This window comes from Cupriavidus necator, from assembly GCF_040578825.1.
Lineage (GTDB): Bacteria > Pseudomonadota > Gammaproteobacteria > Burkholderiales > Burkholderiaceae > Cupriavidus > Cupriavidus necator_E.
The window spans coordinates 1-55,506 of sequence record NZ_JBEFLI010000004.1 but is presented as its reverse complement, the minus strand read 5'-3'; the positions used below and the strand labels follow the sequence as shown (position 1 = coordinate 55,506).

Genomic DNA, 55,506 nt, shown 5'->3' with positions numbered 1-55,506 from the left:
CTACTCGCTGCTGACCCGTTCGCAGCGGATTTCGCACGAGAACTTGCGCATGCGGGACAAGGCCTGGCTGGAAGGCTACGAATCCTGGTTGGCCGAGCGCGCCGGCACTGACGCCGCAGCCGTGCCCCCGATGCTGACGCCATACACCGTGCGCGGCGTGGAACTGAAGAACCGAGTGCTGGTATCGCCCACCGCCCTGTATTCCTGCGAGAACGGCGTGCCGGGCAGCTTCCACCTGGTTCACCTTGGCAGCCGCGCACTGGGCGGCGCCGGCCTGGTGATGGTGGAAATGACGGCGGTGTCGCCGGACGGCCGCATCACGCCGGGTTGCCCAGGTTTGTGGAACGACCAGCAGGCGGCGGCGTTTGCCGGCATCGTCGGTTTCGTGCACGAGCACACCAGCGCGCGCATCGGCGTGCAGATCGGCCACGCCGGCCGCCGTGGCTCGACGCAGCTGGGCTGGCAGCAGACGGACCACCCGCTGGCCGAGGGCAACTGGCCGTTGATCGCTGCCTCCGCGCTGCCCTACCTGCCGGGAATCTCGCAATCGCCGCGGGCCATGACCCGCGACGACATGGAGCACGTGCGGGATGACTTCGTCGCGGCCACCCGGCGTGCCGCGGCGGCGGGGTTCGACTGGCTGGCGTTGCAGGCCGGCCATGGCTACCTGTTGTCCAGCTTCATCTCGCCCCTGACCAATCGGCGTACCGACGACTACGGCGGCACGCTGGAACAACGCATGGCCTTCCCGCTGGAAGTGCTGCACGCGGTGCGTGCAGCGTGGCCGCAGGACAAGCCGGTGTCGGTGCGCATTTCTGCCACTGACTGGGTCGAGGGCGGGAACAGCGCCGACGACGCGGTGGCCATGGCACGCCTGCTCAAGGCAGCCGGTGCGGACGTGATCGACTGCTCTTCGGGGGAAGTCAGCCCCGACCAGAAGCCGGTGTACGGACGCATGTTCCAGACTCCCTTCGCCGACCGCGTGCGCAACGAGGCGGGCGTGCCGACGATCGCCGTCGGCGCCATTACCGAAGCCGACCAGGTCAACGGGATCATCGCATCTGGCCGTGCCGACCTGTGCGCCATCTCGCGTCCGCACCTGGCCGACCCGTCCTGGTTGCTGCGCGAAACCGCGAAGCTTGGCTACCGCCGCGTCGAATGGCCTAAGCAATACCTGCTGGCCAAGGACCAGCTTGAGCGCAACCTCGGGCGCGCTGCCGCGGGAGCCTGAGGGCTTGCCGGCAGAGGCAAGAACTTACCGGAGAGGAAGACGATGTCGAATACCTCATATGACACCTACCGCGAAAACGTAGCCGGCCGCGCCGACGTGGAAGACACGCCCGAGCTGGTTGCCTACTACAAGGAGCTCGACGCGCTCAAGACCGGCGCGCTCTGGACCGTGGCCAACAAGATCGAGCCGTGGCAGCCGAAGTCCGAGTCGGTGCCGGTGCTGTGGCGCTACCGCGACCTGCGTGACCACGTGCTGCGTTCAGTCGACCTGGTAACGCCGGAGAAGGCCGGGCGCCGCGTGATCTACCTGAACAACCCGGGCCGCCAGGACGTTTCGGCAGCGGTGGGCTGGCTCTACTCTGGCCTGCAGGTGATGCATCCCGGCGAGGCCGCGTCCGCGCACGCGCACTCGTCGTCGGCGCTGCGCTTCATCATGGAAGGCAGCGGCGCCTACACCATCGTCGACGGCCACAAGATGACGCTGAACGCCAACGATTTCGTGCTCACGCCCAATGGCACCTGGCACGAGCATGGCGTGGCGGCCGAAGGCACTACCTGCATCTGGCAGGACGGCCTGGACATTCCGCTGGTCAACGCCATGGAAGCCGGCTTCTACGCTGTACACCCGGACCTGCAGCAGGCTGTCACGCATCCGGTGGACGACATGCCGGCGATCTGGGGCGGCAAGGGCCTGCGCCCGCACGAGGGCAACTGGAGCAAGCCGTATTCGCCGCTCTACAAGTACGAATGGGCTCCCACCTACGAGGCGCTGGTGCGCCACAGCAAGGTCACCGACGGCAGCCCGTTCGACGGCGTGCTGATGCACTACGTCAATCCGGTCACCGGCGGCCCGGTGATGCCGACCCTCGGCGCCAGCATGCAGCTGCTGCGTCCGGGCGAAGCCACCCGGGCCCACCGTCATACCGGCAGTTTTATCTACCAGGTAGCCAAGGGCAGCGGCTACTCGGTCATCAACGGCCAGCGCTTCGACTGGACCGAGCGCGACATCTTCTGCGTACCGTCGTGGGCTTTCCATGAGCACGCGAACGGGTCGGCCAGCGATAACGCCGTGCTGTTCTGCTTCAACGACCTGCCCGTGATGCATTCGCTGGGGCTTTACCGCGAGCAAGCGCTGGCGGAAAACGGCGGGCATCAGGTGGTCATCGCCTGACGGGTCGCTCCCCTCTCCCATGCAATGGGAGCGGGCAGCAAGACATCCCACTTATGCAGCCGCGAGCACGCGGCATTTTCGGAGTTATCAAACCATGCGTCTCGTAACCTATCGCGCTGAAGTCGCCGCCGCCGCCCGCCTGGGTGCCATCGTCGACGGCAATGTCGTTGACCTCGCCCGCTTCGGCGCCGCCGTCGGCGTGAACATTCCCTCCACCATGCTCGAGTTCATCGACCTGGGCCCCGAGGCAGTCCGCTCGACCAGCGCGCTGCTGAACGAATATCGCGGCAAGCTGCCGTTTGGCGTGGCCGTGCCGGCCTCGAACGTCAAGCTGCTGGCGCCGATCCCGCGCCCGCGCAAGAACATCTGGGGCATCGGCCTGAACTACGTCGAGCACGTCGCCGAATCCAGCCGCAGCCTGGACACCTCGAAGGAACTGCCGAAGGAGCCGGTGATCTTCTCCAAGCCGCCCACCACCGTGATCGGCCCGGGCGACGCCATCGAGCACAACAGGGAAATCACGCAGCAGATGGACTGGGAGGTCGAGCTGGCCGTCATCATCGGCACGCGCGGCAAGGGTGTGAAGGAGGCCGACGCGCTCAACTACGTGTTCGGCTACAGCGTGATGATCGACATCTCGGCGCGCGACTGCCGCCGCGCCGGCCAGTGGATCTACTCCAAGGGCCAGGACACCTATGCCCCGTTCGGCCCGGTCATCGTCACCGCCGACGAAATCGCCGACCCGCACACGCTGGACCTGTCGCTGACCGTCAACGGCGTGACCAAGCAGAGCTCCAACACCCGCCACATGCTGTTCAAGGTGCCGGCGCTGATCGCGGACATCAGCAAGGGCATGGCGCTGGAACCCGGCGACATCATCGCCACCGGCACGCCCGACGGCGTGGGCGCGGGCCGCACCCCGCAGGAGTGGCTGTGGCCGGGCGACACCGTGGTGGCCACGGTGGAAGGCATCGGCGAGCTGCGCCACCCGGTGGTGGCCGTCTAAACCCCGTCGTCCCCGCGCAAGCGGGGATGACCGCTGCAAGCGAGGCACACACATGCTCAACCTGCCCAAGTTCAAGGCCGCGGCCGTACAGGCCGCTCCCGTCTTCCTCGATGCCGATGCCACGGTCGACAAGGTCTGCCGCCTGATCAAAGAGGCCGCCGACAACGGCGCCAGCCTGGTCGCCTTCCCCGAGGCATTCGTGGCCGGCTACCCTTACTGGAGCTGGCTGACCAACCCGGTCGACGCCAGCCCCTGGTTCGAGCGGCTGGTCAAGGCTTCCATCGAGATCCCCGGTCCGGAAATCCGCAAGATCGCGCAGGCGGCGCAGGCCAACCACATCAACGTAATCGTCGGCGTGAACGAACGCAGCCGCACCGGCGTCGGCACCCTCTTCAATACGCTGGTGACCATCAGCGACGAAGGCCGCATCCTGGGCCGCCACCGCAAGCTGGTGCCCACCTGGGCCGAGAAGCTGACCTGGGCCAACGGCGACGCCTCGGCACTGCGCGTGCACCAGACCAGCGTCGGCCCGCTCGGCTCGCTGGCCTGCGGCGAGAACACCAACACGCTGGCGCGCTTCTCGCTGCTGTCGCAGGGGGAGCTGATGCACGTGGCCAGCTACATCGCGCTGCCGGTGGCCCCGGCCGACTACGACATGGCCGAGGCGATCAAGGTGCGCGCCGCCGCCCACTGCTTCGAGGGCAAGGTGTTCACCGCGGTGTCTTGCTCGACCGTGTCGGAGGAGATCATCGAGGCCATGAGCCCGCTGAACCCCAAGGCGCGCGAGCTGCTGTCGCGCCGCAACAGCGCCTTCTCCGGCTTCCTGGGCCCGGACGGCCGCGTGATCGGCGAGCCGCTGATCGACGCGGAAGGCATCGTCTACGCCGACATCGACCTGTCGCGCTGCATCCGGCCGCGCCAGATGCACGACATCACCGGCCACTACAACCGCTTCGACATCTTCGACCTGCGCGTCGACCGCCGCCCGCTGCAACCCGCCCAGTTCATGGACGGCGCCGGCCAGGCCTTCGACCTCGACGCCGAGCAAGCGGAACTCAACGCGTTCGACCTTTCCGAGAGCAAGTAAATGTCTTTCCTGCTGACGCCCCAGAAGCCGCTGCGCATCGGGCAGATCGTGCCGTCCTCCAATACCACCATGGAGACGGAAATCCCCGCCATGTTGCGCGAGCGCGAGAAGGACTTCGCCGAGCGCTTCACCTTCCACTCCAGCCGCATGCGCATGAAGAAGGTGGTGAAGGAGGAGCTGGAGGCGATGGACCGTGACAGCGACCGCTGTGCCATCGAGCTGTCCGACGCACGCGTGGACGTGCTGGGCTACGCCTGCCTGGTGGCCATCATGAGCATGGGCAAGGGCTATCACCGCGTCTCCGAGGCGCGCCTGACGCAGCGCACCGTCGACAACGGCAACCCGGCGCCGGTGGTGACCAGCGCCGGGGCGCTGGTGGACGGCCTGCACGCCATGGGCGCGAAGCGCGTCTCGGTGGTGTGTCCGTACATGAAGCCGCTGACGAAGATGGTGGTCGACTACATCGAGAGCGAAGGCATCGAGGTCAAGGACTACACCGCGCTGCAGATCCCCGACAACCTGCAGGTCGCCGCGCAGGATCCGGCCAACCTGCTGGAGATCTACAAGCGCATCGACACCACCGGCGTCGACGCCATCGTGCTGTCGGCCTGCGTGCAGATGCAGTCGCTGCCGTCGATCCAGAAGGTGCAGGACGAGTCGGGTATCCCGACCGTATCGGCCGCCGTGGCCACCACCTGGCAGATGCTGCGCAAGCTGGACCTGCGCACCGAGGTCGCCGGTTGCGGCGAGCTGCTGAGCGGCAAGTACTGAGCGCCATCCCACGCCGCCGCCGCCGCCGCCCGCCCCATCCTGCGCGGCGGCGGCCCGGCCGACTACTACGAGGTCAGCAGGTCGGCGCTGTTCCAGATGCGGCGGCCGGCCTGAGGAACGGCCCTGTCCTCAGTTGGCAGGGCGGTGCAGGTGGATCAGCAGCTTCAGCGTGGCGCGCAGTTCGTCGGCCTTTTTCTTGCCGAGCGGCGCCAGCACGTGGTCCTCGTGGGCACGAGCCTGTGCGATCAGGCCGGAGGTCAGTTTCTGTCCGCGCGGCGTGATGCGCACCAGCGTGATGCGCCGGTCGGTCTCGTGCGGGATGCGCTTGACGTAGCCCTGCGCTTCCATGCGGTCGAGCAGGCGCGTCACGGTGGGCTGCTTGGTCACCGAGATCTGCGCCAGTTCCCCGATGCTGATTGGCTTGCCACCGGACAGCGTGGACAGGACGCGCCAGTCAGAGATGGTGAAGCCGTTGGCCTGCACGATCACGTGGAATTCCCCCGAGATCAGCTGGCTGGCCTGGGCCAGCAAGGCAGGAGTGTAGTTGTCGACGAAATCGTCGTCGGCGGTGTCAATGGGCAGGGTCATGCGGTCCGGTCAGGGAAACGGCCTCATAGGTTGCGACGGCGGGACAAATTCGTCCCTCTGCTGGGGGCGCATATGGACAAGCACTTGGCAACGCCATGATTGAGATCTGGAGCAAGGTAGGACAAGCAAGGACGGCTCGCCGTGTGGCGCAATTCTTGCTGGTGGAAGCACCACTAAGTATAAAGTAATTGACTTGTGCGGCCTTTCCCGCCGCGCAGGCGAGCACAAGACAAGCTGCAATGCTGCAGGAGCGAGAGTATGCAGACTGGCCCCCATTCCCCTGCCGACATACCGCCTTCCCCGGAGAGTGATGACTTCTGCGCCCCCCGAGGCATGCTGGCGAACTACGGCTTTTTCCGCTCAGAGGATGTAGAGGAAGCCCAGGGCAAGGTCGCAGCGGTTTTTTGCCCCCACGAGCTACGCGTGGTCGGCGCACTGCAGCAGTTGCACGTCCAGCACAACATGGTGCGGCTGCAGGAGACCGCTATCAACTTCCTGGCCTACGGCGCTCACGTAGAAATAGATCCCGGCTGCCTGGGGCATTTTTATCTCGCGCAGATTCCCGTAGCGGGCCATGCGGAAATCCAGTGTGGAAAGCAGCAGATACTCTCTGATGTCAGCACGGCCAGCCTGCTGAGCCCCGATACCCCAACGCGGATGCACTGGCATCAGGATTGTGCGCAAGTACTGCTCTGGATCCAGAGGGACGCGATCGAACAACGCTTCGCATTGCTGACCGGGCGCGATCCCGGCGGATCCCTTTCATTCGATCCGGCGCTACCTCAGCACGCGGGGCTTTCGAGCCCATGGAGCCAAGCCGTACTCGACCTTGCGCGGAATATCGATCGGCATGGCACCAGCTGGCTCCAGTACCCGGCAGCGGTGTCGTCGATGGAGGACTACCTGTTGAGGACGCTGCTGCTGCTTCAGCCGCACAACTACACCTACCTGCTTGCGCGCAACGCCGAGCCGGCCCGGCCCCGGCATATGCAGCGCGTGATCGATTATGTCCAAACGCATGCAGACACACCGCTGACCGTCGCCGATCTGGCGCAAGTCGCCTGTGTGAGCATCCGGGCGCTGGAGGAAGGCTTCCGCCGCCATCTCAATACCACACCGATCGGATATCTGCGGGATGTCAGGCTGGACTGCGTGCGCCAGGCGCTGATTGCCGCCGCCGGCGCAGAGCAGGCCTCCATCACGGATATTGCATATCGCTTTGGCTTTACGCATCTCGGCCGGTTTGCGGCTCACTACAAGAAGCGATTCGGCGTGTCTCCGTCGACGACCCTGCGCAGCGGCGCGGCAGAGCGCCAGGTCAGCGGCTCCGGCCGTTGAAACCGGTGGGCTTCCCGGCCGCTGAAGTCTTGTTTCACTGTTCTGCAGTCGTTGATACAACAACGCCAGTCCGCGCTCGCGCCTGCATGGATCTCTGCACGCCTGCCCTCGGGCACGGCTGCCATCCGCCCTTTCCTGACTCCACCGCCTCCTTCTCCCGGCCTGCCAGCGACGGCTCGTTATCTGGATATTGGCCGGCGGATTGTGGATAGCAGCGTCATCACCGCTACACCAAACTATGTTGCACACGGCTGCGTGCAAGCCAGTACAACAAGTGGAGACGGACATGCAAGGAATCGAAGGCAAGACGGCAATCGTGACCGGGGGTGCGACGATGATTGGCGAGGCAGTGGTGTCAGCGCTGATCTCGTCAGGCGCTAACGTCGTTGTCGTTGACATCGATGAACAAGGCGCCCGCCAGGTTGTGGAACGCCATCCGGCGCGCTGCCGCTATTTCGCCGTGGACGTGACGAGCGATAGCGACATCGCTGCCTGTGTCGCCGGCACGATCGATGCCTTCGGCGGCATCGACCTGCTCGTCAACTGCGCCTGCACGTATGTGGACAACGGTGCCGATTCCACTCGCGAGCAATGGCTTGAGTCCTACAACGTCAATGTCGTCGGCGCGGCGATGATGCTGAAGGCATGCGTGCCGGAGATGAAAAAGCGCGGCGGCGGAGCGGTCGTCAACTTCGCCTCGATCTCCGCCGGCGTGGCGCAGTCCGGCCGCTGGCTGTACCCGATTACCAAAGCGGCGATGCAGCAGTTCACCCGCAGCGCGGCGCTGGACCTGGCCCCCGACAACATCCGCGTGAACTCAGTCTCGCCAGGATGGACATGGTCGTCGGTCATCAGCGCCCTCAGCGGTGGCGACAAGGCAAAAGCCGACAGCGTTGCCGCGGACTTCCACCCGCTCGGGCGTCTCGGCAAACCCGAGGAAGTCGCGCAAGTGGTCCTCTTTCTGCTGTCCGATGCTTCGGCCTTCGTCACCGGCGCTGACTACGCCTGCGACGGCGGCTATGGCGCCCTGGGCCCCGAGGGCCGGCAAGCCGCCATCCACCGGCTCACAGCTTAAACGCTGCCCCCCGAAGCGGGCACAGGCAGCCAGACTTGCCGACGCCTGCGCCAAACAAGACATTCCCCCACCGGAGAGACACATGACAACCCCTCCCATTGCCAGGATCACGCCCCGAAAGATCGCCATTGTCGGCGCAGGCCAGGCAGGCCTGTTGCTCGGATGCGCCTTGCTGCAACAAGGCTACGAAGTCACGCTCGTGACAAACCGCACGGCGGAGGAAGTCTGGAGCGGCAAGGTCATGTCCTCGCAGTGCATCTTCGACCAGTCCCTCCAGATCGAGCGCAACTGGGGCATGAATCAATGGGAATCGCTGTGCCCCACTGTTGACGGCATCGGCCTCACCATCCCCACGGCAGATGGCAAGGGCGAGATGGCCATCCATTGGCGCGCCCGCCTGAATGCCTATGCGCAGTCGGTGGACCAGCGCGTCAAGATGCCCGGCTGGATGGCTGAATTCGAACGTCGCGGCGGAACGTTGCGGATTGAGAACGTCGAGATTGCCGAGCTTGAAGCGTTGTCCGAAAGCCATGACCTGGTTTTGCTGGCAGGCGGCAAGGGGGAGATCGTCAACCTGCTGACCCGCAACGATGCGCGCTCGCCCGTGCGCCAGCCGCAGCGCCAGCTGGCGCTGGCCTACGTGACCGGCATGCAGCGCAGCGGCTCTTTTGAGTGCGTCAATTTCAACCTGATTCCCGGTGTCGGCGAATACTTCGTGTTTCCGGCCCTGACCACCAAAGGCGGCAGTGACACGCAGGCCTGCGACATCATGGTTTTCGAAGCCATCCCGGGCGGCCCGATGGACCGCTGGGCCGACGTCAGGTCCGCCGACGAGCATCTGGACGTCTGCCTGGGCGTCCTGCGGGACTACCTTCCCTGGGAAAGCGAACGCTGCGCCAGCGTGCAGCTGACCGATGCCAACGGCATTCTGAGCGGGCGCGTCACGCCGACCGTGCGCAACCCCACGCTCAGCCTGCCCTCCGGCCGGCTGGTGATGGGGCTGGGCGACGCCGTCATGGTCAACGATCCGATCACCGGCCAGGGCTCGAACAACGCCACCAAGGGCGCCCTTCACTACTTCGAAGCCATCCTCAGCCATGGCGACAGGCCTTTCGACCAGGCATGGATGCAGAAAACCTTCGACGGCCTTTATGAAGGCTATGCGGAGCCGGTCATCCGCTGGACCAACTCGCTGCTGTTTCCGCCCCCCGACCACATCGTCAAGCTCCTGGCCACCGCGCAGCACGCACCGCGTATCGCCCAGCGCATCGCCAACGGCTTCAACGATCCGCGCGACTACGGCAGCTACTGGTTCAACGAGGAAGCCACGGAAGCCTGGATCGCGCAAGAGTCGTCCCAGTCCCGGGCCGCCTGAGACAGCACCACAGCCACACGAAAACAAGCCGCCTCTCACCCGATGCCCGGGTGAAGCAGGCCACAGGAGACAGCCATGACCGACGCACGCGAGTTTCGAAATGCCCTCGGCCGGTTTGCCACGGGCGTAACCATTGTCACGACCCGCACCCCCGACGGAGAGCCCTGGGGCGTGACCGTCAATAGTTTCAGTTCGGTCTCGCTGGAGCCTCGCCTGGTGCTGTGGAGCCTCGCAAAAAAGTCCTACAGCCTCGAGGCATTCCAGACGGCCGGCAGCTTCGTGATCCACGTCCTGGCGGCAGACCAGGAACACGTCTCCAACCGCTTTGCCCGCGGCGCTGACAGCAAGTTCGTTGGCGTCCCGTGCACGGACGGCATCGATGGCTCACCCGTGCTGACAGGATGCGCTGCGGTCTTCCAATGCCGGAACACGCAGCAGTATGACGGCGGTGACCACGTCATCTTCATTGGCGAAGTCGAGCGCTACGACACGTCGGACCGCGAAGCGCTGCTCTTCTACAAGGGCAGCTATGCCCGGCCCGCCAATGAGCTCGCCGATCTCGGCGGCCTGAGCCGCAGCGAATACCGCGCCGCGACCTGATTCCGGTACCGCCGGCGGCCAGGCGTCGATGGCGTGGCATGCCAGCGCCTGGCTCCTCCCCTCCCCTCCCTCCTCTCATCCTTGCCCCCGGGATACGCCATGAGTACGTATGACGCCGTCATTGTCGGCAGTGGTATCAATTCGCTCGTCTGCGCTGCCGTCCTCGCCAGGCGCGGCAAGCGCGTCTGCGTGCTGGAACGCAGCAGCACCCTGGGCGGATGCATTCGCACCGAGGTCTTGAACGCCCCCGGCTTTCTGCACGATACGTTGGCCACGGCACACCCGCTGTTTGTCACGTCGCCCGGCTACGCCGAACTGAAGGAAGATCTCCATCACGCGGGACTCAGCTATGGCAACAACGACACGCCCACCGGTGTCCTGTTGCCCGACAACCGTTCGCTGATCCTGAGCACCTCGCGCGAGCGCAACGTCAGCGCCTTCAATGCCCTGGCGGACGGCGACGGCGATGCCTATCTGGCCGCCATGCAGGAGGTCGAGCAGAATGCCGGCCTGGTGTTCTCGCTGCTCGGCAACGAACTGTGGAGTGCCGGCGTCGCAAAGACCGTGGCCGGCCGTCTGTGGAAGCAGGGCGTGCACGACACGGTTGCCTTCTTCTCCCCTGCCCTGATGAGTTGCCGCAGCTGGCTGGAGACGCGGGTCAGGTCCGACCTGGTCCGGGCGCTGCTGGCACCCTGGGTCTTGCATACCGGCCTCGGCCCTGAAAGCGCCATGTCCGCCCTGATGGGGAAAGTGGTCGCGTTCACGCTGGAAGCGGTGGGGCTGCCGATCGTCCAGGGCGGCAACGCCCGCACCGTCGATGCATTCCGCCGGATCGTGGAGAGCCGGGGCGGTGCCTTCCATGTCAATGCCCACGTCGAAGACATCCTGGTCGAAGGCGGCTCGGCGCGTGGCGTGCGGACGCGGGACGACCGGGTATTCCTGGGCAAGGAAGTCATCTGCAACGTCACGCCCGGACAGCTCTACGGCAAGCTGCTGGCCCCGGTGCACGTTCCGCCAGGGCTGCGCCGGCAGGCGCAGGAGTACCGCTATGGCAAGGGCAACATGCAGATCCACCTGTCGCTGTCCGCCCCACCGGACTGGCCCCAGGGCCATCTCAGGGACGTCATCTACCTGCACCTCACCTCAGGACTGGATGGCGTCTCCAAGGCTGTCAGCGAAGCGGAGCGAGGCCTGCTTCCGGCCGAAGGCACGATTTGCGTCGCCCAGCCCTGCGCAGTCGATCCGTCTCGCAGTCCGGCCGGTGGCTGGGTACTCTGGATCCAGGTCCCCGAGTGCCCGCGGCAGATCAAGGGCGATGCGCTGGGTGAAATCGCGGCGCCCGCGGACGGCCGCTGGACCGTGGAACTCAGGGAGCGCTACGCCGACCGGATCATCGACCGCATTGCGCGCCAGGTCCCCAATTTGAAGGCGAGCATCGTCGGACGGACGGTGCTGTCGCCGGCCGACCTCGAGGCGATGAACATCAATCTCGTCGGCGGCGATCCCTATTCCGGCGAATGCAGCATCGATCAGTTCATGTTCTGGCGCCCGGTCCCGGGCGTCAAGGATCACGCAACGCCGGTCAGGCATCTCCACCATATCGGCGCCTCCACCCATCCGGGGCCGGGCCTCGGCGGCACGTCCGGATACCACGTCGCCAATGCGCTCGCGAGGAAGCGGGCGAAATCCATCTCAAAGTGAAATCACCTGACGGGAAACAACCATGAGCCACAGCCTCGCCCAGTTTGCAGCAGACCTGCTGTCCGGCCGCATCCGAGTGATCGACCTGACGCAGACCCTGAGCGCCGATTTTCCGACCATCCCGCTCCCGCCCGAGCTGGGCCAGACCTGGCCCTTCCGGCTGGAGACCATCTCCCGCTATGACGAGCGCGGCCCGGGCTGGTACTGGAACAACTTCTCGTGCGGCGAGCATACCGGCACCCATTTCGACGCGCCCGTCCATTGGATATCCGGCAAAGACCAGCCAGACAATACGACCGACACCATTCCGGTTGAGAACTTCCTGGCCCCCGCGTGTGTCATCGACTGCTCCAGGGAAGCGGCGGAAGATCCGGACTTCCTGCTCACTGTCGACGTCGTCAAGGCATGGGAAGGCCGGCATGGGCGAATCCCGGCCCGGTCCTGGGTGCTGATGCGTACCGACTGGTCGAAGCGCACCGGCGCCGACGCGTATCTGAATGCACGCGAAGACGGCATGCATACGCCGGGCCCCGATCGCGATGTGGTCCAGTGGATGATCGATGAGCGCGATGTCCATGGTTTTGGCGTTGAGGCCATCGGCACAGACGCGGGCCAGTCCTATGGCTGGGAGCTGCCATTCCCGTGCCATTACCTGATGCATGGCAACAACCGCTATGGCCTGCAATGCCTGACCAACCTCGACCAGCTCCCGCCTCAGGGTTCGGTGATTGTCGCGGCCCCGCTGAAGATCAAGGATGGCTCGGGCAGTCCGCTACGTGTCCTCGCATTGATTCCTGGCTGATCCGCCATCGATTCCAACAACCATCAATGGGGGGAAGAGACGAAGTGAAGAAACGAGCCATCGCGGCCATGCTGGCCGGATTTTTTACGCTAGCCGGCGATCATGTCTTCGCCAAGGAAGGCGCCGATCAATATCCAAACGGCGCCGAGGGCTGGCTGGCGGGAGCGTTACCGCCGCCGGGCACATACTTCCTGAACTACCTTGGCTATTACGGAGGCAAGCTCAAGGACGGCAATGGCGATAACGCCAGCATCGGAGGGAGTCCAGCAAAGGCCGATGCCTGGTTTGATGCGCTGCGTCTGGTCAAGGTCACGGACCTCACGCTCTTTGGTGCGAGCTGGGGCATGCAGGCAATCGTCCCGCTAGTCTATCAGTCGATGAATTTCCCGCAGATGGGCGGGCGTCGCAGCGCGACCGGTGTGGGGGATATCACGATTGACCCGATTGTCCTGGGCTGGCATGGCGCCAACTGGCATGTCACCACGGGCCTGGACATCTACGTGCCCACGGGGCAGTACGACCAGAACGACCCCAGGGCCAGCATCGGCACGAACTACTGGAGCGTTGAGCCCGTTGCCGCATTCACCTGGCTGGGCCAGGGCGGCTGGGAGGTCTCCGCCAAGTTCATGTACAACATCAAGGGCAAGAACAAGGACGCCAGCTTCGGTGGCATGGCCGGGAGCTATCGGTCCGGCCAGGAATTGCACATCGATTATGCCGTCGGCAAGCATTCCGGCCCGTGGATTGTCGGCTTGAGTGGCTACTATCTGAAGCAGGTCACGGACGACAAATTCAACGGGGCCGTGGTACCGGAACTGCCTGGCGTCTGGGGCCGGGGCCGACGCGGCGAGGTGCTTGCAATCGGTCCAAGTGTGTCTTATACGAATTCCAAGGGGACCAGCTTCATCGCCCAATGGCACCACGAGGCCTATGCAAAGAACCGGTTTGGCGGCGACAAGCTATGGTTCAAGGTGGTGACGGCCTTCTGACGAAACGAGGCCGCGCGGGTCGCGGGTCCGCCTCCATGTGACGCCGGCTGTGCCCCCATTTCCGTTAGCCAGGAGGTGAAGCATGGCTTCCATCAGCCGCGTTCTGTTCTCTGACACCGCGCAGCTCCAGGTGGGCGATGTCACGCTTTCCGCGAGCGATGATTACCAGACCCAGCGCGACAAGCTCGCGCGCATCATGCTGGACGCGATGTACCAGTTCGTCGGCCTGCTGGATGTGCATGGCACGATGCTCGAGATTAACCGGGCCGCGCTGGATGCAATAGGCATACGGATGGACGACATTCGGGGGAAGCCGTTCTGGGAGGCCCGCTGGTGGGTCGTCTCGCCGGAGACCCAGGCGCTGCTGCGGGAACTGATCCAGCGCGCAAGCCAGGGCGAATTTGTCCGTTGCGACTTCGAAAACTACGGCCGGGCCGCGGGCGCGGAGATCATCATTGTCGATTTCTCGCTGCTGCCGATCAGGGATTCGAACGGAAACGTCGTCTTCCTGCTGCCGGAAGGCCGCAATATCACCGAGAAGAAGCGTGCCGAGGCCGCATTGGCGCGGAAGAACGAGGAACTGCAGGCAAGCTGGGAATTAATCCGCCGCCAGCGCGACGAGCTCCAGAGCCTCTATGAGAGGATCCTCGCCGAGCAGAAATTGTCGGAGCGGCTGCTGCTCAATCTGCTGCCCTACCCGATCGCCGAACGGCTGAAAGCGCGCCCTGACCTGATCGCCAGCGGCGTTCCGGAACTCATTGCCGACAGCTTTCCGGACGTGACGGTGCTGTTCGCGGACATCGTGCAATTCACGCGTTTTTCAGCGGGCATGAGTCCCGAGCAGCTGGTTGCCGTCCTCAATGAGATCTTCACCGACTTCGACACCATTGCCGACTATCGCGGCCTCGAGAAGATCAAGACCATCGGCGACGCCTACATGGCAGCCGCGGGGCTGCCGGAGCCGGCGCCTGACCACGCGGTGCGGGCCGCGCAGATGGCGTTGGACATGACAGACGCGCTCACACACTTCAACCAGCGCACCGGATTCAACCTGCAGATGCGCATCGGCATCAACAGCGGGCCGGTGGTCGCCGGCGTCATCGGCAAGCGCAAGTTCATCTACGACTTGTGGGGTGCGGCGGTCAACACCGCCAGCCGCATGGAATCCCACGGCGTGGCCGGACGGGTGCAGGTCACCGATGCAACCAGGCGCCTGCTGGGTGAGTCGTTCCAATTCGAAGAGCGCGGCTCGATCGAAGCAAAGGGGATAGGCGCGCTGCACACCTGGTTTCTGACGGGCCGCAGCGATGCACTACCTGCGTAATGCGCTCTTGTCCGACTGCCGGGCTTCTCGCCATCCGTGAGCGGTGCGCCGAATGCCTGGGCACGGGCTCAGCGCCGCGCCAGCCGACCATCCGCCTGACCGGCACTGCCGTGATGCCCGTGCACGAGGATGGCCTGCTGCAGCACAACCGGTTCGCACGCCGCGCGGCCTCCCCTCACCCCAGAAAGAAGTCCCGCAACGCCGCCGCTACCGCGGCCGGGTCGTTTTCCGCAGGGAAATGACTGGCGCGCGGGATACGCACCAGCCGGTGTCCGGCATCTCGCGCGCAAAGCGTTCCGCATGTTCGATGCGCTGGAACGGGTCGTCCTCGCCCCACGCCAGCAGCTTGGGCGTTGCCGACGCGCGCAAGGCCGGCACCAGCGCCTGTGTATAGCGATTGTCCGCACCGGCCAGCGCCATCCATGAGCGCGCCACGCGCGCATCCCGCCAGGGCGACAGGTACTCTTCCACCAGTTCAGGGGTGGCCGCACGATCCAGGCATCGCGTGATTGCCGCTCGCCGCGCCGAAATGAGTTCCTCGATGCCTATCAGGACCCGGCCAAGGCGCCGCTCTACCTGGTCTACCCCAACCGCAAGCATCTCAGCCCGCGCGTGAAGGTGTTCTGCGACTACCTCACCGAGCGGCTGGCGGCGCAGGCCTGGGCATAGTAGCGCGAAGCGTCATTCCACGCGGGTCGCAGGCCGGGCGTGGGGAGCCGCCACCGGCGACTGCAGGTCGAGCTTGGCGGACTGGTAGCCGCGCCGGAAATCCTGCACGTGCTTTTCCATCCAGGCCTGCGCGCCGTCCTCGTCGCCCGCGCGGATCGCGGCGACGATCGCCTTGTGTGCCTCCAGCAACCGCTTGCCCGCCACCGGCACGCGCGTCATCACGGCGGCGAACGCGGGATAGAACAGCCGGCTGAGCGGTTCGCGGGCCAGTACCAGCGCGCGGTTGCCGCTCATCGATGCAACGATGCCGTGGAACTCGATGTCGAGCTCCACCAGGCTCTCGCCGGCTTTCAGCGCCTGCTCGGTCCTGTGCAGGTTGTCGTCGAGCCGCTCCAGCGCTTCGGGCGTCGCACGCGCCGCGGCCAGCCGTGCCATCGGCGGCTCCAGCACCGACATGGCCTGCCACAGTTCGTCGAAGACGATCTCGTGCAGTACCAGCGCGCGCTCCAGCTGCTTGCCGACCTCCGCGTCGGAGGGCCGCGTCACCACCATCTTCTTGGCATGTTCGCGGCGCACCAGGTTGGCTTCCTCGAGCACGCGGATGCCTTCGCGCACCGTGGAGCGGTTCACGCCGAACATCTCGCACAGCCTGGCCTCGGTCGGCAGCGGGTCGCCTTCACGCAGCCGGCCGTCCAGGATGCGCTCGATCATGGCCTCGGCCAGCACGCGGTATGCCGGGATGGTGCGGATTTTCTCGAATTGGGCTTCCAACGCTATTCCCTCGCATGTGGCGGCGCAGGCACGGGCCTACGTCCCATTGTCTGACCATCAGACTATTCAATCACACACAAGCTGTCAAACCTACCGGCGCTTGACAAGCCAAAAGTGGCTGCTATTCTGATTGTCAGACAAACCGACACACGTTCGGTTCACACCGCCCGCCTGCTCTGCGGGCTAGAGAGGAGACACAATGCAACGCAAACCACTCCCCACGGCCATGGCGTGGGCGCTGGCGCTCACCCTGCCGCCAGCGCTGGCGCAGAAGCCTGCAGGCACACTCACCGGCGCGCCCGGCGTCTCGGACAGCGAAGTGCGCATCGGCGTGCTGACGGACCTGTCCGGGATCTACTCCGACCTGTCCGGCTCGGGCTCGGTGCTGGCCGCGAAGATGGCGATCGCTGACTTCAAGTCCACCGGCAAGCCCGCCTTCGCGATCCGGCTGGTCTCGGCCGACCACCAGAACAAGCCCGACATCGCCTCGACCAAGGCGCGTTCATGGTTCGACGAGGACAAGGTCGACATGATCGTCGACCTGCCCGCCTCGTCGGCGTCGCTGGCCGCGGTCAAGCTGGCGAAGGAGAAGCAGCGGCTGGTGATCGTGTCCAGCGGCGCCTCGACGCGCATCACCAACGAGGACTGCACGCCCACCGCCCTGCACTGGACCTACGACACCTACGCCCTGGCTAGCGGGACCGCGAGCGCGGTGCTCAAGCGCGGCGGCGACAGCTGGTACTTCATCACCGCCGACTACGCCGGCGGGCGCGCGCTGGAAAAAGACGCGGCCGACGTGGTCACCGCCGGCGGCGGCAAGATTGTCGGGCGCTCGACGCATCCGTTCCCGGGCTCGGACTTCTCGTCGTACCTGCTGGCGGCGCAGGCCTCCAAGGCCAAGGTGATCGCGCTGGCCAATGCCGGCAACGACACCACCAGCACCATCAAGCAGGCGGCGGACTTCGGCATCACCCGCAAGCAGACCATGGCGGCGACCCTGATGTTCATCACCGACGTGCACAGCCTGGGCCTGGACAAGGCGCAGGACATGTACCTGACCGAAGGCTTCTACTGGGACCTGGACGAGCAGACGCGGGCCTGGTCCAAGCGCTTCCATGCGGTGCAGAAGCGCATGCCGACGATGGCGCAGGCCGGGGTCTACTCCGCCGTGCTGCACTACCTGAAGGCGGTGCAGGCCGCGGGCAGCGACGACGCGATGACCGCGGTAAAGAAGATGCGCGAACTGCCGGTCTCGGACATGTTCGCCCGCAACGGCAAGCTGCGCGAGGACGGGCGCATGGTGCACGACATGTACCTGTTGCAAGTGAAGAAGCCCGCCGAGTCGAAATACACGTGGGACTATTACCACGTCCGTCAGGTGATCCCGGGCGACCAGGCCTTCCTGCCGCTCGCCAAATCGACCTGCGCCGGCGTGCGCAAGGGGTAACGCCGTGGCAACGATCCTCCCAGCCACGCCGCGCGCCGCCGCCCATGCGGACCCGGCCATGCCCGGGTTCCGCCCGCGCGGCCATACCGTGCCGCTCGACTGGGCGCGCCTGCGCCGCTACCTCGCCGGGCTCGGCCATGAACTGGACCTGGCGGAGATGCCAAGGCAGTTTGCCGGCGGCCTCGCCAACCTGAACTACCTGATCCGCCTCGACGGGCGCCAGTGCGTGCTGCGCCGCCCGCCGCCCGGCCCGCTGCCGCCCGGCGCCAACGACATGGCGCGCGAGCACCGCGTGCTCAGCAGCCGGCTGTGGCAGCGCTTCCCGCAGGCGCCGCGCAGCCTGATGTACTGCGTCGATCCGGACGTGCTCGGCGCGCACTTCCTGGTGATGGAATACCGCCCCGGCCTGACCATCGGCGCCGACTTGCCGGCGTGGCTGGACAGCAGCGTCGCCGGCCCGCGCATCGCCGGTACGCTGGTCGACCTGCTGGTGCAGCTACATACAACGGAGGCCGCCGAAGTCGGCCTGGACGACCTCGGCAAGCCCGACGGTTTCCTGTCCCGCGCGATCGAGGGCTGGACGCGCCGCGCCGCAGCCCTCAACGGCGCGGCCCCGCACCCCGCCGTGCGCGAACTGGCGCAGTGGCTGCGCGCGCATTGCCCGCCCGACGGCAAGCCGACACTGCTGCATTGCGACTTCAAGCTCGACAACGTCGTGCTCGATCCCGAGACCCTGCGCCCGCGCGCCGTGCTGGACTGGGACATGGCCACCCGCGGCCACCCGCTGTTCGACCTGGCCACGCTGCTCAGCTACTGGACCGAGCCGGGCGACCCCGAGGCCGTGCGCGAGCTGCGGCAGATGCCGACCACCTCGCCGGGATTCCCTTCGCGCGCGCAGATCGCCGAAGCGTACCGCCAGCGCACCGGCTGCGACCTGTCGGACCTGCCGTTCCATCGCGTGCTGGCGATGTTCAAACTCGGCGTGGTGTTCCTGCAGCTGCATGCGCGCTATCAGGCAGGCGCCACCACCGAGCCCAGATACGCCAGCTTTGGCCGCATCGGCCGGTCGATCCTGGACTTCACGCATGACATCGCGCACGGACGCGCAAGCTAGGCGGACCGCAGATCCGCAACCACAGGAGACAAGCCAGATGGACTTCACCCTACCCGATTCGCTGCAGGCGCTGCGCGAGCGCACCGCGGCGTTTATCCGCGACCAGATCATCCCGCTCGAGGCCGATCCCGGCCGCGGCGCGCACGGCCCCACCGAGGCGCTGCGCGTGGAACTCAATCACCGCGCACGGCGCGCCGGGCTGCTGGCGCCGCACGTAGCGGAGGAATGGGGCGGCCTGGGGCTGTCGCACCTGGGCCGCGCCGCGGTGTTCGAGGAAGCCGGCTATTCCCTGCTCGGCCCGCTGGCGCTGCACTGCGCGGCGCCTGACGAAGGCAACATGCACCTGCTGGAAGTGGTGGCCACGCCGGCACAGAAGGCGCGCTGGCTGCGCCCGCTGGCCGCCGCGGAGATCCGCTCCTGCTTCTGCATGACCGAACCCCACCCCGGCGCCGGCTCCGATCCCGGGCTGCTGCAGACCACGGCCGAGCGCGACGGCGAAGGCTATGTGATCCGCGGCCACAAATGGCTGATCACCGGCGCGGACGGCGCCGGCTTCGCCATCGTGATGGCCACCGTGCCGGGCGAAGGCGGCGGGCCGACCATGTTCCTGACCGACATGCAGGTGCCCGGCATCCGCATCGGGCGCATCATCGACAGCATCGACCAAAGCTTCGCGGGCGGCCATGCCGAGGTGTTCTTCGAAGGCTGCCGCGTCGGCCCGGACCAGGTGCTCGGTGAAGTCGGCCAGGGCCTGCGCTATGCGCAGGTGCGGCTCGCGCCCGCGCGGCTCACCCATTGCATGCGCTGGCTGGGAGCCGCGCGCCGCGCGCACGATATCGCCACCGCCCATGCGCGCGAGCGCCACGCGTTCGGCAAGCCGATCGGCGAGCACGAAGGCGTGGGCTTCATGCTGGCGGACAACGAGATCGACATCCATATGTGCCGGCTTTCGATCTGGCACACGGCCTGGCTGCTTGACCAGGGCCAGCACGGCAGGCACGAGTCCAGCATGGCCAAGGTCTTCTGCTCGGAGGCGATCTTCCGGATCGCGGACCGCTGCGTGCAGGTGCTGGGCGGCCTGGGCGTGACGCGCGATACCGTGGTCGAGCAGATCTTCCGCGAGGCGCGCGCGTTCCGCATCTACGACGGTCCCTCCGAGGTCCATCGCTGGGCCATTGCACGGCGCGTGCTGCGCACGGAGACGACGCGATGAACGACTACGCCAACCTGTTCGACCTGCGCGGCCAGGTCGCCGTGGTGACCGGCGGCGGGCGCGGCATCGGCCGCGCGATTGCCGATGCGCTGGCGGCCCACGGCGCTCGCGTGGCGCTGTGCGGTCGCACCGCGGCCACGCTGGATGCCGTGGCCGAGGCCATCCGCGGCCGCGGCGGCGACGCCATGGCGGTGAGCGCCGACGTCGGCAGCGACGACGATATCCGGCGCCTGCGCGACACCGTGCTCGACCGCTACGGGCAGCTCGACATCCTCGTCAACAACGCCGGCATCGATCCGCACTATGCGTCGATGGAGCACACCACCGACGAGGCATGGCGGCAGATCCTGGATATCAACCTCACCGGCGTCTACCGCTGCTGCCGGTTGCTGGGCGAAGCCATGCTGCCGCGCCGCCAGGGCGCCATCGTCAACATCAGTTCCATCGCCGGGCATATCGGCCTGAAGCGGCAGGTGCCCTACGCCGCCTCCAAGGGAGGCGTCGAGCAATTGACCAAGGCGCTGGCGCACGACTGGGCCGAACATGGCATCCGCGTCAACGCCATCGCCTATGGCTTCGTGCAGACCGACCTGACCGCCGGCGTGGTGGCGCATCCGCATATCGGCGCGAAGTTGCTGTCGCGCATCCCGCTGGGCCGCTTCGGCAAGCTGACGGACGTGCCCGGCGCCGCGGTGTTCCTGGCCTCGCCGGCCGCGGCCTACGTCACCGGCCACAGCCTGCTGGTGGACGGCGGCTGGACCGCCACCTGAACCGAACCCCTGACAGCCATGACCGCCACCGCCCTTGAAGGACTCAAGATCCTGGACCTGACCCGCCTGCTGCCCGGTGCCTTCTGCACGCAGCTGCTCGCCGACTACGGCGCCGACGTGCTCAAGATCGAGCAGCCGGGCCAGGGCGACTACAACCGGCAGTTCGCGCCGACCCACAAGCAGGAGTCGGGGTCGTTCCTGCTGCTCAACCGCAACAAGCGCAGCCTGACGCTGGACCTGAAATCGCCCGAGGGCAAGGAGGTGTTCCTGCGGCTGGCGAGCGAGGCCGACGTCGTGGTGGAAGGCTTCCGCCCTGGCGTGATGGAGCGTCTCGGCCTGCACTACGACGTGCTGGCGGCGGCCAACCCGCGTCTGATCTATTGCGCGATCTCGGGCTACGGGCAGGACGGCCCGCGCGCGCAGGCGTGCGGCCACGACCTCAACTACATGGCGCTGACCGGTGCCTTGCAGCTCTTCGGCACGCCGGCCACGGGGCCGATCGTGCCCGGTCTGTCGATTGCCGACGTGGGCGGCGGCTCGCTGATGGCGGCGGTCGGCATCCTGACCGCGCTGGCGGCGCGCGGCGCCAGCGGCCGCGGCCAGTTCGTCGATATCTCGATGGCCGACGGGCTGGTGAGCTGGCTGTGCTACCACGCCGCCGACTACCTGTTCGGTGGCGTCGAGCCGCGCGGCGGCGAGCGGCCTTTTATCGGGCAGGCGCCTTGCTACAACGTGTACCGCTGCGCCGACGGCCGCTATTTGTCGCTGGGCATTATCGAGGCGCATTTCTGGCATCGCTTCTGCGACCTGATCGGGCGCCCGGACTTCAAGGCCATGCAGTGGCCCACAGGCGAGGATGCCCTGCTCCAGCAAGCCATCCTGACCTCGGTATTTGGCGCCGAGTCATGCGATACCTGGGTCGAGCGGCTGGCGCAGGCCGATATCCCGGCCAGTCCGGTCAATTCGATGGCGGAGGCCTTCGACGACCCGCAGCTGCGGCACCGCGGCATGCTGCAGCACATAGATCACCCGGTCGAGGGCCGTATCCCGCAGCTCGGCTTCCCGATCAAGTTCTCGGCCTCGCCCGGCACGTTCCGGCTGCCGCCGCCGCTGCTGGGCGAGCACAGCGAGTCCGTGCTCGCAGGGCTTGGCTATTCCGCCGGCGAGATCGAGCGCCTGCGCGGGCGCGCCGTGATCTAGCGCCGTACTGACAACAATTGCCGTGGCGCCATCGCAGCGCCCCAGGAGACAGACATGCCCGATCCGAAGACGGCGTATGCCGACGCCTATCGCCGCTTCCGCTGGTGCCTGCCGGCGACATTCAACTTTGGCCGCGACGTCGTGGATGCGCACGCGCAGCGGCAACCCGACAAGCTCGCGTTGCTGTGGTGCGACGACAGCGGTGCCGAACGCCGCTTTACCTTCGGCGACATGCGCACCCTGTCCAACCGCTTTGCCAACCTGCTGGCCGGCGCGGGCGTGCGCCGCGGCGACCGCGTCATCGTGATGCTGCCGCGCATCCCGCAATGGCAGGTGGCGATGGTGGGCTGCCTGAAGCTCGGCGCGGTGCCGATCCCCTGCATCGAGATGCTGACCGCCAAGGACGTCGGCTACCGCATCGGCCACGCCGGCGCCACGGCGGTGGTGGCGCACCGCGACAGCGTCGGCAAGTTCGATGGCATTGCCGGCATCGGCACCCGTATTGCCGTGGACGGCGCGCCCGGCTGGCTGGATTTTGACAAAGCGCTGGCCGCCTGCGACGCCGATTTCGCCTGCGCCGACATGGCGCCGGACGAACCAGCGATCCTCTACTACACCTCCGGCTCCACCGGCAACCCTAAGGGCGTGCTGCATGCAGCGCGCGCGCTCTATAGCTGGCGCGTGGCCGCCAGCAACTGGCAGGGCCTGCGCGAGGACGACCTGATGTGGTGCACCGCCGATACCGGGTGGAGCAAGGCCGGCACCAGCATCCTGTTCGGCCCCTGGTCGGCAGGCACCGCCGTGCTGTTCTACAACGGCCGCTTCGATCCCGCCACGCGGCTGGCGCTGATCGCGCGCCATGGCGTCACCGTGTTCTGTGGCGCCGCGACGGAGTTCCGCCACCTCGTCAATGAACGCTTCGCCGACTACGATCTGAGCCGGCTGCGGCTCGCGGTATCCGCGGGCGAGGCGGTCAATCCGGACGTGGTGCGCCGCTGGCGCGAGGGCACCGGCGTTGAGCTGCGTGAGGGCTATGGCCAGACCGAGACGCTGATGACGGTGGTGAACCCGCCCGGCGTACCCATGCGGCCCGGCGCGATGGGCCTGCCGCTGCCAGGGTCGGAGCTGGCGATCCTGGACGAGCAGGGCCGCCCCCTGCCGGCCGGCACGGGAGGCCAGTTGGCGCTGCGCCTGCCCCATCCGCAGGTGATGCTCGGCTACTGGAACGATCCTGGCCTGACTGCGTCGACCCGCGTGCAGCACGAGGGCACCGAGTATTTCCTGACCGGCGACCTGGCCCACGCCGATGCCGACGGCTACCTGTACTACGACGGCCGCAGCGACGACATCATCAGCTCGGCCGGTTACCGGATCGGCCCGATGGAAGTGGAAAACGCGCTGATCGAACATCCCGCGGTACTCGAATGCGCCGTGGTCGGCAGCCCCGATCCGGAGCGCGGCGAGATCGTCAAGGCCTTCGTCACGCTGCGCCCGGGCTTCGAGCCCGGCGATGCGCTGGTGCGCGCGCTGCAGGACCATGTCAAGCAGGTCACCGCGCCCTACAAATACCCGCGCGCGATTGCCTTCGTGGAAGCGTTGCCGAAGACCGCCAGCGGCAAGCTCATGCGGCGCCTGCTGCGCGACCGCGAATACGCGGCGCATGCTGCCAATGATCCGTCCAGACAGCCGGCCTGAACACCGGCGCCTGCGAGACCTGACCCTCTATCGCTTCGGAATACTGATGCCAGCCGGAACCTATCGCTACCTGCCCCTGGAACGGGTGCACTTTGGCCGCCCCACCGCGCAAGTCCTGGCCGAAGAGGCCGACCAGCGCCGCGCCGACCGTATTTTCGTGGTGACCAGCCGCACCCTGAACCGCACCACCGATGCAGTCGGCCGCGCCCTCGCCGGCGTGCGCGACAAGGTGGTCGGGCTGTTCGATGCATGCGTCGAGCATGTGCCGCGCGACTCGGTCATCGAACTGGCGGCTGCCATGCGCGAGGCCCGCCCCGACCTGGTCGTCACCATCGGCGGCGGCACCGCGATCGATTCGGTCAAGGTCGCCCTGGTGTGCCTGGCGGAGGATGTGAGGACGGCCGCGGCGCTGGATGCGCATTGCGTGCGCGTCGATGCCGCCGGGCAGCGGATCGCGCCGCCGCCCTGCCGGCAGATCGCCGTGCCGACCACGCTGTCGGCAGCCGAGTTCAGCGACCTGGCCGGCTGCACCGATACGGCCTGCGGCAGCAAGCACCATGTGACCGCCGAAGGCATCGGAGCCGCCAGCGTGATCCTGGATCCGGCCATGACGGTGCATACGCCCTCGCAGCTATGGCTGTCCACCGGTATCCGCGCGGTCGACCATGCGGTGGAGTCGCTCTGTTCCCTCGATGCGCAGCCGATGACCAGCGCCACCTGCCTGCACGGGCTGGCCATGCTCGCCGCGGCCTTGCGCCGTCACCAGGCAAACCCGGCCGACCATGCCGCGCGGCTGGACTGCCAGCTTGGCGTGTGGCTGTGCGCCAGCGGCGTCAACCGCGTGCGCTACGGCGCCAGCCATGGCATCGGCCACGTGCTGGGCGGCGCGCTAGGTGTGCCGCACGGCATCACCTCCTGCCTGCTGCTGCCGGCGGTGATGCGCTACAACCTCGCGGTGACGGCGCCCGCGCAGCGGGCCATGGCGCGCGCGCTGGGGCACGACGGCGCCGATGCGGCGGGGCTGATCGCCGCGCTGATCCGCGATCTCGGCCTGTCCACGCGGCTGCGCGAGCTCCAGATCCCGCCGTCCGGCTTCGAGGAACTGGCGCACAAGGCGCTGGAGAACCAGTGGGTCCGCGCCAATCCGCGCCGCATCGACCGCGCGCAGCAGGTGATCGACATCCTGCAGGACGCGTGGTAACGCCGCACCGCCCTCATTGCAGCGGGGCCTCTTCAATCGTCATGCTCTTCATGCCAGCGGCGCCATTCCCGCCGGCGTTCGCGCCATTCGCGCTCGCGCCATTTCCGCTCGCGCCACTGCTGCTCGCGCCAGGCGCGGCGCTCGCGCCAGTCGTCGTAATAGCCGGGCGCCACCACTACCGGCGGGGGCGGGGCCACGTAGACGGGCGCGGGTTCGTAGTAGACCGGCGGCGGCGGCGCCACGGCATAGCCTGGCACGCCGATGCCAATGTCCACGTTCACGCGGGCCTGTGCCGTGGCGGGTCCGATTGCTGCAACGCCTGCCACGATGCAGGCGGCCAGGATTTTCTGCATGGTGATGTCCTCCTGGCGCGAAATGTAGCGAGGCAATGGCGCAGCAGGTGTTTGCAGAACGTTAGGCTGGTAGCGAGGTGTAACGGGCACAAAGATCATCCGGGGCCGCGCGGTCGGTTCCACAGCCAGATGGGCCCTTGGCACGAGTGCCAGACGCACCACAATTGTCGACCGTTGCGGCATCGCCTTTCTCTGTTGCCAGCGCAGCGCCAACTTCCCCTGCCCCAAGATTGACGTTTCACCAGAATCCAACGGTTTCACTATTCCTTACAGTTGACGACAGCGGAACGATTTATCCTCGCGGGCACAGGAATTTACCCACAACAAGGAGAATGCAATGAAAACCGCTCTGGCCCTTCTGGTTGCCTGCAGCGCGCTGCTCGGCGGCTGCGTGGTCGCCCCCTATGACGTCGGCGGCGGCGGCCCGGGCTGCCCCCCGGGGCAGGCCAAGAAAGGCAACTGCCGCGTCGATCCGTACGGCAACGAATCCTTCTGCCCGCCGGGCCAGGCGAAGAAGGGCCGCTGCTGATCGCCTGATCGCGCGCAGACCGGTTGGCGCGCCCGCGCTGGCCGGTATTGAGGCCGGTGCGTCTGTATTGCACCGGCCGCCATCCTGGCCGGACAATGGCGGGATGCGGGCATGCCGCCCGCAGGAGATCGCCATGCAGTTCCGCATGCCACTTCGGTCGGTCGGCCGCCTGTGCGCGGCCATGTTCGTGCTCGGCGCGCTCGGGGCCTGCGCGACGCTGCAACCCGAGCAGACCGGCAAGCAGATGATCGGCAGCCCCGAAAGTGCCGTGCGCAGTACCTTCGGGCAGCCCACGGAGGTCTATCGCCTGGCCGACGGCACGACCCGCTGGCTCTGGTCGCGCCAGCCCTTCGGCCATGAGGTCTACGCCGCGGACTTCGACGCCGGCGGCAGGCTCACCAACTATCGCCAGATGCTGACTGAAGCGGAGATCTACCGCGCGCAGATCGGCGTCTGGACCAAGAAGGACGTGCAGGAGCGCTTTGGCCTGCCGCGCGAGCCGGTCCAGTACTACCCCCTGATGAAGCGTGAAGCCTGGTCCTGGCGCATGTACAAGGAGGCCTACCAGACCGCGCACTTCAGCTGCTATTTCGACGATGCCGGCGTGCTGCGCCAGACCATGATCATCGTCGACCCGCTCGGCGGCGACGCGCGCGACCACGCGCGCTGAGGCGCCGCCCGGGGCGTCGGCAGCCGCGCGGGTGCCATTGTCACCAACAGGGGCTCCCCGGCCCCTGGGCCGTTTTGCGCGCAGAATGTTGGGAATGCGGCAGCCGCCGCCAACCCTCCATGCGGAAAACGAACGTGACCACTGCGATCCTGCTCGAGAACATCCACCAGAGCGCCACCGCCCGCCTTACTGAAGCCGGCCTGCAGGTCGAGCGCCGCACCGGCGCGCTGGCCGGCCCGGAACTGCGCCAGGTGCTGTCCAGCCACGACGTGATCGGTATCCGCTCGGCCACCCACCTGCGCGCCGACGATATCCGCAGCGCGCCCGAACTGCTGTCGATCGGCTGCTTCTGCATCGGCACCTCGCAGGTCGACCTCGAAGCGGCCACGGCCGCCGGCATCCCGGTGTTCAACGCGCCCTTCTCCAACACCCGCTCGGTGGCCGAGCTGGTGGTGTCCGAAGCGGTGATGCTGCTGCGCCGGATCCCGGAGAAGAACACGCTGGCCCATGCCGGCAAATGGGCCAAGGGCGCCAGCGGCGCCTTCGAGGCGCGCGGCAAGACCATCGCCATCATCGGCTACGGCAATATCGGCTCGCAGGTCGGCGTGCTGGCCGAATCCATGGGCATGCGCGTGGTCTACTACGACGTGCTGGCGCGGCTGTCGCACGGCTCGGCGCGCGCCGCGGGATCGCTGGAAGAAGCGGTGTCGCAGGCCGAGGTGGTGACACTGCACGTCCCCGCCACGCCGCGCACGCGCAATATGATCGATGCCGGCGTGCTGGCAGCCTGCAAGCCGGGGGCGATCCTGATCAATGCCTCGCGCGGCACCGTGGTGGATATTCCCGCGCTGGCGGCGGCGCTGCGCGAGAAGCGCCTTGGCGGCGCGGCCATCGACGTGTTCCCGGAAGAGCCCAAGACCAACAACGATCCCTTTGTCAGCGAGCTGCAGAACATGCCCAATGTCCTGCTGACCCCGCACGTGGGTGGCAGCACCGAGGAGGCGCAGGAAAACATCGGCGCCGAGGTGGCGGCCAAGCTGGCGCACTTCCTGGCCACCGGCGGCACCATCGGCGCGGTCAACTTCCCCGAGGTCGATCCCGGTCCGCTGCATGCGCCGGCGCGGCTGCTCAACGTGCACGGCAACGCGCCGGGCGCGCTGGCGGCGCTGAACACGCTGCTGGCGCAGGAGAACGTCAATATCACCGGGCAGCACCTGCAGACGCGTGGCCACACCGGCTATGTGGTGACCGACCTGGACCGCGTACCGTCCGATCAGTTGATGCAGCAACTGCGCACCCATGCGGGCTTTGCCCGCTCGCGGCTGATCCTGCCGCAGGCTGCGCACGCGGCGGGCTAAGCTGCGGTCCCGATAAGCACGAAGGCGGCCGGACAGGCCGCCGGCGGCCCGGAAAAGCAGCCGGGCCGCTTGCGATGCCGCGCCAGCGGCAATGCACAGAACAATGATCACAAGATTGTCATAACCATCGTAAAACGTCCAAATGCGCGGCTATGATGGAATTGGCCGCTGCACGGATCCGTCCCCCGGGCGCGCAACGTAAGCAGCCTCGCTGGCAGCATGCATACCACCACACTGAGAAAGGGGTGAAGACATGGAATCGCTGCAACGAAACGGGATGGCCGCGGGCGTTGCCGTCCGGCTGGTGGTGGCAGGTCTTCTGGCCGTTGCGTCGACCGGCATGGCGGTGGCACAGGGCGGCACCATTACTTTCCAGGGTGCGATCGTCAGTCCGTCGTGCGGCTTCAGGCCGGCTGCCGGACAGCTGCATGCGCGTTGCGTCGAGCCGTCGGGACGAACCGTCACGGCACCGTTCCCGATGCCGCCGGCGCGCATGCCACGGCACGTCCGCATCGGCTTCGCGCAGCTACACACCGAACCGGTGTCCGACCGCTCCGCGGGCGGTGGGCGCACGGTGCCCGAGGCCTACGTGATCATGGCCACCTACCAGTAGCGAGCGACCGGCAGGCCGGCGCCCGTCCACGGGCCCTGCCTGCCACTGTCCGCCAGCGGCTCAGTCCAGCCGGATGTTCGACGCACGGAGGGCCTCGGCCCAGTAGGTCTGCTCGGCCTTGACCACATCGGCGAACGCTGCCGGCGAGCTGCCTTTGACGAGGATGCCAAGCTGGACCATGCGGGCGCGCAGCTCAGGACTGGCCAGCACGCGGTTGACGTCGGCCGACACCTTGTCAATGACGGCGCGCGGCGTGGCCGCGGGCGCGAACAGGCCAAGCCAGCCCTGGCGCCCCAGCCCTGGCACGCCCGCCTCGAGGAAGGTCGGCACATCCGGCAGCAACGGCGAGCGCCCCTGCCCCGCGACGGCAATCGCCCTGAGCTTGCCGGTGCGCGCATGCTGGCGCGCCGATACCGCCGCGACGATGCCGGCCGGCAGCTGCCCGCCGAGCAGGTCGTTGAGCAGCGGGCCCTCGCCCTTGTACGGCACATGGGTCAGCGCCACCCTGGCGTTGCGGCCGAAGATCTCCATCTGCAGGTGGCCGCTGGAGCCGAGCCCGTACGAGCCATAGGGCAGCGGCTTGCCGAGCTTGTGGATGTATTCGATCAACTGCTTCACATTGGCGGCGGGCAGAACCGGCTCGACGCCGCCGCACAGGCGCTGTGCGCGGCGGACCTGTATGGCGGCTGGGAAGCGCTGGATGCTGCCGGCCACGCCAACGATATCGACCGGCCTTCGGTCGCGCGCTGCCGGCTGGATATCGCGCGCGGCCAGTGCGCGCAGCGCTTGTCGCACCTGCGGCGCATCCATGCCAAGCTGGGTGCGCAGCGCCGCACCGAAGCGGTAGCGCTGGGCCGCGAACGGGGGCGGATTCTGTGAACGTGTGGCAACGGCCCTCAGGCCGCCAGCGTCGTCCTGAGGTTGGCCAGCATGTCAGCGACCATTTCGCTGAGCCCATACTGCGCCTTCCAGCCCCAGTCGGCGCGCGCCACCGTATCGTCGATCGAATCGGGCCAGCCCTGTGCGATCGCCTGGCGATAGTCGGGTTCATAGCGGATCTCGAACCCGGGCACCTGTTCGCGAATCGCCGCGGCGATCTGCGCCGGCGTGAAGGTCATGCCCGCGATGTTGTAGCTGCCGCGCTCGCTCAGCTTGTCGGCCGGCGCTTCCATCAGCTCGATGGTGGCGCGCAGCGCGTCGGGCATATACATCATCGGCAGCGCCTCGTCTTCCTTCAGGAAGCAGGTATAGGGCTCGCCCTTCACCGCCGCGTGGAAGATATCGACGGCATAGTCGGTGGTGCCGCCGCCGGGCGGGGTCTTGTGCGAGATCAGGCCGGGATAGCGCACGCTGCGCACATCGACGCCATGGTTGGCGTGGTACCAGCGGCACCAGCCCTCGCCCGCCTGCTTGGAGATGCCGTAGACGGTAGTGGGCTCCATCACGGTCTGCTGCGGCGTCTGCACTGAAGGCGTGGTCGGGCCGAAGGCGGCAATCGAGCTGGGCCAGAACACGCGCTCCAGCCCGGTCTGGCGCGCCAGCTCCAGCACGTTGAGCAGGCTGGTCATATTGAGGTTCCAGGCCCACTGCGGCGCCTTCTCGCCGGTGGCGGACAGCGCCGCTGCCAGCAGATAGACCTGCGTGATGCCGTGGCGCTCGACCACGGTGGCCAGCTCGCCGCGGTCGGTGGCATTGAGCATCTCGTGCGTCAGGTGGACATGGCGGCCGGTGGGCACCACGTCTGACGTGATCACATTGGTGCGCCCGTAACGCTCGGCCAATGCCAGCGCGAGTTCCGAGCCGATCTGCCCGTTGGCGCCGACGATCAGGATCCTTGTTTTGCCCTCGCTCATCGAATCAGCCCCAGTTCGCGGCCGGCCTGGCCGAAGGCGTCGAGCGCCGCCTGCAGCGCGGCTTCGTCATGCAGCGCGCTCATCTGCACGCGGATGCGCGCCTGGCCCTTGGGCACCACCGGGTAGAAAAAGCCGACCACGTACACGCCCAGCTCCAGCAGCCGCTGCGCGAGCTGCTGCGCCTTGTCGGCGTCGTAGACCATGATCGGGATGATGGGGTGGTCGCCCGCCTTGACGTCGAAGCCCAGCTTGTCGAGCCCGGCGCGGAAGAACCTGGTATTGATTTCGAGCCGGTCGCGCAGCGCGGTGCTGCCTTCCAGGATGTCGAGCACCGCGATCGATGCGCCGACGATGGCCGGCGCGACCGTATTGGAAAACAGGTACGGCCGCGAACGCTGGCGCAGCAGCGCCACCACTTCCGTGCGCGCGCTGGTGAAGCCGCCGGAGGCGCCGCCCAGCGCCTTGCCCAGCGTGCCGGTGATGATGTCGATCTTGCCGAACACGCCGCGCAGCTCATGCGTGCCGCGCCCCCGCGCGCCGAGGAAGCCGGTGGCATGGCATTCGTCGATGCCGAGCAGCGCTCCGTACTCGTCGCAGATCGCGCGCATCTCGTCGAGCCGGGCGATGGTGCCGTCCATCGAGAAAGCGCCGTCGGTAAAGACCAGCGTAAAGCGCGCACCGTCAGCCTGCGCCTGCGCCAGTTGCACGCGCAGGTCGTCGAGGTCGTTGTGCTGGTAGCGGTAGCGGCGCGCCTTGGAAAGCCGGATGCCGTCGATGATCGAAGCATGGTTGAGCGCATCGCTGATGACCGCGTCCTCCGCACCGAGCAGCGTTTCGAACAGGCCGCCGTTGGCATCGAAGGCCGAGCCGTAGAGGATGGTGTCCTCGGTGCCGAGGAAGGCCGACAGCCGCCGCTCCAGCGTCTTGTGCAGGTCCTGCGTGCCGCAGATAAAGCGTACCGAGCTGAGGCCGAAGCCATGCGTGCGCAGCGCCTCGTGCGCGGCCTCGATCACCTGCGGGTGCGACGACAGGCCCAGGTAGTTGTTGGCGCACAGGTTGATGACCTCGCGGCCGTCGGTGGTGCGCACCCGGGCGCCTTGCGGCGTGGCGATCACGCGCTCGTTCTTGAACAACCCCGCGGCGCGGATGGCCTCGAGTTCGGTGCGGATGGATGCATAGAATGCCTCGGCATTCGACATGGCGGCTCCTGTTGGTGTGCAGGCGTGCTAGGATTCGATCGATAAATCGAACGCGTTCTGTATATCGAACGTTTTGCGCAATATAACGAACATCCAGCCATGACGCAAGCCCTTGTCCAGAGCCCGCAAACTTCGCAGGCCGAAGGCCCGCCCGCAGTCGGCATGGCGCTGCAGGCGCTGCGGCAGCAGCAGCGCCTGTCGCTCGACGAGCTGTCGCGCCGCGCGGGGGTATCCAAGTCGATGCTGTCGCAAATCGAGCGCAACCTGGCCAACCCCACCGTGGCCGTGCTGTGGCGCCTGGCCAATGCGCTGGGCGTGAGCCTGACCGACTTTCTCGCCAACGGCGGCGCTGAGCGGCCCGGCGCCGGCATCACCGTGGTCCAGCCCCACGCCATCCCCTCGCTGAAAAGCCCCGATACCCGCTGCGACCTGCGCATCCTCGGCCCGATCGACCTGGCCGGGCGCTTCGAGTGGTACGAGCTGACCATCCAGGCCGGCGGCGTGCTGGCCTCCGAGCCGCACGAAGCCGGCACCCAGGAACACCTGTCGGTACTGAGCGGGTCGATGACGGTGCGCGCCGGCGCCGACGAGAAGAAGCTGCGGCACGGCGAGACCGCGCGCTATGCGGCCGATGTCGCACATGCGATCTCCAATGGCGGCAAGACCACTGCCACCGCACTACTGGTTGTAGTGCATCCGGGCTGACACGGGCAAGGAGCGCGGCAGCCCGGCAGCGCTGTTCAGCGGGCGCCGAACAGCCGCCTGATCCGCTCCCACAGCACGCCGAAGAACATCGCCACGGGGTTCAGGCGGACCACCTGGTTGCGTTCGGCCTCGCTCAGGGTCGGGTCCATCCTGCGCGCCACCGACTTGCCGAAATCGGCAATCATGCGCCGCACGAAATCGCGCACCAGCCCTGAGCGCGAGAACTGCGCCAGCGGTCCTTGCAGCGAATACTGCAGGTCGACCTTCACTTCCGTCTCGTGCGCGGACAGCGCCTTCAACTGGTAGGCGATATCGCCCGCGGCCTTGGAATTGCTGAGCGAGTCCTGGCCGGCGCCCTTCAGCACGCCGCGCCTGAGCGCATCGTCGCGCTGCAGCCGCGCGGCGCCGTCGAACTTCGCCGACATCGGCCCGAACCTGATGGCGATATGGCCCTTGACCTTGTCTCCCGCCACCTCGGTCAGCACCGCGCCCGGCAGGCAGCCCGCCACCGCCGGCAGGTCGGCCATGAAGGCCCACACCGCCTCCTGCGCATACGGCACGGTGAAGCTGCCTTCGATGCGCGACCAGCCCTTGCGGTCGGCCGACCTTTCGGCGTCGGCGCCCGGACTGGCAGCCAGGTGCGGCGCCGTGCCGAGCGCTTCGTCCGCAACGGTGAAGCAGGCGAACGGTACTGCGGCCGACGTGGTGACAGCGGCATGCCGCGCGATCACGCCCGCGGCTTCGCGCCGCGCCTGCAGCACTGAGCGGATGGCGGCGACGATGCCCATATAGCCGGTGCAGCGGCACAGGTTGCCCGACAGCTCGTGGCGGATGGTGGCCTCGTCGGCATCGGGCAGGCGCAGCACGATATCGCGCGCGGTCGCCAGCATGCCCGGCGTGCAGAAGCCACACTGCAGCGCGTGGTGCCGGTTGAACGCCGCGCGCAGGTCGGCCATCACGGCATCGTCCTGGTAGCCTTCGACGGTGACGATGTCCGCGCCATCGCAGGCGGCGGCGAAAGTAATGCATGAGCGCACCGGCTTGTCGTCGACCAGCACGGTGCAGGCGCCGCATACGCCGTGCTCGCAGCCCAGGTGGGTGCCGGTCAGGCGGTGCGTGTCGCGCAGGAAGTCGCCCAGGTGCGTCCGGTCCGCGCATGCGCCGGAAAGCCCGCGGCCGTTGACGGTGAATTGGATGGTCTGCACGGGCGCTCCTCAGTTCAGCATTTGCGTGACGCAGCGCATCACGGCGGTACGGTAAAGCTTGCGGTCGATCGCGTCCTTGTCCGGCGCGGCCTGCGCGACGGCGTCATCCACGGCGCTGGCGGTCAGCGCCGCGGCGCCTTGGGCGGCAACGGCCCGCGTGAGCCCGCGCAGCACTACCGGCGGACCGTCGAGCGCGCCCAGCACGATGCGCGCGAAGCGGCGGCTGGCGTCGAAGTACGCGGCGCAGCTCGCCTCGGCAAACTCGCCGGTCTTGCGGCACAGCTTGTGGTAGCCCCAACGGCTGTGCGCGGTGGCCTGCGGCACCGTCACCGCGGCGATCAGTTCGCCATCGGCCAGCACGGTGGTGTAGGCGCCGATCATGAACGCGTCCATCGGCACCTCGCGCGTACCGCCGGTCGATGCGATCGCGATGCGCGCGCCCAGCGCGCTCATCACCACCACCCAGTCCGCGGCGGGGTCCGCATGCGCAAGGCTGCCGCCGACGGTGCCGCGATTGCGGATCGCGCGGTAGGCGATGCCACCGGCCACGGCCTGCAGCATGGTGCCGCGCAGCGGCGCGAATACGCCGTCCTCGATCTGCGCATGGGTCACACAGGCGCCAATGCGGATGCCGTCGGGAGTCGGCGCGACTTGCCGCAATTCGGCCAGTCCCGACACATCGACCACCGTATCGGGACGGGTCAGCCGCAGGTTCAGCATCGGCCCGAGCGACTGGCCGCCGCCCATGGTCGTGGCGACATCGGTGCCCGCGCCAAGGCGGGCCAGCGCGTCCGGCAGCGAGCCGGGCGCATGATAGGAAAAAGCGACGGCTTTCATCGGTCAGGCTGCCTTCTTGCTTTGCGCGCCGGCTTCTGCCGAGTCCAGCGCTTCCAGGATCTTGCGCGGCGTCAGCGGGGTTTCCTTCAGTTCGACCCCGAAGCCGCGCAACGCGTCGTTCACCGCATTGAAGATGGCCGCCGGCGGCGCGATGGCGCCGCCCTCGCCCATGCCCTTGGCGCCGAACTCCGTATGCGGCGACGGCGTCTCGAAATGATGGATGCGGATCGCCGGTATCTCGGTCGGCCCGGGTAGCATGTAGTCGGCAAGCGTGGACGCGAGCGGCTGCCCGTTGCCGTCATAGTGCATCGCTTCGAACATCGCGGTGCCGATGCCCTGCGCCACGCCGCCATAGGTCTGGCCTTCGACCACCATCGGATTGATCATGGTGCCGCAGTCCTCCACCACCACGTAGTCGAGGATCTCGACATGGCCCGAATCGATATCGACCTCCACCGCGACCGCATGCGTGGCGTAGGTGAAGCTGCCGGTATCGACCGCCGGCTTGAAGCCCATGGTGACCTCGAGCCCCTGGGCGTCGACATCCGGCGGCAGCAGGTGCGGGTTGATGTACCAGGCATTGGCGATGCGCGCGATATCGATGCCGCCGGCATCGCCCGCACTCACCGTGCCCCGTTCAAATGCGACCGCCTCTGCCGGCTGCCCCAGCATATGCGCACCGATCTTCAGCAACCGCGGCAGCAGCGCCTTGCACGCACGCGACACCGCGCCGCCCGACATCACCAGCGAACGCGAGGCATAGGTGCCGGTCGAGAACGGCGTCAGCCCGGTATCGCCGTGCACCACCCTGATCCGCCCGATATCGATGCCGAGGATCTCGTGGGCGATCTGCGCGAAAGTGGTCTCCATGCCTTGCCCGTGCGAATGCACACCGACTCGTACCTCCAACCCGCCGTCCGGCGTGATGCGCACCGTGGCCGAGTCGAAGCCGGGAATCACCGGCGTACCCCAGGCCGCGAACACCGAGGTGCCGTGCGCCGACTGCTCGGTATAGGTACCGAAGCCCACGCCGACATAGCGGCTGCCCTGCGGCCCGGCCTGCTGGCGCGCGCGGATCGCGGGCAGATCGATCATCTCCATCGCCTTGCGCACGCTGGCGGGGTAGTCGCCGCCGTCGAAGTGCTTGTTGGTCACGTTGACGTAAGGCATGGCCTGGGGCGGCACCAGGTTCTCGCTGCGCACTTCCCAGGGCTCGCGCCCCACCTCGCGCGCGATGGCGTCGATCACCAGCTCCATGGCAAAGCAGACGCCGGTGCGGGCCACGCCGCGATAGGGCACGAAGCCCGGCTTGTTGGTGGCTATGCATGCCGTTTCGCAGCGATAACCGTCAAAGGCATAGGGGCCCGGCAGGTTGCCGATCGCCTGGCCCGGCTCCAGCCCGATGGTGAAGGGCCACACCGAATACGCGCCGCCGTCGATCACGATCTTTGCGTCCAGCGCAAGCAGGCGGCCACGGGCATCCGCATACGCCGTCAGGTCGTAGTGATGCTCGCGCGAGTTGGCGCCGGCAGTCAGGTGTTCGCGCCGGTCTTCGATAAAGCGGAACGGCCGCTTGCAGGTCAGCGCGAGCCAGGCGATGCACAGCTCCTCCTGCTGCAGCACGCACTTGTAGCCGAAGGCGCCGCCGACGTCCGGCGCGATCACACGCACGCGCTCCTGCTCCAGCCCCAGGCAGTGGGCCAGGATGGTGCGGATCATATGCGGCACCTGCGTGGCGGTGTAGACCACGAGCTGGTCGAACTGGTAATCCCAGTACGCCAGCACCGCCTTGCCCTCCATCGGCACCATGCACTGGCGCGCCAGGTCGATCTTGCGCTGGACCACCACCGAAGCCTCGCGCTGGCGCGCGTCGAAGTTCTTGTCGAGGTTCAGCGTCAGGAAGGTGTTGTCGCGCCAGTGCTCGTGCACGCGCACTTCGCCGGCGAGCTGGCGGGCCTGGGCCACGTCGGTCAGCGCCGGCAGCTCGTCGAACTCCACCGCCACCTGCTCGGCAATGTCTTCCGCCTCGGCGCGCGTCGGCGCGAAGGCCATCGCCACGGGCTCGCCGACGAAGCGCACCTTGCCGCTGGCCAGCGGCGGCTGCGCCGACGGCTGGTAGGACGGGAACGCCGAGTCGGCCACGATATCGCTGGCCGTGGCCATATCCGCGCGCACGATCACCGCCGCCGCGTGTTGTGCCGGCTTGGTGATCGACAGCAGCCGCGCATGCGCCACGGGGCTGCGCAGGAACGCCACCTCCTGCAGGTCGGGCATGGCGATATCCGCGACAAAGCGGCCCTTGCCATGCAAGTGCCGCGCGTCTTCCTTGCGCGCCACGCGGGCACCGACGCCCTGGTTAGCGATGCCGGCGCTCATGCGCTTACCCCGATCGCCGCCAGCCCCTCTGCGCGCGTGGCAACGGTGGCGTACTTCTGCGCCATATCGAACAGGTTCGCTTCATGCGGGCCGAGCGCCCGGTCGCCGACGCAGTCCGACAGCACCAGCGGCCGGAAGCCGTACTGCATCGCATCCACCACGCTGGCGCGCACGCAGCCGCTGGTCACGGCACCGGCCACCGCCAGCGTGCGCACGCCGCGCTGCGTCAGCCACGCTGCCAGCGCGGTGCCGAAGAACGCCGACGGCACGGTCTTGCGGACCACCAGTTCGCCGGGCTGCGGCGCCAGTTCTTCGACTATGGCGCTGTTGTGCTCGCGCTCCTTCAGGGACAGCATGTTCGGCACCTTCATGGCAAACACATTGTGGTCCGACCCATCCTCCGCAAAGACGATGCGGGTATGCGCGATCGCCCAGCCTTCGCGCCGCGCCACCGCCAGCAGCGGCACGGTATTGGCGATGGCCTCGCGGATATTGCCGCCGCCGAACACCGCCGGATCGGCAAAGCCGTTGACGAAATCCACCACCAGCAGCCCGAACGGGGCCGCCAGCTCCAGTTCGTTGCCGAACCCCTGGCGCTGGTATGCGCCAATCTCCTTGTGCATGGCTACTTCTCCTGCGGGTAGCGGAACCCGTCGGTGACCTTGCCGCGGGTCACCATGTCCACGCCGTCCAGCCGGACGGTGCAGTGGCGCACGGGAATATCGATATGGCAGGCGGTGGTGCGGCTGCCGCCGGCTTCGTTGTTGGGACCGAGCGAGAACAGGAAATTGCCTTCGAAAGCACGCGCATCCATGCCGATGGTGGCCTCGCGATCGTACAGCCCCAGCGTCGACCAGTGCGCGCGCGGCTGCAGTCCCCAGCCGATATGCGAGATGGCATAGGCTTGCGGGTCGTTGAACGACGCCATGTATTCGCTCAGCAGCTCCGCATGCAGTCCGCCTTCGATGCGCGTGGCAAAGCCGCCCTCCACCGTCAGCCGGATCGGCTCGGTGACGTAGCTCTTCTGCGGCAGCAGGATGTCGCCGCGGTCCAGCACGATGGTGCCGTTGGCCCCGCCTTCATTCGGCCACGTCAGCGCGAAGCCGCTGGGCCAGTGGTCCCAGCGGCCGGGCTCGTCGACGAAGCCATACTCGCTGATCGCGGGGAACTCGCCCAGCGGGCAGCGCAGGTCGGTGCCGGCGGGCGACACCACGTGCATCTCCTTCGCGGCCGCGAGCCGCCCGGCGGCGGCCTTGACGCGCTCGCGATCCGCCTCGCAAGGCACCATGCGCGCGAGCACCTCGGGCGGCTCTACCGCCAGCAGGATCTTTGTGCCGCCCTTCAGGATGTCGTGCTGCTCCGGCGAGAACAGCAGCGTCATCAGGTCCAGCACCAGGTCGCTTTCCCTGAGCGCGGCGATCGCCGCGCGGTTGCCCGTCAGCGGGGTCGTGCCCAGGTAGGCCAGCGCATCGCGGCTCAGCGCCTTCTCTCCATTGACCGGCGGCAGGTCGAGCCGGTTGACGATGGCGCCCATCGCCTGCGTGGCGATCAGCGCGGTGGACAGGGTCTGTGGATGGGTGGCGGCGCTGGTCAGGATGGTGACGGTCTGTCCCGGCCCGAGCCGGGACAGCGTCAGTACCTGGCGCCAGGCCTCGATCATCTGGTGGTCACTTACCGGCATGTCGGCTCCTTGCTGTCATTGCGTCAGCGGCGCGCCGAGGAAATCCCCCAGCGCCGCGTAAAAGCCCGCTTCGTCATCCCACGGGATCATGTGGCCGGCGCCGGCGACATGGCTGACCAGCAGATCCGGCAGCAGCGCGCGGATCTCGGCCACCTCCTCCGCGCGCACCACGTCGCCGCGCCCGGCGGTCACCAGCAGCGTCGGCACCGCGACCCTCGGCATGTCCGCATGGATATCGTCGCGATGGAAGTCCTCGAAGCTGCGCACCACGGCATCTTCATTGCAGGTATGCAGCCATTCGGCGCGCAGGCGCAGTTGTGCGTCGGTCCAGGTCGGGCAGAAGCGGCGCATGCCTTCCACATCGATGCCCTGCTGCGCCAGCCGGATCGAATCGACATACCACGGCAGTTGCGCGGGATACGGACGGCGCCCGGGGCCGGACACCGGCGGATCGACCATCACCAGCCGCGCCAGCCCGGCGGGCCGCCCCGCCGCCGCGCGCACGCCGATGCGCGCGCCCATCGAATGCCCGACCACGCTGTATCGCCGCAGGCCCAGCGCTTCGGCAAAGGTGGCCACGTCGCGCGCCTGGGCATCGAGGCCGTAGTCCAGGCCGGCTTCCGCCGACGACAGCCCACGGCCGCGTACGTCGAGGATGTAGGTGTCGAAGCCGGTGCCGAAGCGCTCGCCGACAAAGCCCCACGTGATTGCCGGGCTGGTGATGCCGGGAACGATGATGACGGGATCGCGCGCGGCACGATCGGCGTCGCTGCCGCCATAGCGCAGGTAATGCTGGCGGATGCCGTTGACATGGACATGGCCGCCGTGGAGGAAAGTGGTCATGGCGGGCCCTCAGTAAGCGCCAGACAGCAAGGCCCCGGCGCCGGGCACCACCGGCTCGAGGTCCAGCGCCTTGAGCATGGCGTAGGTCGTGGCGATGGCCGCGGTGATGACCGGCTTGCCCGTCATCGCCTCGACCTTCGCCACCGCCGGCAGCGACGGCATCTGCACGCAGGCGGACAGCACGATGGCATCGACATCCGCCAGGTTCATCTGCGTCACGATGCCCGGCAGCCGCGCCGGATCGTGGCGGCCGACTTCCAGGTTGTCGGGGATTTCCAGCGCGCGGTAGTCGACCACCTCATAGCCTTCGTTGCGGATGTAGTCCACCACCAGCTCTGTGAGCGGCTTCATGTACGGCGCGACCACCGCAATGCGGCGGGCGCCGATCACGCGCAGCGCATCCACCAGCGCGCCGGCGCTGGTGATCACCGGTGCCTCGCCGCCGTTCTCGACGGTGTGGGCCTTCAACCGCTGCTCCGACTTGCGGTGGTAGCCATGCCCCATCGCCATGATCGCAACCAGGCAGGCGTAGCCGAGCACATCGACGCGGGCGTCGCTGAGTTCCACCGCGCAGCGGTCGGACTCGGCATCCATGGCGGCCAGTTCTTCCTTGACCACCTTCTTCATCCGCATGCGGCTGGCGTGGAAGGTGAAGCGCTCCGGACGGATCTGCTGGCGCGCCAGCAGCATGGCGGGAATCTCGGTTTCCATCGTCGTATTGGAGCTGGGAACGATCTGGCCGATGCGAAAGACTTTTTGCATGATGGTCCTTGTTTGGTTCGGTTACAGCTTGAGCAGGCGCCGCGCGTTGCCGTGGCAGACCAGCGCGCGCGTGGTGTCGTCGAGCGGCGCGTCTTCGATGAACTTCGCCGCGACTTCGGTGGATTCGTAGGGATAGTCGACCGAGAACATCACCGCTTCCGGACCAAGCTCGGCAATGGCGCCGGCAAGCGCGCCATGCGAGCACACGCCCGAGGTGGTGATGACGATATTGGTGCCGATATATTCCGAAGGCGCGCGCGCCAGCCGGACGCCGTGCGAATAGACCGCGAAGCGGCTGTCGAAGCGCCAGCGCTGGAACGGCAGGCCCTCGCCCATATGGCCGAGGATGATCTTGAGCCGCGGGAAGCGGTCGAACACGCCGCCAAACAGCAAGCGCAGCGCATGCGAGGCGGTCTCCACGCCCCAGCCCCACGCCGCGCCGGCCAGTTCCGGGTGTCCGGCCAGCACTTGCGGCGGCACGCAGGCATCGGTCGGATGCAGGTACAGCGGCACGTCCAGCGCCTGCATGCATTCCCAGAACGCGTCGTAGGCGGGGTCGTCGTAATAGCGGCCGTGGGTATGGCCGTTCACCAGCGAACCCTTGAAGCCAAGCTCGTGCACGGCGCGCTCCAGCTCGCGCGCGGCCTGTTGCGGGTCATGCATCGGCAGCGCGGCAAAGCCGGCGAAACGCGTGGGGTGGCGCGCGATCTGCGTTGCCAGGAAGTCGTTGCTCTCGCGCGAGCGTGCCACGGCGAGGCGCGCATCGGGCTCGCCCTGCACGCCCGGGCCGGTTTGCGACAGCACCGTGATGTCGATGCCGGCACGGTCCATCTCCGCAAGGCGGTCCTCGTCGAAGTCCGCCAGGCGGCGGCCCAGTTCGGCAAACACCGCCGGATCGATATGCTGGGTGAATGCCTTGGAATAGGCCTGAAAGCCCAGCGTCATGAAATGCTCTTCCAGTGCGATTTTCTTCACTTTGGTCATGCTGGTGGGGGCTCCGGACGAAAGAATCGAATTACTCAGTACACTGATTAGTTTCGGATTCTAGTCAGCGTATTCCGAAAAGTCCATGACGCCGCGCGGAGGGTTAACACCTATAACGATGGCCATAGACGCTCAGTACACTGAGCTCAGATGCTCAGTATGCTGACGATATTAAAAAGGCATTTAAACCGGGTATTCCACGCGGGAGGGACCATCCCTGTCGCGCCAGGACTGGCCCGCATTTTGCTCAGCATACTCGCGCTTCTCATCAGCATACTGACTGATGCACCGCAAGCATGCAGCGCTGCACGCCACAAGGGATCGGAAGGCCCTGGCGAGCAGCGCCGGCACCGCCCGGGACGACCAGACATATAGAGACAACAGCTTCACCAAAGGACCCCCGCCATGACGATCAGCCTGACTCGCGCGGAATCGCGCGCCCCCGCTTCCGGCATGACAGCCGAGGAGCGCAAGGTCATCCTTGCCTCTTCCTTCGGCGCGCTGATGGAGTGGTACGACTTCTACATCTACGCCGCGCTCGCCGTGTACTTCGGCGCACTGTTCTTCCCCAAGGGCAACGAAACCGCCGCCTTCCTCGCCAGCCTGGCCACCTTCGGCGCGGGCTTCCTGATCCGCCCCGTAGGCGCGCTGCTGTTTGGCCGCCTGGGCGACCTGATCGGGCGCAAGTACACCTTCCTGGTCACCATCCTGCTGATGGGGGTAGCTACCGTCGGCGTCGGCGTGCTGCCCACGTATGAGCAGATCGGCATCACCGCCACGGTGCTGCTGGTGGTGCTGCGGCTGCTGCAGGGCCTGGCGCTGGGCGGCGAGGTCGGCGGTGCGGTCACCTATGTGGCCGAGCACTCGCCGGTGCACAAGCGCGGCCTGTACACCAGCTCGCTGCAGACCACGGCCACGCTGGGGCTGCTGTCCTCGCTGTTCGTGGTCTACCTGCTCAAGACCTTCCTGACCGAGGCCGAGTTCCGCGACTGGGGCTGGCGCATCCCCTTCATCGTGTCGCTGGTGATGCTGGTGATCTCGGTCTATATCCGCGGCAAGCTGCACGAATCGCCGGTGTTCGCGCGGATGAAGGCCGCCAATACCACCTCAAAGGCGCCGATCCGCGAGAGCTTCACCAACTGGAAGAACCTGAAGTCGGTGCTGCTGCTGTTCGTGGTGGCGGCCGGCCTGGGCGCGATCTTCGGCACCGGCCACTTCTACACGATGTTCTTCCTCAACAAGACGCTGCATGTGCCGCTGGAAACCGTGCACATGCTGATCGCGCTTGCCCTCGTGGTGGCCACGCCCTGCTACCTGCTGTTCGGCTGGCTCTCTGACCGCATCGGCCGCAAGTACATCATGATGGCGGCCTGCCTGCTGGCGGCAGTGTGCATTCAGCCGGTGTTCAAGGGCCTGACCCATTACGCCAATCCGGCGCTCGAGCAGTTCCAGCAGCAGGGATCGGTGCAGGTGACCGCCGGCGACTGCAAGGCGCGCCTGTTCGGCGAACCGGTGTCGGCCTGCGACAAGATCCGCGGCTACCTGACCGACCTGGGCGTGGGCTACACCTTCGTGCCGTCCGGCAATCCAGAGCAGGCGCAAGTACGCATCGGCGAGCGCACGCTGCAGGGCTTCGACCGCGACGCCATCAAGGGCGCGCTGGTCGCAGCCGGCTGGCCCGAGCGCGCCGACCCGGCGAAGATCAACACGCCGATGGTGTTCGTGCTGCTGCTGGTGCCGATCCTGTTCCTGGCCATGGTGTACGGGCCGATGGCGGCGTTCATGGTGGAACTGTTCCCGGCCAGGGTGCGCTACACCTCGCTGTCGCTGCCCTTCCACCTCGGCGCCGGCTGGGTCGGCGGCATGCTGTCCTTCGTGGTCACGGCAATGAACGTGTCCAGCGGCGACGTCTATTTCGGCCTGTGGTACCCGGTGATCATCGCCGGCCTGGCCTTCGTCATCGGCATGGTGTTCGTGCCGGAAACCCGCGGGCGCGACCTGGCCACCTGAGCCTTCCACCGGCACGGCATGGGACGGCGCAATCCGCCCTTTTTACCGGCCATATATTCAGTATGCTGATTTTATTCCCGCAGACAACCTGGAGCCTTCCAATGTCCACCTCTCGCATTCGCCGCACCGTCGCCGCGTCCTGCGCCCTGCTGGGCCTGGCCGCCGCGACGCCCGCACTGGCCGACGCCAATGGCGTAAAGATCGGCGTCATCACCGATATGTCCGGCTCCTATGCCGACCTCTCCGGCAAGGGCTCGGTGCTTGCCGCGCAGATGGCGGTCGAAGAGTTCGGCGGCAAGGCGCTGGGCAAACCCGTGACGGTGCTGTCCGCCGACCACCAGAACAAGGCCGATATCGCCTCGTCGCTGGCGCGGCGCTGGTTCGATACCGATGGCGTCGACATGGTGATCGACTTCCCCAACTCGTCGACCGCGCTGGCGGTGCAGGAGGTCGCACGGCAGAAGCAGAAGATCGACATCGTTTCGACCGGCGGCGCGATGGCGCTGACCAACCAGAACTGCTCGCCCACCGGTTTCCACTGGGCCTGGGATACGTATTCGGTGTCGTATCCGCTGGTGCGGCGCCTGATCGAACAGGGGCGCAACAGCTGGTACTACATCACCGTCGACTATGCCTTCGGCCAGTCGCTGGAAGCCGACTTCCGCAGGGCGGTGGACGCCGGCGGCGGCAAGAACGTGGGCAGCACGCGGCATCCGCTCAATGCCAGCGACTTCAGCAGCCCGGTGGTGGCCGCCTCGGCGTCCAAGGCCAAGGTGGTGGTGCTGGCCAATGCCGGCAACGACATGATCAACGGCGTCAAGGCGGCCGGCGAGTTCGGGCTGATCAAGGCGGGCCAGACCGTGATCACGCCTTCCACCTTCATCACCGACCTCAAGAGCCTGGGCCTGAACGCGGCGCAAGGCCTGACCTATGTCGACCCGTTCAAGCTCGACCTGGATGCCAGGTCGAAGGACTTCGTCGAGCGCTACTACAAGCGCCACAAGGCCTATCCCACGCACGGGCAGATCGGCGTCTATTCCGGCGTGCTGCACTACCTGAAGGCCGTGGAAGCCGCAAAGACCATCGACGGCCCGGCCGTGGCGGAGAAGATGCGCGCGCTGCCGGTGTCCGATGCCTTCGTGCGCAACGGCAAGGTGCGCGCCGACGGCCGCATGGTGCACGACATGTACCTGGCGCAGGCCAAGACGCCGGCCGAGTCCAAGGGCCCGTGGGACCTGGTCAAGTACATCGGCACCATCCCGGGCGACGAGGCCTTCCGTCCGCTGTCGGCGAGCGAATGCCCGCTGGTGAAGAAGTGAGCGCGCCATGCCTGACACCGATGTAATCCTGCAGACGCACGGGCTGACCAAGGCATTCAGGGGCTTTACCGCCGTGAGCGATGTCAGCCTGTCGGTGCGGCGGGGCTCGATCCATGCGCTGATCGGCCCCAACGGCGCCGGCAAGACCACCTGCTTCAACCTGCTGACCAAGTTCCATGCGCCTTCGTCCGGCTCCATCCACTTCAACGGCACCGATATCACCGCACTGCGGCCGGCGCAGATCGCGCGTATGGGGGTGATCCGCTCGTTCCAGATCTCCGCGGTGTTCCCGCAGCTCACGGTGCTGGAGAACGTGCGCATCGCGCTGCAGCGCGGGCTTGGCACCGCCTGGCATTTCTGGCGCGGCAAGCGCTCGCTGTCGCGGCTGGACGCGCGCGCGATGGAGCTGCTCGATGCGGTCGGCCTGGCCGGCTTCGCCCACCTTGGCACCGCCGAGCTGGCCTACGGGCGCAAGCGCGCGCTGGAACTGGCCACCACGCTGGCGACCGACCCCGAACTGATGCTGCTGGACGAACCGACGCAAGGCATGGGCCATGAAGACGTGGAGACCGTGACCGCGCTGATCAAGCGCGTCTCCGCGGGGCGCACCGTGCTGATGGTGGAGCACAACATGAGCGTGGTGTCGTCGATCGTCGATCGCATCACCGTGCTGCAACGCGGCGCGGTGCTGGCCGAAGGCACGTATGACGAGATCTCGCGCAATCCGCAGGTGAAGGAAGCCTATATGGGAACCACAGACGAATCCGAAGACCATCACGCCGCCGCGGCGGCGCCGCACTCCAGCGCGGAGGCAGCATGACCGCCAGTGCCACCCCTGCGCTCGAACTCCGCGACCTGCACGCCTGGTACGGCGAATCGCACATTCTTCACGGCGTGGACTTGACCGTCAACCCGGGCGAGGTGGTAACGCTGCTCGGCCGCAATGGCGCCGGGCGCACCACCACGCTGCGCGCCATCATGGGCCTGGCGGGCGCGCGCAAGGGATCGGTGCGCGTGCATGGCCGGGAAACCATCGGCATGAAGACGCACCGCATCGCGCCGCTGGGCCTGGGTTACTGCCCGGAAGAACGGGCCATCTTCGCCAGCCTGTCGTGCGAGGAGAACCTGCTGCTGCCGCCTGCATTCCCGGGCGCCCACGGCGCCGTGGGACTGCGCGAGCCGATGACCCTCGGCGAGATCTACGAGATGTTCCCCAACCTGCATGAGCGGCGCAAGAGCCAGGGCACGCGCATGTCGGGCGGCGAGCAGCAGATGCTGGCGGTGGCGCGCATCCTGCGCACCGGCGCGAGCGTGCTGCTGCTCGACGAGATCTCCGAGGGCCTCGCGCCGGTGATCGTGCAGAAGCTGGCGAAGATGATCGCCATGCTGCGCCGCCGCGGCTACACCATCGTCATGGTGGAGCAGAACTTCCGCTTCGCCGCGCCGCTGGCGGACCGCTTCTTCGTGATGGAGCACGGCCGCATCGTGGAGGCGTTCGCGGCCGCGGAGCTCGAACGCAAGATGCCCACGCTCAGCGCCTTGCTGGGCGTTTAAGGAGATTTTCCATGGAATTGTTTGGAGTGCCTCTGCCCGCGCTGCTGAGCCAGTTGCTGCTGGGGCTGGTCAACGGCTCGTTCTACGCGATCCTGAGCCTGGGGCTGGCGGTGATCTTCGGCCTGCTCAACGTGATCAACTTCGCGCACGGCGCGCTGTTCATGCTGGGCGCGGTGCTGGCCTGGATGGGCCTGAACTACCTGGGACTGAACTACTGGCTGATGCTGGTGCTGGCGCCGGTGGTGGCCGGCGCGATGGGCGTGGTGCTCGAGCGCACCATGCTGCGCCACCTCTACCGCTTCGACCACCTGTACGGGCTGCTGCTGACGCTGGGCATCTGCCTGCTGATCGAAGGCGCGCTGCGCTCGGTCTATGGTGTCTCCGGGCTGCCCTATCCCACGCCGCAAGCGCTGTCCGGCGTGAGCCACCTGGGCTTTATGGTGCTGCCCAACTACCGCGCCTGGGTGGTGCTGGCATCGCTGGCGGTGTGCTTCGCCACCTGGTTCATGATCGAGAAGACCCGGCTGGGCGCCTACCTGCGCGCCGGCACGGAGAATCCACGGATGGTCGAGGCCTTCGGCGTCAATGTGCCGCTGCTGGTGACGCTGACCTATGCGTTCGGCGTGGGCCTGGCGGCACTGGCAGGCGTGCTGGCCGCGCCGGTGATGCAGGTGTCGCCGCTGATGGGACAGAACCTGATCATCACGGTCTTTGCCGTGGTGGTGATCGGCGGCATGGGATCGATCCTGGGTTCGATCTTTACCGGACTGGGGCTGGGCCTGTTCGAGGGCATCACCAAGGTCTACTACCCCGAAGCGTCGGCGACGGTGGTGTTCGTCGCCATGGTGCTGGTGCTGCTGGTGCGCCCGGCCGGGCTGTTCGGAAAGGAGAAATGATGGCAAACGGAAAGATGTTGAACGCGGGTATGGCCAACGGAAAGCGCGCAACGTACGTCTATGGCCTGCTGCTGGCAGCCCTGCTGCTCGCGCCCTGGCTGGGCGCCTATCCGGTGCTGGTGATGAAGCTGCTGTGCTTCGCGCTCTTTGCCTGCGCCTTCAACCTGCTGCTGGGCTACACCGGGCTGGTGTCCTTCGGCCATGCGGCCTTCTTCGGCGGCGCCGCGTACGCGTGCGGCTATGCGATGAAGCTCCTGCAACTGTCCCCGGAACTGGGCCTGCTGGCCGGCACGGTGTCCGGCGCGCTGTTCGGCCTGGTCTTCGGTGCGCTGGCGATACGCCGCCAGGGCATTTACTTCGCCATGATCACGTTGGCGCTGGCGCAGATGTTCTACTTCTTCTGCCTGCAAACCCCGGCCACCGGCGGCGAAGACGGCTTGCAGGCGGTGCCGCGCGGCAATCTGTTCGGCGTGCTGCCGCTGGCGTCGGACCACGCCATGTACTACGTCGTGCTGGCGATCACCGTGGCGGCCTTCCTTGCCATCATGCGTATCGTCAATTCGCCGTTCGGGCAGATCCTGGCCGCCATCAAGGAAAACGAGCCGCGCGCCATCTCGCTGGGCTATGACGCGGACCGCTTCAAGCTGCTGGCGTTCGTGCTGTCAGCCGCGCTGGCCGGGCTGGCGGGTGCGCTCAAGACCCTGGTGCTGGGCTTTGCCACGCTTACCGACGTGCACTGGATGATGTCGGGCACGGTGATCCTGATGACGCTCGTCGGCGGCATGGGCACGCTGTCCGGTCCGATCGTCGGCGCGCTGGTGATCGTGGCGCTGGAGAACAAGCTGGGCGATGCGGGCAACGCCCTGGCAGCCATCACCGGCATCGGGTGGTTCGATACGCTGGGCGAGTCGGTCAGCATGGTGACCGGGCTGATCTTCGTGGTGTGCGTGCTGACGTTCCGGCGCGGCATCATGGGCGAGATCCAGGCACGCTGGCAGGCCCGCCCGCGGCTGCAGAACGCGATGCCGGCCGCTGCGCGGGCACAGCCGGGTGCCGCCAGTCCCGAGCAGGGTTAACCAGAATTCATCCGCCCCAAAACATCAGTACACTGACCTTATATATTCAGCATACTGACAAATCAGACTCACGGAGATTGCCATGGCATGGATTGAAATCGATGCGGCGCAACAGTTGCAAAACGATGAGGTAATGCCGCTGACCCTCGGCGACCGCCAGCTCGCCGTCTTTCGCAGCGACGACGAGTACTTTGTCACCGACAACGTCTGCACGCACCAGTACGCGCTGCTGTCCGACGGCTACCTGGAAGACGGCTGCATCGAATGCCCGCTGCACCAGGCACGCTTCGACATCCGCTCCGGCAAGGCCATGTGCGCGCCGGCCACCAGCGACATCCGCACCTACCCGGTCAAGTTCGAAGACAGCCGGGTCTGGGTCGAGCTGTGAAGGAGCCGAGCATGTCACAAGACGCGCCCATCCTGATCGTCGGCGCCGGCCAGGCCGGCGCGATGGCCGCGGCCGAACTGCGCAGGCTGGGCCATGGCGGCCGCATCGTCATGGCCGGCGCCGAGCGCCATGCGCCGTACGAACGCCCGCCGCTGTCCAAGTCCGTGCTGGCCGATGGCGGGCAGGATGGCAGGATCGGCGTGCATCCGGCCGGCTTCTATGCCGGGCAGGAGATCGAGCTGCGCCTTGGCACCACGGTCACCGCGCTGGACCCGGCGCACAACATCGCGCGCTGCGCCGACGGCGAAGCCATCCACTACGCCGCCTGCCTGCTCGCCACCGGCGGCAATGCACGCGTGCTGCCGCCGCTGCCGCCGGGCACGCCGCATGTGCACTACCTGCGCACCCTCGACGATGCCGCCCGCCTGCGCGATGCGATGCAGCGGGCCGGCGCGGTGGTGGTGATCGGCGGCGGCTTCCTCGGCCTGGAAACCGCCTCCACTGCCGCGGGAATGGGGCTGCGTGTCACGCTGATCGAAAGCGCCGACCGGCTGCTCGGCCGCGCGCTGCCCCCTGAACTGGGCGCCTGGCTGGCGCAACGCGTGCGTGCGCAAGGTGTCGCGTTGCGGATCGGTTGCGGCATCGCCGCCTTCGTGCCGCAGGCCGATGGCGTGCAGCTGCGGCTCGATGACGGCACGGCATTGCACGCGCCGCTGGTGGTGGTCGCGATCGGCCTCACGCCCGAGGTGGCGCTGGGTGCCGCGGCCGGCCTGGCGCTGCACCCCGCCAACGGCGGCATCCTGGTCGACGAAGAGGGCCGCACCAGCGCTGCCGGCATCTATGCCGCAGGGGACTGCTGCAGCCAGTACCAGCCGCAGTTCGGCGCGCACGTGCGGCTGGAGTCCTGGCAAAGCGCCAACGAGCAGGCCCGCATCGCCGCCGCGTCCATGCTGGGAATGCAGGCTGAGCCTGCCGCCCTGCCATGGTTCTGGACCGACCAGTTCGGCTGCAACCTGCAGATGCTGGGCGCCGCCGATCCCGCCATCCGCTATGCGTGGCGCGGCGTCTCCGACAGCGATGCGCCCGCGCCGAAGTTCATGCTGCTTGGGACCCGGCACGGCCGGCTGTGCCACGCCATTGCCATCAACGCCGGCGGCGACCTGCGCCAGTTGCGCGCGCTGTTCGGCCAAACCGTCGAAGGCATGCTGCCGCGCCTGTGCAACGACGCGCTGCCGCTGCGGCAGCTCGTGCGCGATATCCAGGCGCAGGCAGCCAGCCCCACCCCACTCTGAAAGGAACCCCACATGTACCAGACACAAGCGGTGATCCAGCACACGCTGGGCAGGAAAGACGCAGGCCTGGCCCAGTGCCGCTGGCCCGAAGACGCGCTGCACTACATCCCGGACTGGGTCTACACCAGCAAGGAGGTGTATGACCTCGAGCTGGAGAAGATCTTCCGCGGGCGTTCGTGGAACTACGTCGCGCTCGAGGCGGAGATTCCCGACGCCGGCGACTACAAGCGCTCCTATGTCGGCGCGACGCCGGTGGTGGTGTCGCGCGCGCAAGACGGCTCGGTCAATGTCTTCGAGAACCGCTGCGCGCACCGCGGCGCCGAATTCTGCCGCCACAACCAGGGCAATGCGAAGGAATTCGTCTGCCCGTATCACCAGTGGTCCTATGACCTGAAGGGCAACCTGCAGGGGGTGCCGTTCAAGCGCGGCGTCAACCGCGCGGGCGGCATGCCAAAGGATTTCCGCAACGAGGACCACGGGCTGGTGAAGCTGAACGTTGCCACCCGCAACGGCGTGGTCTTCGCCTCGTACGCGGCCGACATGGAAAGTCTGGAGGACTACCTGACGCCGGAGATCCTCAAGGACTTCGACATCGTCTTCAACGGCAAGCCGCTCAAGGTGCTGGGGTACTACAAGAACGAGCTGCCGTGCAACTGGAAGATGTACCACGAGAACTTGAAGGACCCATACCACGCCACGCTGCTGCACTCGTTCCTGGTGGTGTTCGGCCTGCTGGTGGCGGGCAATGAGAGCGCCATGATCGCCGACCCCGTGCACGGCCGCCACGGCACCATGGCGTCGGCGAAGAAAGAAGACAAGTACGCGGCCGTCAGCGACGAGAACAAGAAGGAGATGCGCTCCTACCACGAAGGCATGCGGCTGGAGGACGAGCGCTTCCTGGAGTATGTGCGCGAGTTCGACTCGCCCTGGTCGGTGACGATGCAGACCATCTGGCCGAACCTGATCGTGCAGCGCGAAATGAATACGCTGGGCGTGCGCCAGATCGTGCCCAACGGGCCGGACAGCATGCTGATGCTGTGGACCATGTTCGGCTACGAGGACGATACCGACGAGATGACGCAGCACCGCCTGCGCCAGGGCAACCTGATGGGCCCCGCCGGATTCCTGGGGCTGGAGGACAACGAGGCGATGAAGTTCGTGCAGGAAGGCGTGCGCCGCTCCAGCAGCGACGTCAACGTGCTCAAGCTCGATCCGGCGCAGGTGGGCACCTCCAACTCCCTGATCTCCGAATCCGCCATCCGCGCGATGTACCAGTACTACCGCCGCGTGATGGGGTTCTGAACGGCGGCCAACGGGAATCCCCAAAAATGAAACCGATGAACTATTCCCTCTATCGAGAGAGCACCCTCGGCGCCGCGCGCGCCATCGAGCTGCGCCTGGAGATCGAAGCTTTCCACGCCGACTACTGCGCGGTGCTCGACGCGGGGCTGGTCGAGCAATGGCCGCGCTTCTTCACTGCGGACGCGCTCTACCGCATCACCGCGCGCGAGAATGCCGAGCGCAACCTGCCGGTGGGACTGGTCTACGCCGAAGGCATCGGCATGATGCGCGACCGCGCCGCGGCGATCGCGAACACGCAGATGTTCGCGCCGCGCTACAACCTGCACCTGGTGACCAACACGCGCGTCAGCGACGAAACCGCCGACGGCGATATCGTGGCGCAGGCCAACTTCATGCTGCTGCAGACGCTCGTCGAAGGCGCCACCACGATCCACCTGGCCGGCACCTACCACGACCGCTTCCGCCGCCACGGCGGCAGGCTGCTGCTGCGCGAGCGGCAGGTGGTCTACGACACCACCATCATCGCCAACGACCTGGTCTATCCGGTCTAGCGCGCTGGCGCACGGCGGGCCTTGCGCCCGCCGTCGCGCTTACATGCTGCGCAGCACCGTACGGCTGTACTGGTTGTTGGCTTCCACCAGCGTTGCCAGCAGTTCCATGAACACTTCGCGCTGCGCGGGCTTCAGCGGCGCCAGCATGCGCTCCTGCGCGCGCGCCATGTCCGCGCGCAGCGCGGTGACCACGCTCTTGCCTTCCCGCGTCAGGTGCACGTGGCGCGTGCGCCGGTCGGCGGGGTTGTCGCGGCGCTCTACCAGCCCGCGCTCTTCGAGCCGGCGCACCACGTCGGCGGTCGTGGTGCGATCCAGGCCGACCTCCTGCCCCAGCGAGGTCTGGTCCAGTCCCGGCAGCACCGACAGCACGGTCAGGATGGCATATTGCACCGGCGTGATATTCGGCGACTTGCACTCCTCGAAGAACATGGCGACGTGGATCTGGTGCAGGCGCCGCACCAGGAACCCGGGACGCGCCCACAGCAGTTCTTTGGCCGGATCGGCTTCCGGCGCGGGCTGCCCCGCACTACCCACGTCGCTCGTTGCGTTGCGTTTCGCTCTTGGAGACATCGGTTTCACCAATTTGTATGCACACTGACAGTATACAGGAGGCATGCACGAACGAATCCACATCGCTGCATTGCAGCGACGTTGTACGCCCGAGGAAACAATGGCCATCGTCGTGTCATCTGCGAGGTCCAGTATCGGGGTTGCAGACCACGCAAGCGCGAGCCATGATGGAATGACAGCGCGCCGCACGGAACCGCGCCGCCCCGGCGGCGTCCAACAGGCTAGTCGTCGGGAACAGCGCGCCGCGCCGCGGACCTTTGCCGCAGTGCGCCATGGCGCGCGGTGGGTGCGCATCGATGTGTCGCGTTGTTCCCCCGGACGGCATTCCGCGCACGCGCTGCAGTGCCGCGCAACCTCCCCCAGCAAACGCCCCCCTGAACAAGGAGACGAACGTGCTGAGCCCGCATGAACTTGCCACGCTGCTATTGTTGAGCGATGGCCCGGATTCACTGGATTCCACCGATTCACGCCAGATCGATCCCGTCGACCTTAAAGCACTGGTCGAGAAACAACTCGTACAACTTGAAGTCCTGCACGGCTGCCGGCAGGAACCGCGCATTACCAGCCACGGTTACTCGATGCTGAAGGCGATGAGACGCTGATTTGCGGCGTCCCGCGCCGGACTGCAAAGATCTGGCGGCAGGCCAGTGCGGGAGAATCTCGGGCAGCGTTACGCGCCGCAAGGCGCACCCGCAACGCAACGGAGCCCACGATGAACGTGCGCCCTGCCGCTGGCGCTGTCGATACAGCGCACGCCGACGCGGCCCGCCGCCGCTTCCTGCTTGAGCTGGGTGGCTGGGTGGCCGCCGCCGGCGTCGCGCCGGGCGATGCCTTCGCCGCGCCCGCGGCCTGCCTGCTGACGCCCGCCGCCACCGAAGGCCCCTTTTATCTTGACGATGCGCTGCTGCGCGCGGACCTCCGCGATGGCCGGCCGGGCCAACCGCTGCGGTTGCGCCTGCGCGTGGTCGATGCGCAGCGCGGCTGCGCGCCGGTGCCGGGTGCGCTGGTCAGCATCTGGCATTGCGATGCGCAGGGCCGATACAGCGGCACGGGCAGTGAAACGGCCAGCCGCGCGGAGCGCTTCCTGCGCGGCGTGCAGCCCACCGGCGCCGACGGCGTCGCCACGTTCACGTCGATCTATCCCGGCTGGTACGCGCCGCGCGCGATCCATATCCACTTCAAGGTGCTGCTCGGCCAGGCCGAAGCGCTGACCAGCCAGCTTTACTTCAGCGATGCCATGAACCGCGAGGTGCTGGGCAGCCATCCGGCCTACCGCGCGCATGGCGTGCCGACGCGCGCCACCGCGCAGGACGCCATTGCCGGCCCGCGTCCCAATTTGCTGCGCGTGCGCCGGCTGGCCGATGCGCCGGAATGGCTCGAGGGCGAATTCACGGTGGGCATCGCGCGCGCCTGACCGCGGGGCCTGCTGCGCCGTCCGCGCCAAAGTGCGTGAGCCCACACCGCGCGGGTATTCCCTAGATTGTGGTTCTCCGTGCCTTTCCTACCATGAAGGGAATCAGGGACCACCCGAGCGGCCGCGCGGCCCAGTGCTCGTAGTGTTCGGCCGCGCTGCCACATCCGGTCCCGCGCTTTCCGCTTTCCCGACTCTTCCGGTGTTCGCGTCAGATGGCGAGCCGGCCAACGGCCGCCAGGCCAGCCCCTCACGGGTTGTCACATACTTAGCAAACGGAGACAGACATGGCATCCAGGACGAGGAAAACTGGCGTTTCCCGGCGCGGCTTCCTTGGCGGCGCCGCAGGGGCGGCGGCAGGCGCAGCGACAATGGGCTTTCCGGCGATCGTCAAGGCGCAGGGGCCGGTCACCATGCGCTGGCAGAGCACCTGGCCAACCAAGGACATCTTCCATGAGTTCGCCGGCGACTTCGTCGCCAAGGTGAACGCCATGTCGGGCGGCGACCTGAAGATCGAGCTATTGCCCGCGGGCGCGGTGGTCAAGGCCTTCGACCTGATCGATGCGGTCAGCAAGGGCACGCTGGACGGCGGCCACGGCGTGATCGCGTACTGGTACGGCAAGAACTCGGCGCTGGCGCTGTGGGGTTCCGGACCGGCGTGGGGCATGGACCCGAACATGCTGCTGGCCTGGCACAAGTACGGCGGCGGCAAGGAACTGCAGCAGGAGATCTACCGCAGCCTGAACCTGGACGTGGTGTCGTTCCTGTATGGGCCGATGCCGACGCAGCCGCTGGGCTGGTTCAAGAAGCCGATCACCAAGCCGGAGGACTTCAAGGGGCTGAAGTTCCGCACGGTGGGCTTGTCGATCGATATCTTCACCGGCCTCGGCGCCGCGGTGAATGCGCTGCCGGGCGCGGAGATCGTGCCGGCGCTGGACCGCGGGCTGCTCGACGCGGCGGAGTTCAACAATGCCAGCTCGGACCGCGCGCTGGGCTTCCAGGACGTGTCCAAGGTCTGCATGCTGCGCAGCTTCCACCAGCCCTCGGAGCAGTTCGAGATCCTGTTCAACCGCAAGCGCTATGACGCGTTGCCGGCCAAGCTCAAGGCACTGATCGCCAACGCGGTGGAGGCGGCGTCCGCGGATATGTCGATCAAGGCGATCGACCGCTATTCCAAGGACTACCAGGCGCTGCAGCAGCAGGGCGTGAAGTTCTATGCGACCCCGAATTCCGTGCTGCAGGCGCAGCTCAAGGTCTGGGACGAGATAGTAGCGCGCAAGGAAAAAGAGAACCCGATGTTCAAGAAGGTCAATGACTCGATGAAGGCGTTCGCGCAGCGCGCCACGCGCTGGCAGAACGACACCAACGTCGATTTCCGGCTGGCAACGAGCCACTACTTCTCCAAACGCACCTGAGCCACGCCACGCCGGGGGCCATATCGTGCAACGCCTGCTGCTTGGCATCGACCGGATCAGCACCTTCGTCGGCCAGGCCGGTGCGTGGCTGATCATCGCGCTGACGCTGATGATCAGCTACGAGGTGTTCTCGCGCTACGCCCTCGGCGCGCCGCACGCGTGGGTGTTCGATGCCAGCAATATGCTGTACGGCACGCTGTTCATGCTGGCCGGCGCCTATACGCTGGCCAAGCGCGGCCACGTGCGCGGCGACATCCTCTATGGCTTCCTGCCGCCGCGGATGCAGGCGTCGATCGACCTGGTGCTGTACCTGGCGTTCTTCTTCCCCGGCGTGATCGCGCTGGCCTGGGCCGGCATCGATTTCTTCCAGGTGTCGCTGGCGCAGGACGAACACTCTTCCATTGCAGCCGACGGCCCGCCGATCTATCCGTTCAAGGCGGTCATTCCGGTGGCCGGGGCGCTGTTGCTGCTGCAGGGCGTGGCCGAGACCATCCGCTGCATCGTGTGCCTGCAGCGCGGGCACTGGCCGCTGCGCGAGGGCGACGTCGAGGAAGTCGATGTCGACAAGCTCAAGGAGATGGTGCAGGGAACACCTACGGCCGAAATGGTCGAGGCTC

At 67.0% G+C, this 55,506-nt stretch carries 56 protein-coding genes and 1 pseudogene (1 of these 57 only partly in view); 41 read left to right on the top strand and 16 right to left on the bottom strand.

The window, feature by feature from the left end; translation table 11 throughout:
- The 6 genes and pseudogenes from AB1I47_RS03755 to AB1I47_RS03730 all read left to right on the top strand — a co-directional run.
- Positions 1-1,231, top strand: partial view of a bifunctional salicylyl-CoA 5-hydroxylase/oxidoreductase gene (locus AB1I47_RS03755; protein WP_354682438.1) — the 3' portion only. It extends 1,097 nt beyond the left edge of the window; the window shows 1,231 of its 2,328 coding nt (coding positions 1,098-2,328); the start codon falls outside the window, past its left edge; its stop codon occupies positions 1,229-1,231.
- A gap of 42 nt (positions 1,232-1,273) precedes the next feature.
- Positions 1,274-2,401 (top strand): cupin domain-containing protein, encoded by a 1,128-nt coding sequence (locus AB1I47_RS03750; protein ID WP_354682437.1) that lies wholly within the window; start codon positions 1,274-1,276, stop codon positions 2,399-2,401.
- A 94-nt stretch (positions 2,402-2,495) separates the two neighbouring features.
- Positions 2,496-3,407 (top strand): fumarylacetoacetate hydrolase family protein, encoded by a 912-nt coding sequence (locus AB1I47_RS03745; RefSeq protein ID WP_354682436.1) that lies wholly within the window; start codon positions 2,496-2,498, stop codon positions 3,405-3,407.
- A gap of 52 nt (positions 3,408-3,459) precedes the next feature.
- Positions 3,460-4,494, top strand: coding sequence for a carbon-nitrogen hydrolase family protein (locus AB1I47_RS03740; RefSeq protein WP_354682435.1), 1,035 nt, complete (start codon positions 3,460-3,462; stop codon positions 4,492-4,494).
- Positions 4,495-5,265: a maleate cis-trans isomerase family protein gene (locus tag AB1I47_RS03735; RefSeq protein WP_354682434.1), complete on the top strand. Its 771-nt coding sequence runs from the start codon at positions 4,495-4,497 to the stop codon at positions 5,263-5,265.
- A gap of 21 nt (positions 5,266-5,286) precedes the next feature.
- A pseudogene (locus AB1I47_RS03730) lies at positions 5,287-5,379 on the top strand (flavin reductase family protein); the annotation flags it as partial.
- A 15-nt stretch (positions 5,380-5,394) separates the two neighbouring features.
- On the opposite strand, the gene AB1I47_RS03725 reads toward AB1I47_RS03730, so the two are convergent.
- Positions 5,395-5,853, bottom strand: a complete 459-nt coding sequence (locus AB1I47_RS03725) for a MarR family winged helix-turn-helix transcriptional regulator (protein WP_354682433.1) — start codon at positions 5,851-5,853, stop codon at positions 5,395-5,397.
- A gap of 333 nt (positions 5,854-6,186) precedes the next feature.
- Here AB1I47_RS03725 and AB1I47_RS03720 point away from each other — a divergent pair, with 333 nt between their 5' ends.
- The 8 genes from AB1I47_RS03720 (at position 6,187) to AB1I47_RS03685 (ending at position 15,057) form a co-directional block, all read left to right on the top strand.
- Entirely contained in the window at positions 6,187-7,191 is a 1,005-nt protein-coding gene (locus tag AB1I47_RS03720; protein ID WP_354682432.1) for an AraC family transcriptional regulator, read from the top strand.
- A 286-nt stretch (positions 7,192-7,477) separates the two neighbouring features.
- Positions 7,478-8,266 carry an SDR family oxidoreductase gene (locus tag AB1I47_RS03715; RefSeq protein ID WP_354682431.1) on the top strand — a complete coding sequence of 263 codons (789 nt, stop codon included), beginning with the start codon at positions 7,478-7,480 and terminating at the stop codon, positions 8,264-8,266.
- Between the two features lie 82 nt (positions 8,267-8,348).
- Positions 8,349-9,641 carry a styrene monooxygenase/indole monooxygenase family protein gene (locus AB1I47_RS03710; protein ID WP_354682528.1) on the top strand — a complete coding sequence of 431 codons (1,293 nt, stop codon included), beginning with the start codon at positions 8,349-8,351 and terminating at the stop codon, positions 9,639-9,641.
- A gap of 75 nt (positions 9,642-9,716) precedes the next feature.
- Positions 9,717-10,241: a flavin reductase family protein gene (locus AB1I47_RS03705; protein ID WP_354682430.1), complete on the top strand. Its 525-nt coding sequence runs from the start codon at positions 9,717-9,719 to the stop codon at positions 10,239-10,241.
- Between the two features lie 99 nt (positions 10,242-10,340).
- A complete protein-coding gene (locus AB1I47_RS03700) occupies positions 10,341-11,942 on the top strand; it encodes a phytoene desaturase family protein (protein ID WP_354682429.1) in 1,602 nt (533 codons plus the stop codon).
- Between the two features lie 22 nt (positions 11,943-11,964).
- Positions 11,965-12,744: a cyclase family protein gene (locus AB1I47_RS03695; RefSeq protein ID WP_354682428.1), complete on the top strand. Its 780-nt coding sequence runs from the start codon at positions 11,965-11,967 to the stop codon at positions 12,742-12,744.
- A 44-nt stretch (positions 12,745-12,788) separates the two neighbouring features.
- Complete coding sequence (locus AB1I47_RS03690) at positions 12,789-13,733, top strand: SphA family protein (RefSeq protein WP_354682427.1); 945 nt, start codon at positions 12,789-12,791, stop codon at positions 13,731-13,733.
- 82 nt (positions 13,734-13,815) lie between these two features.
- The gene (locus tag AB1I47_RS03685; RefSeq protein WP_354682426.1) at positions 13,816-15,057 is read left to right on the top strand and encodes an adenylate/guanylate cyclase domain-containing protein; all 1,242 of its coding nucleotides are present in this window, start codon (positions 13,816-13,818) and stop codon (positions 15,055-15,057) included.
- A 207-nt stretch (positions 15,058-15,264) separates the two neighbouring features.
- Here the strand turns inward: AB1I47_RS03685 and AB1I47_RS03680 are convergent, their stop codons facing one another.
- Complete coding sequence (locus AB1I47_RS03680; RefSeq protein ID WP_354682425.1) at positions 15,265-15,657, bottom strand: alpha/beta fold hydrolase; 393 nt, start codon at positions 15,655-15,657, stop codon at positions 15,265-15,267.
- Positions 15,658-15,738: 81 nt separating this feature from the next.
- Complete coding sequence (locus AB1I47_RS03675; RefSeq protein WP_354682424.1) at positions 15,739-16,497, bottom strand: FadR/GntR family transcriptional regulator; 759 nt, start codon at positions 16,495-16,497, stop codon at positions 15,739-15,741.
- 199 nt (positions 16,498-16,696) lie between these two features.
- Here AB1I47_RS03675 and AB1I47_RS03670 point away from each other — a divergent pair, with 199 nt between their 5' ends.
- Genes AB1I47_RS03670 through AB1I47_RS03640 form a run of 7 tightly spaced genes read left to right on the top strand, consistent with a single transcriptional unit; the run spans position 16,697 to position 25,137 of the window.
- On the top strand, positions 16,697-17,944 hold the full coding sequence (locus tag AB1I47_RS03670) for an ABC transporter substrate-binding protein (RefSeq protein WP_354682423.1): 1,248 nt from the start codon (positions 16,697-16,699) through the stop codon (positions 17,942-17,944).
- A gap of 4 nt (positions 17,945-17,948) precedes the next feature.
- Entirely contained in the window at positions 17,949-19,058 is a 1,110-nt protein-coding gene (locus tag AB1I47_RS03665; RefSeq protein ID WP_354682422.1) for a phosphotransferase family protein, read from the top strand.
- A 37-nt stretch (positions 19,059-19,095) separates the two neighbouring features.
- A complete protein-coding gene (locus AB1I47_RS03660) occupies positions 19,096-20,271 on the top strand; it encodes an acyl-CoA dehydrogenase family protein (protein WP_354682421.1) in 1,176 nt (391 codons plus the stop codon).
- The gene (locus AB1I47_RS03655; protein ID WP_354682420.1) at positions 20,268-21,041 is read left to right on the top strand and encodes an SDR family NAD(P)-dependent oxidoreductase; all 774 of its coding nucleotides are present in this window, start codon (positions 20,268-20,270) and stop codon (positions 21,039-21,041) included. Before AB1I47_RS03660 ends, AB1I47_RS03655 begins: the two co-directional genes overlap by 4 nt.
- 18 nt (positions 21,042-21,059) lie before the next feature.
- Positions 21,060-22,241, top strand: coding sequence for a CaiB/BaiF CoA transferase family protein (locus tag AB1I47_RS03650; RefSeq protein WP_354682419.1), 1,182 nt, complete (start codon positions 21,060-21,062; stop codon positions 22,239-22,241).
- Positions 22,242-22,295: 54 nt separating this feature from the next.
- On the top strand, positions 22,296-23,936 hold the full coding sequence (locus tag AB1I47_RS03645) for an acetate--CoA ligase (protein WP_354682418.1): 1,641 nt from the start codon (positions 22,296-22,298) through the stop codon (positions 23,934-23,936).
- Between the two features lie 46 nt (positions 23,937-23,982).
- Positions 23,983-25,137, top strand: a complete 1,155-nt coding sequence (locus tag AB1I47_RS03640) for an iron-containing alcohol dehydrogenase (protein ID WP_354682417.1) — start codon at positions 23,983-23,985, stop codon at positions 25,135-25,137.
- Between the two features lie 32 nt (positions 25,138-25,169).
- Here the strand turns inward: AB1I47_RS03640 and AB1I47_RS03635 are convergent, their stop codons facing one another.
- Entirely contained in the window at positions 25,170-25,490 is a 321-nt protein-coding gene (locus AB1I47_RS03635) for a hypothetical protein (RefSeq protein ID WP_354682416.1), read from the bottom strand.
- A 337-nt stretch (positions 25,491-25,827) separates the two neighbouring features.
- Between AB1I47_RS03635 and AB1I47_RS03630 the strand changes: the two genes are divergently transcribed.
- The 4 genes from AB1I47_RS03630 (at position 25,828) to AB1I47_RS03615 (ending at position 28,660) form a co-directional block, all read left to right on the top strand.
- Positions 25,828-26,019, top strand: a complete 192-nt coding sequence (locus tag AB1I47_RS03630; RefSeq protein WP_354682415.1) for a hypothetical protein — start codon at positions 25,828-25,830, stop codon at positions 26,017-26,019.
- Positions 26,020-26,152: 133 nt separating this feature from the next.
- Positions 26,153-26,689: a hypothetical protein gene (locus tag AB1I47_RS03625; RefSeq protein ID WP_354682414.1), complete on the top strand. Its 537-nt coding sequence runs from the start codon at positions 26,153-26,155 to the stop codon at positions 26,687-26,689.
- Between the two features lie 119 nt (positions 26,690-26,808).
- Positions 26,809-28,047 carry a phosphoglycerate dehydrogenase gene (gene serA / locus AB1I47_RS03620; protein WP_354682413.1) on the top strand — a complete coding sequence of 413 codons (1,239 nt, stop codon included), beginning with the start codon at positions 26,809-26,811 and terminating at the stop codon, positions 28,045-28,047.
- Between the two features lie 253 nt (positions 28,048-28,300).
- On the top strand, positions 28,301-28,660 hold the full coding sequence (locus AB1I47_RS03615) for a hypothetical protein (protein WP_354682412.1): 360 nt from the start codon (positions 28,301-28,303) through the stop codon (positions 28,658-28,660).
- Positions 28,661-28,720: 60 nt separating this feature from the next.
- Here the strand turns inward: AB1I47_RS03615 and AB1I47_RS03610 are convergent, their stop codons facing one another.
- Positions 28,721-29,269, bottom strand: a complete 549-nt coding sequence (locus AB1I47_RS03610) for a tripartite tricarboxylate transporter substrate-binding protein (protein ID WP_354682411.1) — start codon at positions 29,267-29,269, stop codon at positions 28,721-28,723.
- On the opposite strand from AB1I47_RS03610, the gene AB1I47_RS03605 reads away from it, so the two are divergent.
- Positions 29,252-29,539: a helix-turn-helix transcriptional regulator gene (locus AB1I47_RS03605; protein WP_354682410.1), complete on the top strand. Its 288-nt coding sequence runs from the start codon at positions 29,252-29,254 to the stop codon at positions 29,537-29,539. The genes AB1I47_RS03610 and AB1I47_RS03605 overlap by 18 nt on opposite strands.
- 17 nt (positions 29,540-29,556) lie before the next feature.
- On the opposite strand, the gene AB1I47_RS03600 is transcribed toward AB1I47_RS03605, so the two are convergent.
- Together AB1I47_RS03600 and kbl are read right to left on the bottom strand one after the other, a co-directional pair.
- The gene (locus AB1I47_RS03600; RefSeq protein ID WP_354682409.1) at positions 29,557-30,513 is read right to left on the bottom strand and encodes an L-threonine 3-dehydrogenase; all 957 of its coding nucleotides are present in this window, start codon (positions 30,511-30,513) and stop codon (positions 29,557-29,559) included.
- Positions 30,510-31,712, bottom strand: a complete 1,203-nt coding sequence (kbl, locus tag AB1I47_RS03595; protein WP_354682408.1) for a glycine C-acetyltransferase — start codon at positions 31,710-31,712, stop codon at positions 30,510-30,512. The genes AB1I47_RS03600 and kbl overlap by 4 nt, the downstream gene beginning before the upstream one ends.
- Positions 31,713-31,811: 99 nt before the next feature.
- Between kbl and AB1I47_RS03590 the strand changes: the two genes are divergently transcribed.
- Positions 31,812-32,417, top strand: coding sequence for a helix-turn-helix domain-containing protein (locus AB1I47_RS03590; RefSeq protein ID WP_354682407.1), 606 nt, complete (start codon positions 31,812-31,814; stop codon positions 32,415-32,417).
- Between the two features lie 35 nt (positions 32,418-32,452).
- Here AB1I47_RS03590 and AB1I47_RS03585 read toward each other — a convergent pair whose 3' ends face one another.
- Genes AB1I47_RS03585 through AB1I47_RS03550 form a run of 8 tightly spaced genes read right to left on the bottom strand, consistent with a single transcriptional unit; the run spans position 32,453 to position 41,105 of the window.
- Positions 32,453-33,622 (bottom strand): xanthine dehydrogenase family Fe-S subunit, encoded by a 1,170-nt coding sequence (locus AB1I47_RS03585; RefSeq protein WP_354682406.1) that lies wholly within the window; start codon positions 33,620-33,622, stop codon positions 32,453-32,455.
- Between the two features lie 9 nt (positions 33,623-33,631).
- A complete protein-coding gene (locus AB1I47_RS03580) occupies positions 33,632-34,459 on the bottom strand; it encodes an FAD binding domain-containing protein (protein WP_354682405.1) in 828 nt (275 codons plus the stop codon).
- Positions 34,460-34,462: 3 nt separating this feature from the next.
- Positions 34,463-36,835 (bottom strand): xanthine dehydrogenase family protein molybdopterin-binding subunit, encoded by a 2,373-nt coding sequence (locus tag AB1I47_RS03575; protein ID WP_354682404.1) that lies wholly within the window; start codon positions 36,833-36,835, stop codon positions 34,463-34,465.
- Positions 36,832-37,458, bottom strand: a complete 627-nt coding sequence (locus AB1I47_RS03570) for an N-carbamoylsarcosine amidohydrolase (protein ID WP_354682403.1) — start codon at positions 37,456-37,458, stop codon at positions 36,832-36,834. Before AB1I47_RS03570 ends, AB1I47_RS03575 begins: the two co-directional genes overlap by 4 nt.
- Positions 37,459-37,460: 2 nt before the next feature.
- Positions 37,461-38,516: a 2,5-dihydroxypyridine 5,6-dioxygenase NicX family protein gene (locus AB1I47_RS03565; protein WP_354682402.1), complete on the bottom strand. Its 1,056-nt coding sequence runs from the start codon at positions 38,514-38,516 to the stop codon at positions 37,461-37,463.
- A 15-nt stretch (positions 38,517-38,531) separates the two neighbouring features.
- Positions 38,532-39,359: an alpha/beta fold hydrolase gene (locus AB1I47_RS03560; RefSeq protein ID WP_354682401.1), complete on the bottom strand. Its 828-nt coding sequence runs from the start codon at positions 39,357-39,359 to the stop codon at positions 38,532-38,534.
- A 9-nt stretch (positions 39,360-39,368) separates the two neighbouring features.
- Positions 39,369-40,121, bottom strand: a complete 753-nt coding sequence (locus AB1I47_RS03555) for a maleate cis-trans isomerase family protein (RefSeq protein ID WP_354682400.1) — start codon at positions 40,119-40,121, stop codon at positions 39,369-39,371.
- A 21-nt stretch (positions 40,122-40,142) separates the two neighbouring features.
- Positions 40,143-41,105 carry an amidohydrolase family protein gene (locus AB1I47_RS03550; protein WP_354682399.1) on the bottom strand — a complete coding sequence of 321 codons (963 nt, stop codon included), beginning with the start codon at positions 41,103-41,105 and terminating at the stop codon, positions 40,143-40,145.
- 405 nt (positions 41,106-41,510) lie between these two features.
- Between AB1I47_RS03550 and AB1I47_RS03545 the strand changes: the two genes are divergently transcribed.
- The 10 genes from AB1I47_RS03545 (at position 41,511) to AB1I47_RS03500 (ending at position 51,493) form a co-directional block, all read left to right on the top strand.
- Positions 41,511-43,115: an MFS transporter gene (locus AB1I47_RS03545; protein ID WP_354682398.1), complete on the top strand. Its 1,605-nt coding sequence runs from the start codon at positions 41,511-41,513 to the stop codon at positions 43,113-43,115.
- Between the two features lie 101 nt (positions 43,116-43,216).
- Positions 43,217-44,434, top strand: coding sequence for an ABC transporter substrate-binding protein (locus AB1I47_RS03540; protein WP_354682397.1), 1,218 nt, complete (start codon positions 43,217-43,219; stop codon positions 44,432-44,434).
- Positions 44,435-44,441: 7 nt separating this feature from the next.
- A complete protein-coding gene (locus tag AB1I47_RS03535; RefSeq protein ID WP_354682396.1) occupies positions 44,442-45,254 on the top strand; it encodes an ABC transporter ATP-binding protein in 813 nt (270 codons plus the stop codon).
- Positions 45,251-45,988, top strand: coding sequence for an ABC transporter ATP-binding protein (locus AB1I47_RS03530; RefSeq protein WP_354682395.1), 738 nt, complete (start codon positions 45,251-45,253; stop codon positions 45,986-45,988). Before AB1I47_RS03535 ends, AB1I47_RS03530 begins: the two co-directional genes overlap by 4 nt.
- 11 nt (positions 45,989-45,999) lie before the next feature.
- Complete coding sequence (locus AB1I47_RS03525; RefSeq protein ID WP_354682394.1) at positions 46,000-46,884, top strand: branched-chain amino acid ABC transporter permease; 885 nt, start codon at positions 46,000-46,002, stop codon at positions 46,882-46,884.
- Positions 46,885-46,913: 29 nt separating this feature from the next.
- The gene (locus AB1I47_RS03520; protein ID WP_354682393.1) at positions 46,914-47,960 is read left to right on the top strand and encodes a branched-chain amino acid ABC transporter permease; all 1,047 of its coding nucleotides are present in this window, start codon (positions 46,914-46,916) and stop codon (positions 47,958-47,960) included.
- A gap of 82 nt (positions 47,961-48,042) precedes the next feature.
- Entirely contained in the window at positions 48,043-48,348 is a 306-nt protein-coding gene (locus AB1I47_RS03515) for a non-heme iron oxygenase ferredoxin subunit (RefSeq protein ID WP_354682392.1), read from the top strand.
- Between the two features lie 11 nt (positions 48,349-48,359).
- Positions 48,360-49,640: an NAD(P)/FAD-dependent oxidoreductase gene (locus tag AB1I47_RS03510; protein ID WP_354682391.1), complete on the top strand. Its 1,281-nt coding sequence runs from the start codon at positions 48,360-48,362 to the stop codon at positions 49,638-49,640.
- Between the two features lie 12 nt (positions 49,641-49,652).
- Positions 49,653-50,942: an aromatic ring-hydroxylating dioxygenase subunit alpha gene (locus AB1I47_RS03505; protein WP_354682390.1), complete on the top strand. Its 1,290-nt coding sequence runs from the start codon at positions 49,653-49,655 to the stop codon at positions 50,940-50,942.
- A gap of 35 nt (positions 50,943-50,977) precedes the next feature.
- Positions 50,978-51,493, top strand: a complete 516-nt coding sequence (locus tag AB1I47_RS03500; RefSeq protein ID WP_354682389.1) for an aromatic-ring-hydroxylating dioxygenase subunit beta — start codon at positions 50,978-50,980, stop codon at positions 51,491-51,493.
- Positions 51,494-51,532: 39 nt separating this feature from the next.
- Here the strand turns inward: AB1I47_RS03500 and AB1I47_RS03495 are convergent, their stop codons facing one another.
- A complete protein-coding gene (locus AB1I47_RS03495) occupies positions 51,533-52,063 on the bottom strand; it encodes a MarR family winged helix-turn-helix transcriptional regulator (protein WP_354682388.1) in 531 nt (176 codons plus the stop codon).
- Positions 52,064-52,455: 392 nt separating this feature from the next.
- On the opposite strand from AB1I47_RS03495, the gene AB1I47_RS03490 reads away from it, so the two are divergent.
- From AB1I47_RS03490 to AB1I47_RS03475, 4 genes are all read left to right on the top strand, one after another.
- Positions 52,456-52,665 (top strand): hypothetical protein, encoded by a 210-nt coding sequence (locus AB1I47_RS03490; RefSeq protein ID WP_354682387.1) that lies wholly within the window; start codon positions 52,456-52,458, stop codon positions 52,663-52,665.
- Positions 52,666-52,775: 110 nt separating this feature from the next.
- Positions 52,776-53,477: an intradiol ring-cleavage dioxygenase gene (locus AB1I47_RS03485; RefSeq protein ID WP_354682386.1), complete on the top strand. Its 702-nt coding sequence runs from the start codon at positions 52,776-52,778 to the stop codon at positions 53,475-53,477.
- Positions 53,478-53,761: 284 nt separating this feature from the next.
- On the top strand, positions 53,762-54,889 hold the full coding sequence (locus AB1I47_RS03480; protein ID WP_354682385.1) for a TRAP transporter substrate-binding protein: 1,128 nt from the start codon (positions 53,762-53,764) through the stop codon (positions 54,887-54,889).
- A gap of 25 nt (positions 54,890-54,914) precedes the next feature.
- A partial coding sequence (locus tag AB1I47_RS03475; RefSeq protein ID WP_354682384.1) for a TRAP transporter small permease subunit occupies positions 54,915-55,506 on the top strand: 592 nt, incomplete at its 3' end.

What these genes read in the sequence shown, in the direction of transcription:
- AB1I47_RS03750 (WP_354682437.1), top strand. Translation starts at nt 1,274, where the DNA reads ATGTCGAATACCTCATATGACACCTACCGCGAAAACGTAGCCGGCCGC.
- AB1I47_RS03745 (WP_354682436.1), top strand. Translation starts at nt 2,496, where the DNA reads ATGCGTCTCGTAACCTATCGCGCTGAAGTCGCCGCCGCCGCCCGCCTG.
- AB1I47_RS03740 (WP_354682435.1), top strand. Translation starts at nt 3,460, where the DNA reads ATGCTCAACCTGCCCAAGTTCAAGGCCGCGGCCGTACAGGCCGCTCCC.
- AB1I47_RS03735 (WP_354682434.1), top strand. Translation starts at nt 4,495, where the DNA reads ATGTCTTTCCTGCTGACGCCCCAGAAGCCGCTGCGCATCGGGCAGATC.
- AB1I47_RS03725 (WP_354682433.1), bottom strand. Translation starts at nt 5,853, where the DNA reads ATGACCCTGCCCATTGACACCGCCGACGACGATTTCGTCGACAACTAC.
- AB1I47_RS03720 (WP_354682432.1), top strand. Translation starts at nt 6,187, where the DNA reads ATGCTGGCGAACTACGGCTTTTTCCGCTCAGAGGATGTAGAGGAAGCC.
- AB1I47_RS03715 (WP_354682431.1), top strand. Translation starts at nt 7,478, where the DNA reads ATGCAAGGAATCGAAGGCAAGACGGCAATCGTGACCGGGGGTGCGACG.
- AB1I47_RS03710 (WP_354682528.1), top strand. Translation starts at nt 8,349, where the DNA reads ATGACAACCCCTCCCATTGCCAGGATCACGCCCCGAAAGATCGCCATT.
- AB1I47_RS03705 (WP_354682430.1), top strand. Translation starts at nt 9,717, where the DNA reads ATGACCGACGCACGCGAGTTTCGAAATGCCCTCGGCCGGTTTGCCACG.
- AB1I47_RS03700 (WP_354682429.1), top strand. Translation starts at nt 10,341, where the DNA reads ATGAGTACGTATGACGCCGTCATTGTCGGCAGTGGTATCAATTCGCTC.
- AB1I47_RS03695 (WP_354682428.1), top strand. Translation starts at nt 11,965, where the DNA reads ATGAGCCACAGCCTCGCCCAGTTTGCAGCAGACCTGCTGTCCGGCCGC.
- AB1I47_RS03685 (WP_354682426.1), top strand. Translation starts at nt 13,816, where the DNA reads ATGGCTTCCATCAGCCGCGTTCTGTTCTCTGACACCGCGCAGCTCCAG.
- AB1I47_RS03680 (WP_354682425.1), bottom strand. Translation starts at nt 15,657, where the DNA reads ATGCTTGCGGTTGGGGTAGACCAGGTAGAGCGGCGCCTTGGCCGGGTC.
- AB1I47_RS03670 (WP_354682423.1), top strand. Translation starts at nt 16,697, where the DNA reads ATGCAACGCAAACCACTCCCCACGGCCATGGCGTGGGCGCTGGCGCTC.
- AB1I47_RS03660 (WP_354682421.1), top strand. Translation starts at nt 19,096, where the DNA reads ATGGACTTCACCCTACCCGATTCGCTGCAGGCGCTGCGCGAGCGCACC.
- AB1I47_RS03655 (WP_354682420.1), top strand. Translation starts at nt 20,268, where the DNA reads ATGAACGACTACGCCAACCTGTTCGACCTGCGCGGCCAGGTCGCCGTG.
- AB1I47_RS03650 (WP_354682419.1), top strand. Translation starts at nt 21,060, where the DNA reads ATGACCGCCACCGCCCTTGAAGGACTCAAGATCCTGGACCTGACCCGC.
- AB1I47_RS03645 (WP_354682418.1), top strand. Translation starts at nt 22,296, where the DNA reads ATGCCCGATCCGAAGACGGCGTATGCCGACGCCTATCGCCGCTTCCGC.
- AB1I47_RS03640 (WP_354682417.1), top strand. Translation starts at nt 23,983, where the DNA reads ATGCCAGCCGGAACCTATCGCTACCTGCCCCTGGAACGGGTGCACTTT.
- AB1I47_RS03635 (WP_354682416.1), bottom strand. Translation starts at nt 25,490, where the DNA reads ATGCAGAAAATCCTGGCCGCCTGCATCGTGGCAGGCGTTGCAGCAATC.
- AB1I47_RS03630 (WP_354682415.1), top strand. Translation starts at nt 25,828, where the DNA reads ATGAAAACCGCTCTGGCCCTTCTGGTTGCCTGCAGCGCGCTGCTCGGC.
- AB1I47_RS03625 (WP_354682414.1), top strand. Translation starts at nt 26,153, where the DNA reads ATGCAGTTCCGCATGCCACTTCGGTCGGTCGGCCGCCTGTGCGCGGCC.
- serA (WP_354682413.1), top strand. Translation starts at nt 26,809, where the DNA reads ATGCGGAAAACGAACGTGACCACTGCGATCCTGCTCGAGAACATCCAC.
- AB1I47_RS03615 (WP_354682412.1), top strand. Translation starts at nt 28,301, where the DNA reads ATGGAATCGCTGCAACGAAACGGGATGGCCGCGGGCGTTGCCGTCCGG.
- AB1I47_RS03600 (WP_354682409.1), bottom strand. Translation starts at nt 30,513, where the DNA reads ATGAGCGAGGGCAAAACAAGGATCCTGATCGTCGGCGCCAACGGGCAG.
- kbl (WP_354682408.1), bottom strand. Translation starts at nt 31,712, where the DNA reads ATGTCGAATGCCGAGGCATTCTATGCATCCATCCGCACCGAACTCGAG.
- AB1I47_RS03590 (WP_354682407.1), top strand. Translation starts at nt 31,812, where the DNA reads ATGACGCAAGCCCTTGTCCAGAGCCCGCAAACTTCGCAGGCCGAAGGC.
- AB1I47_RS03580 (WP_354682405.1), bottom strand. Translation starts at nt 34,459, where the DNA reads ATGAAAGCCGTCGCTTTTTCCTATCATGCGCCCGGCTCGCTGCCGGAC.
- AB1I47_RS03575 (WP_354682404.1), bottom strand. Translation starts at nt 36,835, where the DNA reads ATGAGCGCCGGCATCGCTAACCAGGGCGTCGGTGCCCGCGTGGCGCGC.
- AB1I47_RS03570 (WP_354682403.1), bottom strand. Translation starts at nt 37,458, where the DNA reads ATGCACAAGGAGATTGGCGCATACCAGCGCCAGGGGTTCGGCAACGAA.
- AB1I47_RS03565 (WP_354682402.1), bottom strand. Translation starts at nt 38,516, where the DNA reads ATGCCGGTAAGTGACCACCAGATGATCGAGGCCTGGCGCCAGGTACTG.
- AB1I47_RS03560 (WP_354682401.1), bottom strand. Translation starts at nt 39,359, where the DNA reads ATGACCACTTTCCTCCACGGCGGCCATGTCCATGTCAACGGCATCCGC.
- AB1I47_RS03555 (WP_354682400.1), bottom strand. Translation starts at nt 40,121, where the DNA reads ATGCAAAAAGTCTTTCGCATCGGCCAGATCGTTCCCAGCTCCAATACG.
- AB1I47_RS03550 (WP_354682399.1), bottom strand. Translation starts at nt 41,105, where the DNA reads ATGACCAAAGTGAAGAAAATCGCACTGGAAGAGCATTTCATGACGCTG.
- AB1I47_RS03545 (WP_354682398.1), top strand. Translation starts at nt 41,511, where the DNA reads ATGACGATCAGCCTGACTCGCGCGGAATCGCGCGCCCCCGCTTCCGGC.
- AB1I47_RS03540 (WP_354682397.1), top strand. Translation starts at nt 43,217, where the DNA reads ATGTCCACCTCTCGCATTCGCCGCACCGTCGCCGCGTCCTGCGCCCTG.
- AB1I47_RS03535 (WP_354682396.1), top strand. Translation starts at nt 44,442, where the DNA reads ATGCCTGACACCGATGTAATCCTGCAGACGCACGGGCTGACCAAGGCA.
- AB1I47_RS03530 (WP_354682395.1), top strand. Translation starts at nt 45,251, where the DNA reads ATGACCGCCAGTGCCACCCCTGCGCTCGAACTCCGCGACCTGCACGCC.
- AB1I47_RS03525 (WP_354682394.1), top strand. Translation starts at nt 46,000, where the DNA reads ATGGAATTGTTTGGAGTGCCTCTGCCCGCGCTGCTGAGCCAGTTGCTG.
- AB1I47_RS03520 (WP_354682393.1), top strand. Translation starts at nt 46,914, where the DNA reads ATGGCCAACGGAAAGCGCGCAACGTACGTCTATGGCCTGCTGCTGGCA.
- AB1I47_RS03515 (WP_354682392.1), top strand. Translation starts at nt 48,043, where the DNA reads ATGGCATGGATTGAAATCGATGCGGCGCAACAGTTGCAAAACGATGAG.
- AB1I47_RS03510 (WP_354682391.1), top strand. Translation starts at nt 48,360, where the DNA reads ATGTCACAAGACGCGCCCATCCTGATCGTCGGCGCCGGCCAGGCCGGC.
- AB1I47_RS03505 (WP_354682390.1), top strand. Translation starts at nt 49,653, where the DNA reads ATGTACCAGACACAAGCGGTGATCCAGCACACGCTGGGCAGGAAAGAC.
- AB1I47_RS03500 (WP_354682389.1), top strand. Translation starts at nt 50,978, where the DNA reads ATGAACTATTCCCTCTATCGAGAGAGCACCCTCGGCGCCGCGCGCGCC.
- AB1I47_RS03495 (WP_354682388.1), bottom strand. Translation starts at nt 52,063, where the DNA reads ATGTCTCCAAGAGCGAAACGCAACGCAACGAGCGACGTGGGTAGTGCG.
- AB1I47_RS03485 (WP_354682386.1), top strand. Translation starts at nt 52,776, where the DNA reads ATGAACGTGCGCCCTGCCGCTGGCGCTGTCGATACAGCGCACGCCGAC.
- AB1I47_RS03480 (WP_354682385.1), top strand. Translation starts at nt 53,762, where the DNA reads ATGGCATCCAGGACGAGGAAAACTGGCGTTTCCCGGCGCGGCTTCCTT.